This window comes from Bifidobacterium polysaccharolyticum (assembly GCF_016101585.1).
Taxonomy (GTDB): Bacteria; Actinomycetota; Actinomycetes; order Actinomycetales; family Bifidobacteriaceae; genus Bombiscardovia; species Bombiscardovia polysaccharolytica.
In genome coordinates, this window is record NZ_JACFQG010000002.1 from 113,404 (window position 1) to 171,074 (window position 57,671).

At 60.6% G+C, this 57,671-nt stretch carries 45 protein-coding genes, 3 tRNA genes and 2 pseudogenes (1 of these 50 running past the window's edge); 11 read left to right on the forward strand and 39 right to left on the reverse strand.

The window, feature by feature from the left end; translation table 11 throughout:
* Nucleotides 1-199 precede the first annotated feature (199 nt).
* Nucleotides 200-1,429 (reverse strand): FAD-binding protein, encoded by a 1,230-nt coding sequence (locus H3T90_RS03745; RefSeq protein ID WP_232350552.1) that lies wholly within the window; start codon nt 1,427-1,429, stop codon nt 200-202.
* 387 nt (nt 1,430-1,816) lie between these two features.
* On the opposite strand from H3T90_RS03745, the gene H3T90_RS03750 reads away from it, so the two are divergent.
* From H3T90_RS03750 to H3T90_RS03770, 5 genes are all read left to right on the forward strand, one after another.
* Nucleotides 1,817-2,881, forward strand: a complete 1,065-nt coding sequence (locus H3T90_RS03750; RefSeq protein ID WP_198229648.1) for a uroporphyrinogen decarboxylase family protein — start codon at nt 1,817-1,819, stop codon at nt 2,879-2,881.
* Between the two features lie 51 nt (nt 2,882-2,932).
* Nucleotides 2,933-4,123, forward strand: a complete 1,191-nt coding sequence (locus tag H3T90_RS03755; RefSeq protein WP_232350553.1) for an ABC transporter substrate-binding protein — start codon at nt 2,933-2,935, stop codon at nt 4,121-4,123.
* Between the two features lie 9 nt (nt 4,124-4,132).
* Nucleotides 4,133-5,953: an ABC transporter permease gene (locus H3T90_RS03760; protein WP_198229649.1), complete on the forward strand. Its 1,821-nt coding sequence runs from the start codon at nt 4,133-4,135 to the stop codon at nt 5,951-5,953.
* Entirely contained in the window at nt 5,950-7,740 is a 1,791-nt protein-coding gene (locus tag H3T90_RS03765) for an ATP-binding cassette domain-containing protein (protein ID WP_232350554.1), read from the forward strand. Before H3T90_RS03760 ends, H3T90_RS03765 begins: the two co-directional genes overlap by 4 nt.
* A 102-nt stretch (nt 7,741-7,842) precedes the next feature.
* Nucleotides 7,843-9,174, forward strand: a complete 1,332-nt coding sequence (locus H3T90_RS03770) for an O-acetylhomoserine aminocarboxypropyltransferase/cysteine synthase family protein (RefSeq protein ID WP_198229650.1) — start codon at nt 7,843-7,845, stop codon at nt 9,172-9,174.
* Between the two features lie 161 nt (nt 9,175-9,335).
* On the opposite strand, the gene rpmG is transcribed toward H3T90_RS03770, so the two are convergent.
* The 13 genes from rpmG to H3T90_RS03835 all read right to left on the reverse strand — a co-directional run bounded on the left by rpmG (nt 9,336) and on the right by H3T90_RS03835 (nt 19,591).
* Entirely contained in the window at nt 9,336-9,503 is a 168-nt protein-coding gene (rpmG, locus tag H3T90_RS03775; RefSeq protein ID WP_015022386.1) for a 50S ribosomal protein L33, read from the reverse strand.
* Nucleotides 9,504-9,549: 46 nt separating this feature from the next.
* Nucleotides 9,550-9,623: transfer RNA gene (locus H3T90_RS03780), tRNA-Met, on the reverse strand.
* 4 nt (nt 9,624-9,627) lie between these two features.
* Nucleotides 9,628-9,699 (reverse strand) — tRNA-Thr (locus H3T90_RS03785).
* Between the two features lies 1 nt (nt 9,700).
* Nucleotides 9,701-9,782 (reverse strand) — tRNA-Tyr (locus H3T90_RS03790).
* A 116-nt stretch (nt 9,783-9,898) separates the two neighbouring features.
* Nucleotides 9,899-10,894, reverse strand: coding sequence for a class 1b ribonucleoside-diphosphate reductase subunit beta (gene nrdF, locus H3T90_RS03795; RefSeq protein WP_015022387.1), 996 nt, complete (start codon nt 10,892-10,894; stop codon nt 9,899-9,901).
* A gap of 169 nt (nt 10,895-11,063) precedes the next feature.
* Nucleotides 11,064-13,259, reverse strand: coding sequence for a class 1b ribonucleoside-diphosphate reductase subunit alpha (gene nrdE / locus H3T90_RS03800; protein ID WP_198229651.1), 2,196 nt, complete (start codon nt 13,257-13,259; stop codon nt 11,064-11,066).
* A gap of 51 nt (nt 13,260-13,310) precedes the next feature.
* Nucleotides 13,311-13,808 carry a class Ib ribonucleoside-diphosphate reductase assembly flavoprotein NrdI gene (nrdI, locus tag H3T90_RS03805; RefSeq protein ID WP_015022389.1) on the reverse strand — a complete coding sequence of 166 codons (498 nt, stop codon included), beginning with the start codon at nt 13,806-13,808 and terminating at the stop codon, nt 13,311-13,313.
* Nucleotides 13,809-13,983: 175 nt separating this feature from the next.
* Entirely contained in the window at nt 13,984-14,979 is a 996-nt protein-coding gene (gene nrdF / locus H3T90_RS03810) for a class 1b ribonucleoside-diphosphate reductase subunit beta (RefSeq protein WP_232350577.1), read from the reverse strand.
* Between the two features lie 65 nt (nt 14,980-15,044).
* Nucleotides 15,045-15,533, reverse strand: coding sequence for a class Ib ribonucleoside-diphosphate reductase assembly flavoprotein NrdI (gene nrdI, locus H3T90_RS03815; protein WP_198229652.1), 489 nt, complete (start codon nt 15,531-15,533; stop codon nt 15,045-15,047).
* Nucleotides 15,534-15,713: 180 nt separating this feature from the next.
* Nucleotides 15,714-16,814, reverse strand: a complete 1,101-nt coding sequence (locus tag H3T90_RS03820; protein ID WP_198229864.1) for a histidinol-phosphate transaminase — start codon at nt 16,812-16,814, stop codon at nt 15,714-15,716.
* Nucleotides 16,815-16,934: 120 nt separating this feature from the next.
* Entirely contained in the window at nt 16,935-17,228 is a 294-nt protein-coding gene (gene groES / locus H3T90_RS03825; RefSeq protein WP_015022393.1) for a co-chaperone GroES, read from the reverse strand.
* A gap of 178 nt (nt 17,229-17,406) precedes the next feature.
* Nucleotides 17,407-18,834, reverse strand: coding sequence for a hypothetical protein (locus H3T90_RS03830; RefSeq protein WP_198229653.1), 1,428 nt, complete (start codon nt 18,832-18,834; stop codon nt 17,407-17,409).
* Between the two features lie 103 nt (nt 18,835-18,937).
* Nucleotides 18,938-19,591, reverse strand: coding sequence for a GNAT family N-acetyltransferase (locus H3T90_RS03835; RefSeq protein WP_198229654.1), 654 nt, complete (start codon nt 19,589-19,591; stop codon nt 18,938-18,940).
* Nucleotides 19,592-19,670: 79 nt separating this feature from the next.
* Here H3T90_RS03835 and H3T90_RS03840 point away from each other — a divergent pair, with 79 nt between their 5' ends.
* The 4 genes and pseudogenes from H3T90_RS03840 to H3T90_RS03855 all read left to right on the forward strand — a co-directional run bounded on the left by H3T90_RS03840 (nt 19,671) and on the right by H3T90_RS03855 (nt 22,205).
* Nucleotides 19,671-20,348 (forward strand): 5-formyltetrahydrofolate cyclo-ligase, encoded by a 678-nt coding sequence (locus H3T90_RS03840; protein WP_198229655.1) that lies wholly within the window; start codon nt 19,671-19,673, stop codon nt 20,346-20,348.
* 101 nt (nt 20,349-20,449) lie between these two features.
* Nucleotides 20,450-20,665: an FmdB family zinc ribbon protein gene (locus H3T90_RS03845; RefSeq protein WP_044097723.1), complete on the forward strand. Its 216-nt coding sequence runs from the start codon at nt 20,450-20,452 to the stop codon at nt 20,663-20,665.
* A 72-nt stretch (nt 20,666-20,737) separates the two neighbouring features.
* Nucleotides 20,738-21,088, forward strand: a pseudogene (locus tag H3T90_RS09095) (SAF domain-containing protein); the annotation flags it as partial.
* A gap of 706 nt (nt 21,089-21,794) precedes the next feature.
* Nucleotides 21,795-22,205 carry an MscL family protein gene (locus tag H3T90_RS03855; protein WP_408610690.1) on the forward strand — a complete coding sequence of 137 codons (411 nt, stop codon included), beginning with the start codon at nt 21,795-21,797 and terminating at the stop codon, nt 22,203-22,205.
* Nucleotides 22,206-22,214: 9 nt separating this feature from the next.
* On the opposite strand, the gene H3T90_RS03860 is transcribed toward H3T90_RS03855, so the two are convergent.
* The 12 genes from H3T90_RS03860 to H3T90_RS03915 all read right to left on the reverse strand — a co-directional run bounded on the left by H3T90_RS03860 (nt 22,215) and on the right by H3T90_RS03915 (nt 39,702).
* Nucleotides 22,215-22,448 (reverse strand): hypothetical protein, encoded by a 234-nt coding sequence (locus H3T90_RS03860; RefSeq protein WP_082097791.1) that lies wholly within the window; start codon nt 22,446-22,448, stop codon nt 22,215-22,217.
* Nucleotides 22,448-26,158 carry a helicase gene (locus tag H3T90_RS03865; protein ID WP_232350555.1) on the reverse strand — a complete coding sequence of 1,237 codons (3,711 nt, stop codon included), beginning with the start codon at nt 26,156-26,158 and terminating at the stop codon, nt 22,448-22,450. Before H3T90_RS03865 ends, H3T90_RS03860 begins: the two co-directional genes overlap by 1 nt.
* Before the next feature lie 8 nt (nt 26,159-26,166).
* Nucleotides 26,167-27,759 (reverse strand): variant leucine-rich repeat-containing protein, encoded by a 1,593-nt coding sequence (locus H3T90_RS03870; protein ID WP_332468234.1) that lies wholly within the window; start codon nt 27,757-27,759, stop codon nt 26,167-26,169.
* Between the two features lie 250 nt (nt 27,760-28,009).
* Entirely contained in the window at nt 28,010-29,545 is a 1,536-nt protein-coding gene (locus tag H3T90_RS03875; protein ID WP_198229657.1) for a glycoside hydrolase family 30 protein, read from the reverse strand.
* Nucleotides 29,546-29,597: 52 nt separating this feature from the next.
* Complete coding sequence (locus H3T90_RS03880) at nt 29,598-31,139, reverse strand: glycoside hydrolase family 30 protein (protein WP_198229658.1); 1,542 nt, start codon at nt 31,137-31,139, stop codon at nt 29,598-29,600.
* A gap of 322 nt (nt 31,140-31,461) precedes the next feature.
* The gene (gene rplL / locus H3T90_RS03885; protein WP_045924837.1) at nt 31,462-31,842 is read right to left on the reverse strand and encodes a 50S ribosomal protein L7/L12; all 381 of its coding nucleotides are present in this window, start codon (nt 31,840-31,842) and stop codon (nt 31,462-31,464) included.
* Nucleotides 31,843-31,945: 103 nt separating this feature from the next.
* A complete protein-coding gene (rplJ, locus tag H3T90_RS03890) occupies nt 31,946-32,467 on the reverse strand; it encodes a 50S ribosomal protein L10 (protein WP_015022404.1) in 522 nt (173 codons plus the stop codon).
* 219 nt (nt 32,468-32,686) lie between these two features.
* Complete coding sequence (locus H3T90_RS03895) at nt 32,687-35,398, reverse strand: alpha-L-rhamnosidase-related protein (protein ID WP_198191358.1); 2,712 nt, start codon at nt 35,396-35,398, stop codon at nt 32,687-32,689.
* A 54-nt stretch (nt 35,399-35,452) separates the two neighbouring features.
* The gene (locus H3T90_RS03900; protein WP_198191357.1) at nt 35,453-36,346 is read right to left on the reverse strand and encodes a YesL family protein; all 894 of its coding nucleotides are present in this window, start codon (nt 36,344-36,346) and stop codon (nt 35,453-35,455) included.
* A 3-nt stretch (nt 36,347-36,349) separates the two neighbouring features.
* Nucleotides 36,350-37,225 (reverse strand): carbohydrate ABC transporter permease, encoded by an 876-nt coding sequence (locus H3T90_RS03905; protein ID WP_046323336.1) that lies wholly within the window; start codon nt 37,223-37,225, stop codon nt 36,350-36,352.
* 4 nt (nt 37,226-37,229) lie between these two features.
* The gene (locus H3T90_RS03910) at nt 37,230-38,219 is read right to left on the reverse strand and encodes a carbohydrate ABC transporter permease (RefSeq protein ID WP_198191356.1); all 990 of its coding nucleotides are present in this window, start codon (nt 38,217-38,219) and stop codon (nt 37,230-37,232) included.
* Between the two features lie 130 nt (nt 38,220-38,349).
* Complete coding sequence (locus H3T90_RS03915; RefSeq protein WP_046323884.1) at nt 38,350-39,702, reverse strand: ABC transporter substrate-binding protein; 1,353 nt, start codon at nt 39,700-39,702, stop codon at nt 38,350-38,352.
* Between the two features lie 308 nt (nt 39,703-40,010).
* Here H3T90_RS03915 and H3T90_RS09100 point away from each other — a divergent pair.
* Both H3T90_RS09100 and H3T90_RS08870 read left to right on the forward strand, forming a co-directional pair.
* Nucleotides 40,011-40,262: pseudogene (locus H3T90_RS09100) on the forward strand (DeoR family transcriptional regulator); the annotation flags it as partial.
* Between the two features lie 327 nt (nt 40,263-40,589).
* Complete coding sequence (locus tag H3T90_RS08870) at nt 40,590-41,345, forward strand: substrate-binding domain-containing protein (RefSeq protein ID WP_232339462.1); 756 nt, start codon at nt 40,590-40,592, stop codon at nt 41,343-41,345.
* Between the two features lie 197 nt (nt 41,346-41,542).
* On the opposite strand, the gene mtnN is transcribed toward H3T90_RS08870, so the two are convergent.
* From mtnN to H3T90_RS03985, 13 genes are all read right to left on the reverse strand, one after another.
* The gene (gene mtnN, locus H3T90_RS03925; RefSeq protein WP_198229659.1) at nt 41,543-42,277 is read right to left on the reverse strand and encodes a 5'-methylthioadenosine/S-adenosylhomocysteine nucleosidase; all 735 of its coding nucleotides are present in this window, start codon (nt 42,275-42,277) and stop codon (nt 41,543-41,545) included.
* Between the two features lie 65 nt (nt 42,278-42,342).
* Nucleotides 42,343-43,563, reverse strand: coding sequence for a 3-deoxy-7-phosphoheptulonate synthase (locus H3T90_RS03930; RefSeq protein ID WP_198229660.1), 1,221 nt, complete (start codon nt 43,561-43,563; stop codon nt 42,343-42,345).
* A complete protein-coding gene (locus H3T90_RS03935) occupies nt 43,560-44,705 on the reverse strand; it encodes a 3-deoxy-7-phosphoheptulonate synthase (protein WP_198229661.1) in 1,146 nt (381 codons plus the stop codon). The genes H3T90_RS03930 and H3T90_RS03935 overlap by 4 nt, the downstream gene beginning before the upstream one ends.
* A 155-nt stretch (nt 44,706-44,860) precedes the next feature.
* Entirely contained in the window at nt 44,861-46,225 is a 1,365-nt protein-coding gene (locus tag H3T90_RS03940; protein WP_046323340.1) for a C1 family peptidase, read from the reverse strand.
* Nucleotides 46,226-46,337: 112 nt separating this feature from the next.
* Entirely contained in the window at nt 46,338-47,354 is a 1,017-nt protein-coding gene (locus H3T90_RS03945; protein ID WP_198229662.1) for a CPBP family intramembrane glutamic endopeptidase, read from the reverse strand.
* A gap of 192 nt (nt 47,355-47,546) precedes the next feature.
* Nucleotides 47,547-49,271 carry a cell division protein gene (locus H3T90_RS03950; protein WP_198229663.1) on the reverse strand — a complete coding sequence of 575 codons (1,725 nt, stop codon included), beginning with the start codon at nt 49,269-49,271 and terminating at the stop codon, nt 47,547-47,549.
* A gap of 144 nt (nt 49,272-49,415) precedes the next feature.
* Nucleotides 49,416-50,135, reverse strand: coding sequence for a pyroglutamyl-peptidase I (locus tag H3T90_RS03955; RefSeq protein WP_198229664.1), 720 nt, complete (start codon nt 50,133-50,135; stop codon nt 49,416-49,418).
* Between the two features lie 22 nt (nt 50,136-50,157).
* Nucleotides 50,158-50,949: an IspD/TarI family cytidylyltransferase gene (locus H3T90_RS03960; RefSeq protein ID WP_198229665.1), complete on the reverse strand. Its 792-nt coding sequence runs from the start codon at nt 50,947-50,949 to the stop codon at nt 50,158-50,160.
* Between the two features lie 120 nt (nt 50,950-51,069).
* Nucleotides 51,070-52,050: a purine nucleoside phosphorylase YfiH/LACC1 family protein gene (locus H3T90_RS03965; protein ID WP_232350556.1), complete on the reverse strand. Its 981-nt coding sequence runs from the start codon at nt 52,048-52,050 to the stop codon at nt 51,070-51,072.
* Complete coding sequence (locus H3T90_RS03970; protein ID WP_198229666.1) at nt 52,047-52,928, reverse strand: aldo/keto reductase; 882 nt, start codon at nt 52,926-52,928, stop codon at nt 52,047-52,049. Before H3T90_RS03970 ends, H3T90_RS03965 begins: the two co-directional genes overlap by 4 nt.
* 78 nt (nt 52,929-53,006) lie before the next feature.
* The gene (locus H3T90_RS03975; RefSeq protein WP_198229667.1) at nt 53,007-55,259 is read right to left on the reverse strand and encodes a DUF2207 family protein; all 2,253 of its coding nucleotides are present in this window, start codon (nt 55,257-55,259) and stop codon (nt 53,007-53,009) included.
* Nucleotides 55,256-55,840 (reverse strand): LemA family protein, encoded by a 585-nt coding sequence (locus tag H3T90_RS03980; RefSeq protein WP_046323346.1) that lies wholly within the window; start codon nt 55,838-55,840, stop codon nt 55,256-55,258. Before H3T90_RS03980 ends, H3T90_RS03975 begins: the two co-directional genes overlap by 4 nt.
* Nucleotides 55,841-55,948: 108 nt before the next feature.
* A protein-coding gene (locus H3T90_RS03985; RefSeq protein WP_198229668.1) for a polyribonucleotide nucleotidyltransferase crosses the window boundary here: on the reverse strand, nt 55,949-57,671 show its 3' portion. 1,058 nt of this gene lie beyond the right edge of the window; 1,723 of the gene's 2,781 nt are visible here — the last part of the coding sequence; its start codon lies beyond the right edge, outside the window; its stop codon occupies nt 55,949-55,951.

Genomic DNA, 57,671 nt, shown 5'->3' on the forward strand with positions numbered 1-57,671 from the left:
GAACCCGACGGGCCTGTCTCAACCCGCATCAACGCGGGTGACTGTCCGATTCGTCCATTGCTGTTTTCAAGCTATGTGATAGAGGGATGGCGGAGGAATATGTTGCCAGCTGTTGCTTGTCCCGGCATTATTAAAAAAACGGACCCTCAGATCTTTGCATTGATCTGAGGGTCCGAAGAAACGAAGCTTGGAGCAGGGGCTACCAGGCCAAATCAATACCCAGGGTGACAGGTTCGGGAATCAGTCGGATGCCGAAGGTGGAATCCACGCCTTTCTGGATGGCACGGGCCAGGGCCACCATGTCGTCTGATCCGGCACCCCCGCGGTTGGTCAAGGCCAGTGTGTGCACGTCAGACAGGGCAGCAGCCGACCCCTGCTCCAAAGCGAATCCCTTGTGGAAACCTGAATGATCGATCAGCCAGGCTGCTGAGGTCTTGACCAAGGCCGAGTCTTCGACAGGGTAGCGAGGGGCATCCGCCGGCAGGGCATCCGCGGCCTCACGACTGATGATCGGATTGGTGAAGAAACTCCCGCAGCTATGACGGTCAAGCAGCGCCCGCTCGCCCCTAGGGCCGTGAAGGTCACCCTGGACTGCCGCCAGTGCCTCTTCCAGGTCGGAGGTTCGGCGGCAGGACCCCATCCAATCAGTCAGGTACCGGTAGGGATCCTCCAGCATCCCCTTGCCTGCTCTGACGGTCAGGACCGCCTGTCGAATCCGCTCCAGGGGAAGGGTTGCTCCGGACTCCACGCCCAGAGCCTTGGCAAGCTGGGCCGAACCCACCTGAGTTGCCGACCCGTGGCGCAGGACCAGGGTGACCGAAAGAACCACGTAGCGCGGCGTAGGGAAGAACCGAGCGTCGGGCACAGCCGGCGCCTGGTACATGGTCCGCTTGAGCAGGGAGGTCCTGTATCCGAAATCGAGATCCGAGGCACGTAGATAGGCAGTGACCTTGTCCTGGCGGTCCCAGACCTCGACCGAGTCGACAAGACGCCCAACCTCCTGGCCGTAAGCGCCAATGTTCTGGACAACCGAGGCCCCGACAGTCCCGGGGATGCCTGATAGACCCTCTACTCCAACCAGATGCATGCGCACGCAGTAGGAGACCAGGTCATCCCAATTGGTCCCAGCTGTGGCATTGATGTGAACGACCGGAACACCGCCCTCAGGCGGAGCCACCTCGTCAGGAACGCTGATGTCCTGGCGGGTGTCACGCACAACCACCCCGGGAAAGTCCTGGTCAGAGGCCAGCAGATTGGATCCCCCGCCGATCAGGCAGAGGGGCAGCCCCTTGGAATCCGCGCCCTCCACAGCCTCGATCAAGCCCACACGGCTTCGGGGCTGAACAAAGGCGGCCATGCTCCCGCCTATGCCCACAGTGGTGATATCAGCAAAGGTCGGAATGGTGTCTCTGGAGGATACGTCAGACATGCAATTCACTGTATCATCGTCCCCTTATGAGGGCTTCTCCCGGGCAGACGCAATGCCGGGACTGCCTACCGCCCTTGGCAACAACCAATCAGCCATGATCAGAGTGAAGCAAGACCGCATCCAGACGGCTGCAAAGTCCGGTCTGACCCACCCCTATCAGGTTTTCCTATAGCTTTCGCAAGACCCGCGCAGGGCCAAGGGACGATTAGCGGCGATAGATATTACCTATATGCCGGGTCGTTGACCGGCCTGCTACCTGGGGGTTTTATGTGACAAGAGCTTTGGAAAGGGGAATCTCCAAAGCCCGGTTTCCGGACGAGGAGCACCGGGAATCCGTGGACACCTGATCGGGCGTCCACAGGACACGCACCAGGAAATGAGCATGCAATGACAGAAGACAGACGAACCCAGTTCCACCAGATAGCCCATGGCCAGGGGAACCAAGCCTGGCTGACCTCGGCCTGGCAGCACCACATCGGACACGAATACGGTGCCGAGAATTTTGCCGCAGCCACCTTGGACTTCGTCCGCAAGTGGGATTGGGACTGGGTCAAGATCAATCCGAGGGCCATATATTATGCCGAGGTCTGGGACGCAGTCTACGACAAGGACCACTATGATTGGCTGGTCCCGCACACCGTCCGTGCAGCCATCCAGGATGCAGGGGACATCGCCCGCATCGACTACCGCGACCCCGAAACCAATAAGATCCTCCAAGAGCAGATCCAGGCCGCCAGGACCATCCGAGACGGCCTGGAGGACCGAGCAGTTATCGACACTGTCTTCTCCCCGCTCTCGGTCCTCCTTCTGCTGGCTGATCTTCCCCTCTATCCCGATGAGCAGGGCTCTGTGCAAGAGGACGACAGGGATCTGAACAGACAGACGCTGATCTTCGACCAGCCCGAGGCGGCCAAGTCAGCGCTGGACAACATCGCCCGGACCCTTGCCGACTACGCAACCCTGCTGGTCAGCCCCAAGGAGCAAGGCGGGGCAGGCCTGGACGGCATCTTCTTCGCCGAAACGGGCCTGGCCAGCCATGGCTACTTCAACCAGCCGCAACTGGAGGAATGGGCCAAGCCCTATGACCGGATCGTGATCCGGGCAGTCAGACAGGCCAATCCGGAAGCCCTGGTCCTGGTGCATACCTGCCGGGAGGATGCGCATCCTGAAGAATTCACCGATCTGAATCCTGATTTTCTTCATTGGGATCAGTTCCGCCCAGGCAATCCTGAAATCAGCACCGACTTTCCTGCTGTACCCGTGGGCGGAGCCGATTTCGAACTCTTCAACCCAGGCGGCGACGTGGACCAGATCCGCAAGGAATTGGATCAGACCACCCAGGCCCGTCAAGGCCGTCCCTTCCTCCTGGCGCCCTCATGCACCATCCCGACGCCCGCCGACGAGGAGGCCCTGCGCGTTCTGAGCGGAACCCGGGCCCCCAAGGAACTCTGAAACCACAAACAATCCCACCGACATCCACCGCCAAACCCCAAGGGAGACATCATGGCCATCACCTCAAAGCAGCACCATCAGCATCACGGCACCATCAGGGCAATGGTTGCCCTCATGATCACCATGGCCATGGCCGGGCCGCTGTCGGCCTGCGGATTGGGGGGCGACAAGGGCTCCTCCGCAGGATCGTCGGACCATGTGACCATCGCTGCCATTTACCCTAAGACCGGTCTCTACGCCGAGTACGGAAAGATGTTCCAGCAGGGCTTCGACCTGGCCAAGGACCAGATCAACAAGAAGGGCGGAATACAGGGCAAACGCCTGGACATCGATTACTACGACACTCAATCAGATGCCAAGCAGGATGCCGCTGTCGCCCCCAAAATCGCTGCCGACAAGTCGGTCATCGCCGTTGTGGGCGACTACTCTTCGCCAGCATCATCGGCTGCATCGCCCATCTTCCAGCAGGCCGGACTGGTCCATTACGGCTTCAATAACTCCTCCCCGGTGTTCACCAAATCCGGCGATCATGTCTGGACGCCCCAGATATCAGATAAGACCTACCAGGAAGTCAACGCCGAGGCGATATCCAAACGAGCGAAGAAGGTCTCCGTCGTCTATCTGGAAAACGACTGGGGGAAGGAATCATTCCAACACTTCAAAGACGCCGCTGACAAACAAGGGGTGCAGATCATTTACCAGTCCTCCTACCTGCCTGATTCCACTGATCTGACGCCAATACTGATTCCGGCCAAGAACGCTGGCCCTGATGCTGTGGTGGACATCGGCTACGGACCAGACGGGGCATTGGTTCTCAATACCCTCCGCGACAAGCTGGACTACAAGGGACCCTTCTTCGGAGGCCAGGAGACCAAGGAGTTCCTCTCCTTGACGGGGGCAAACTCCCAAGGAACCATCATCACCGGGACTTTCTCGGCAACCGGCACCAAGGATCCCAAGGCCAAGGCCTTCGTCAAGAGCTTCGAGGACCGGTACCACATCGTCCCCGGCAACTTCGAAGTCACGGCCTACCAGGCCATCATGGACCTGGCCCACGCGGGTGAAAAGACCAGCCCCACCAGGCAGGGCATTCAGGAGGCCCTGACAAAAGTCAAGGACTTCCCGCTCTATCAAGGCCAGGGCGGCACCTTCAAGTTCAATGCCAAAACCAGACGGGCAGATGTGATCCAACCCATCCTCCTTCAGGTGGATCAGGGCAAATTCAAACAGATCGAGGAGTAAGCAGCGATCATGGTCGAGACGCTCTTTTCCGGACTCATCCACGGCGGCGTATATGCTCTGGCCGCCGTGGGGATGTCCCTGGTCTTCGGAGTGACCAATGTGGCCAACTTCGCACAAGGATCCCTGGTGGCAGTTGGCATGATGACGGCCTGGTGGGTAGGCTCCTCCCTGGGTTGGGGACTCATCCCCACCATTCTGGCCGTCGTTCTGGTCACAGGCCTTGTCGGCCTGGTCACCAACCTCCTGGTCATCACTCCGCTGGAAGGTCGGCAACCGATTGCCGCTCTCTTGGGAACTGTGGGCGTAGGGCAGGTTCTGGATAACGGGATGCAGCTGATCTTCGGCTCCCAGACCAGGCCCTTTCCCCAGCTGCTGCCCACCCACAACCTGCATGCGCTGGGCATCAGCTTCGGCACTTCCGACTTGGTCATGGGTCTTGTCGCTCTGGCCAGCATGGTTGCGCTCTGGGCCTTCTTGACATACGGCAGGACCGGCCAGGCCATCAGGGCCACCTCCCAGGATTCCCAGGCTGCATTGCAAATGGGAGTGCCTGTCACCTCCATTCGCACCATAGCTTTCGTCATCGGGTCGATTCTGGCGGGCATCGCAGGAATTTTCATCGGCCTGTTCAAGACGAACATCAACCCCATGGACGGCAGCACCATCGGCATGACAGCATTCGTGGCCGCTGCCATCGGCGGACTGGGCTCCATCCCCGGAGCCATCATCGGGGGCCTGGTGCTGGGTTTGGCTGAAGCCGTCGGCGTCGGGCTCTTCGGCGATGGTGTGCACGACCTGATAACCTTCGGCACCCTTCTGCTGGTTCTGATCCTCAAGCCCTCAGGATTCCTGGGCCGCAAGGCAGACATGGGCAAGGAGCCCATGACCGGAACCCTCCCGGAAGCCGCCAGACCCATCCGACTGCCGCTTTGGGCCAACCTCAGCCTTGCAGCAGCCGCTCTGGCCACTCCCTTCATTTTCTCCGACCACCTGGCCGGCATCGGGACCCAGGTGACCATTTATGCCATTGCTGCAGTGGGTCTGACGCTGATCTCGGGCTCGGCCGGTCAGACCATCCTAGGACTGGCAGGACCTGTGGCCGTGGGAGCTTATGCCTCGGCCCTGCTGACCATGCGCATGCACTGGCCCTTCACCCTCTCCCTCCTAGCAGCGGCCATCATTGCCGCGCTTGCTGCATCCCTGCTGACATTCCCAGTATGGAAGCTCAGTGGCCACTATGTGGCTATCGCCACCATAGGAGTGGGAGCAGTCATGGTCGCCATCATCCGCATCTGGGAGCCTCTGACAAGAGGTTCCCTGGGTCTGCAGGGCATTCCTTTGCCGACCTTCCTGGGCAAGCCGCTCTACACCCAGCAGATGCAGTACTTGCTGGATCTGGTCATCCTTCTTCTGGTTCTTGCAGTGACCTCCCGGATTAGGTTCTCACATCTGGGCCACGTCTTCGAAGCCATCGGCGAGGACGGACAAGCGGCCTGGTCCCTGGGGATCAGGACAGGGGCCTACAAGGCGCTGGCCTACGCCCTGGCATGCGGGTCGGCAGGTATCGCAGGAGCCCTGCTGGCACACCAGTACACCTATATCGACCCGACCCTCTTCAATCCGACCATGTCGACCCTGATCCTGACCATCATCGTCCTGGGTGGGATGAAGTCCCCGACCGGAGCCGTGATCGGCTCCCTGATCCTGGTAGGCGCCCCTGAACTGCTGCGCATCCTGCCCGAGGTGAGAATCATGGCCTACGGACTCGTCCTGATCATCTTCATCATCTGCAGACCACAAGGCCTGTTCTCAACCAAAAGGAGGGCATGATGACAGGCAGTCAGCATAGTCCCGAACCCGCACGCGACAATCCCGATCAACCCCTGCTCAGCGTGCGCGATCTGAGCAAGAGCTTCCAGGGACTGCAGGCGGTGGCCGACGCCAACATGGATCTGGCATCCGGCCAGGTGATAGGCATTATCGGCCCCAACGGATCAGGAAAGTCCACGACCATCAACCTGATCTGCGGCTTTCTCAAGCCCGACTCGGGCCAGATCAGCCTGAGGGGACGCACCGTGACCGGCCTGCCCGCTACGGACATGGCCGAGCAGGGGGTGTCCCGCACCTTCCAGAACGGCAGGGTCTTCCCGGCCATGAGCGTTGAGGAGAACGTGGCCGTAGGATTCCATAGGCGCCTGGAAGCCCGCAGGCCCTTTCGCCGTCTGGAGAGGTGGCCCATCCTGCGATGGATCCCCCTGCTGACGCAGACCTGGCTGACGCTGGTGCCCGGTCCCGCCTGCGGGAGGGAGGCGGTCGCCGAACGCAAGGCCGTCCAGTCCGAGATCGACAGATTCAGCGAGCGCCTGGAGGAGCATCGCACCCAGGCCGCCTACACCCTGTCCTACGCCAACAGGCGCCGCACCGAAATCGCCAGAGCCCACGTCAGTTCCCCCGACATCCTGGTCTTGGACGAACCCACCGCAGGGATGAACCAGTCGGAAACGGCCGAGGTGCTGCAACAGCTCCTGGAGCTCAAGGCCCAGGGTCAGACCATGCTTCTGGTCGAGCACAAGATCGACCTGATCGAAGCGCTTTGCGACCAGGTCATCGCCATGGACGGCGGCCGGATCATCGCCTCCGGACTTCCCAGGCAGGTCAGTGCCGACCCCCGGGTCATCACCGCATACCTGGGCGACCGCAGACCCCGCAACGATGCCCCCATGAACGGGCAGGCGGATGTTCTGGCCCGGCAGAACGCCCTGGCTCCGGTCACCGCTGCGGAACCGATTGATGGCCAGGATCCCGACAGCACGGGAACCAGGCTGAGAGCCAAGGCTGAGGCCTCTGATGACGACGAGGGGAAGCCGACCGCCGAGGGGGAGCGAACATTGCTCTCCCTGGATGGCGTCGATGTGAGCTATGGCCCGGTCAAGGCCCTGGACCATGTCAGTCTTCGCATTCCCCAAGGCGGCATCGTCTCGCTTCTGGGTGGAAACGCTTCAGGCAAGTCCACAACCATGAAGACCATCCTGGGCCTGCTGGCTCCAAAGGAGGGGACCATCCGTTTGGATGGACAGGAAATAACCCACACCCCCACCAAGGATCGGGTCCGTTCCGGAATCGCCTCAGTTCCGGAGGCAAGAAGGGTCTTCGCGGCCATGAGCGTGGAGGAGAACCTGCGTATGGGCGCCTACACCCAAAGGGAGCGCAATCAGATCGAGCAGGATCTGGATACCATATATGAGCGCTTCCCCCGCCTGGCCGAACGCCGCGGGCAGCAGGCCGGCACCCTTTCAGGAGGCGAGCAGCAGATGCTGGCCTTCGGCAGGGCCCTGATGAGCCATCCCCGGCTGATATGCATGGACGAGCCGACCATGGGCCTATCGCCCAAGCTGGTCGACCAGCTGCTTGAGCAGATCGCCTCCCTCCGCGACCAGCTGGGCATCTCCATCCTTTTGGTCGAGCAGCAGGCCGAGCTGGCCCTGTCCATCGCCGACTACGGGTACGTGCTGCAGAACGGCCTGATCCGTCTGGAGGGACCAGCCCGACAGCTCTTGAATGATGAACGTGTCCGCCAGGCATACCTGGGCAAGGCAACCTCCGATAGCGGGCGATAAGGAACACCTATGGGAGCAACCTTGCCTGAGGCTCTGAAAGAAGATTCGATGGTGGGCTAGCAAGGGATTCCCGACCGGACACAAGCAGAGGGGCACAACCGTATGAGCAAAGGATTCGCAACAAGAGCCGTCCATGACGGCTATGACTGTCAAAGCCAGGGCGGGGGCGCAGCCAGCGTCCCCATCTACCAGTCGGCCGCCTTTGACATGGTCACCGCCGACCGGGGAGATGCCCTGGCCGCCGGCGAAATTCAAGGATTCTCATACTCCCGCCTGGCCAACCCCACGGTCAAGGTCCTGGAGGACCGCCTGGCCAGTCTGGAGGGGGGCAAGGGGGCTGTAGCCATGGCCTCGGGGATGGCCGCCGTGTCGTCCGCCCTCATGTGCGCAGCCGAAGGCGGCGGGAGACTAATTTCCCCGGTCGATCTTTATGGGACCTCGGTGGATGCCATGAAGACCTTCTTCCCCAACTTTGGCATCGAAACGGATTTTGTGGATGACATCAACGACCTTGACGAGGTGGAATCCCTGATTCAAGACAACACCAGGGCCATCTTCGCTGAGTCCGTGGCCAATCCGTCCACAGCCATAGCCGACATCCCCGGCCTGGCCGACCTGGCCCACCAGCATGGACTGGCCCTGATCATCGACAATACGGTGCCCACGCCCTACCTGCTCAACCCTATCGACTTCGGCGCCGACATCGTCGTCCACTCGACCACCAAGGGGATCAGCGGCCACGGCAACGCATTGGGCGGGGTCATCGTGGATGCGGGGCGATTCGACTGGGGCAACGGCCGCTTCCCGCAGATGAGCCAGCCCGAACTGATCATCAGCGACGAACGACACGGGTCCATGGTCAGCTTTCTGGATGCCTTCGGCAAGATGGCCTTCCTCCACAGGGTCCATACCAAATACCTGCACACCTTCGGGGCGGTCATGAGTCCCTTCACCGCCTACCTGCAACTGACCGGCCTTGAGACCCTGGCCCAGCGGATCGCCACCGAGGTCAAGACGGCAGCGATCCTGGCCCGCCACCTGCTGACCATTCCCCAGGTGGAACAGGTCAACTACTCGGGCATTCCCGAGGGTCGGTACCAGGGCGATGCGGACCAGCAGAACCGCCTGGCATCAACCTTGCTGCCCAAGGGCGTCGGCACGATCCTCTCCTTCAAGGTCAAAGGGGGCTATGAGCAGGTGAAGCGCATCGTGGACTCGGTGCATCTCATGAGCTACATGCCCAACATCGGCGACTGTCGCACCCTGATTGTGGACCCGGCCAGGATCACCCACAGGGAGGTTCCGGGCCCCTACCGTCTCAGTGCTGGTGTGGGCGACGACCTAATTCGAATCTCCGTAGGCCTGGAGAACCCGGACGACCTGATCGCCGACCTGGATCAGGCCTTTGCAGCCGCCTATCCGAAGACGCTCTAGAAGCTGCGTCCTCTACATCGCAAAACCCATTCTGCTCCCAACACATCCCGGGTAATGCGGAACAGGCATATATGCAGAGTTGCATAAAGAGAGAGCCTCTTGTATAAAAAAGGACCCGACCAGGTGGTCGGGTCCTTATGAAGCCAAACGATAGGAAGAACTCAGCGAGTCTCCCGGTGCAGGGTATGCTTGCCGCAACGGGGGCAGAACTTCTTGAGCTCCAGACGGTCAGGAGTGTTACGACGGTTCTTCGTCGTAATGTAATTACGCTCCTTGCACACGGTGCACGCCAGCGTAATGCCAGGACGGATATCTGCGGCTTTTGCCATGGTTCACCTCTATAGTCGTTGCACGACCGACGTATGTCGGCCACAGTAGCGAGGAAGAGACTCGAACTCTTGACCTTACGATTATGAGTCGTACGCTCTAGCCAGCTGAGCTACCCCGCCAGAGAGCCTCGGGTGAGAATCGGACTCACGACCTCTTCCTTACCAAGGAAGTGCTCTGCCACTGAGCTACCGAGGCGTGGCGGATAGAGGATTCGAACCTCTGAAGCATTACGCGGCTGATTTACAGTCAGCTCCCTTTGACCGCTTGGGAAATCCGCCATGTCGCACTAGAACCGGAGCTCCGTACGGCAACTTGCCTATAATGACATGTTTTTCCATTTTCCGCAAGTCCCGCTCCGACGTCGTGTCTTCCGCGTCGGAGCGGGACAGACTGGTCAGAAATCCCAGTCGTCGTCGTCCGTCTCCACAGCCTTGCCCATGACATAGGAGGAGCCCGAGCCGGAGAAGAAGTCGTGGTTCTCGTCGGCGTTGGGACTCAGCGAGGCGATGATGGCCGGATTCACGTCGGTGCTGTCCGAGGGGAAGAGTGCCGGATAGCCCAGGTTCATCAGCGCCTTGTTGCCGTTGTAGCGCAGGAACTTGGTGACGTCCTCCACCAGACCCACTCCGGAATACAGGCTCTCGGTGTATTCCACCTCGTTGTCGTACAGGTCACCCAGGAGCTCGTAGGTGTAGTCGCTCATGGCCTGACGCTCGGAGTCGGAGACCTTGGCCAGCCCCTTCTGGTACTTGTAGCCAATGTAGTAGCCGTGCACGGCCTCGTCCCGGATGATCAGACGGATCAGATCAGCCGTGTTGGTCAGCTTGGCATGGCTGGAGAAGTACATGGGCAGGTAGAAGCCCGAGTAGAAGAGGAAGGACTCAAGCAGGGTTGAGGCCACCTTGCGCTTCAGGGGATTGTCACCCTCGTAGTAGTCCAGGACGATCTGGGCCTTGCGCTGGAGGAACTCGTTGTGCTCGCTCCACTCGAAGGCGGCGTCAATCTGTGGCGTGGAGGCCAGGGTGGAGAAGATGGAGGAGTAGGACTTGGCATGGACCGACTCCATGAAGGCGATGTTGGTGTAGACCGCCTCCTCATGGGGGGTCAGCGCATCCGGGATCAGGCTGACGGCGCCCACGGTCCCCTGGATGGTATCCAGAAGGGTCAGACCGGTGAAGACCCGCATGGTCAGGGTGTGCTCCTCCTCGCTCATGGCCTGCCAGGAGGGCAGATCATTGCTGACGGGAACCTTCTCGGGCAGCCAGAAGTTGCCGGTCAGACGGTCCCAGACCTCCAGGTCCTTCTCGTCCTCCAGACGGTTCCAGTTGATGGCGGAGACCCGGTCGATCAGCTTCAGCGGCTGCCGGGGAATGGAAATGGGTGGGACCATGGTTGATTGCTCCTTGTTGGATAGGTGTTCGACAGTGCAAAGCGGATCATGACAGGACCGTCAGTCTACCGCATGGACGGACCCGACCTGTGGACGTGGATGCCAAGGGTCGGCGCCGCCCTCACAGACGGCACCGACCTTGGATTGCATATGCCTTAGGACACGTGCCTTAAAGCATGCAGCTGACGCAGCCTTCGACCTCGGTGCCTTCCAGCGCCTGCTGGCGAATCCTGATGTAGTAGAGGGTCTTGATCCCCTTGCGCCAGGCGTAGATCTGAGCCTTGTTCAGATCGCGGGTGGTGGCTGTGTCGGGGAAGAAGAGGGTCAGCGAGAGCCCCTGGTCCACATGCTGAGTGGCCTCGGCATAGGTGTCCACGATCTTCTTCCAGCCAATCTCGTAGGCGTCCTCGAAGTAGTCCAGGTTCTCGTTGGTCATGTAGGGAGCCGGGTAGTAGACGCGCCCGATCTTGCCCTCCTTGCGGATCTCGATCTTGGAGGCGATCGGGTGGATGGAGCTGGTGGAGTGGTTGATGTAGGAGATGGACCCGGTCGGGGGGACGGCCTGGAGGTTCTGGTTGTAGATCCCGTCCTTGAGGATGGCCGCCTGGAGTTCCTTCCAGTCCTCAACCGTGGGAATGTGGACCTTGTACTGGTCGAAGAGGTCCTTGATCCGCTGGGTCCTGGGCTCCAGGGAGCGGCTGCCCTCAGTGTACTTGTCGAAGTAGTTCCCCTGGCCGGCAGGCTTGGCATAGTCGGACTTGGCGAAGGAGGCGAAGGCCTTCCCCCGCTCCACGGCCAGGGCATGGGAGGCTCTGTAGGCATGGTAGGCCACGGTCATGAAGTACATGTCGGTGAAGTCCAGCCCCTCCTCGGACCCGTAGTGGATGCCCTCACGGGCCAGGAAGCCATGGAGGTTCATCTGACCCAGACCGATGGCATGACCCTCGTCGTTGCCCCGCTTGATGGAGGGAACAGCCTCGATGTTGGTGTGGTCAGAGACGGATGTCAGGGCCCGCACCGAGGTTTCTACCGTGTCGGCCAGACCGCCGTCCATGGCCTTGGCGATGTTGAGGGATCCCAGGTTGCATGAGATGTCGCGGCCGATATGCTCATAGTTCAGATTCTCGGAGTAGGTGCTGGGCTCCTGGACCTGCAGGATCTCCGAGCAGAGGTTGGACATGGTGATCCGGCCGTCGATGGGGTTGGCCTTGTTGACCGTGTCCTCGAAGAGGATGTAGGGGTAGCCGGACTCGAACTGGATCTCGGCCAGGGTCATGAAGAAGTCACGGGCATCGATGTACTTCTTGTGAATCCGCTTGTCCTTGACCATCTCCTCGTAGTGCTCGGTGATGGGGATGTCAGCGAAGGGCTTGCCGTAGACCCGCTCCACGTCGTAGGGCGAGAAGAGAGCCATGGGCTCCTTGCGCTTGGCCAGCTCGAAGGTGATGTCGGGAATGACCACGCCCAGGGCCAGGGATTTGATGCGGATCTTCTCGTCCGCGTTCTCCCGCTTGGTGTCCAGGAAACGCATGATGTCAGGATGGTGGGCCGACAGGTAGACGGCGCCGGCACCCTGACGGGCACCCAGCTGGTTGGCATAGGAGAAGGAGTCCTCCAGGAGCTTCATGACCGGGACCACGCCGCTGGACTGGTTCTCGATGTGCTTGATGGGCGCGCCCATCTCGCGCAGGTTGCTGAGCAGCAGGGCCACGCCACCGCCCCTCTTGGACAGCTGCAAGGCAGCGTTGACGCCGCGGGAGATCGACTCCATGTTGTCCTCGATGCGCACCAGGAAGCAGGAGACCGGCTCGCCGCGCTGGGCCTTGCCCAGGTTCAGGAAGGTTGGGGTGGCGGGCTGGAAGCGTCCGGAGATGATCTCATCCGTGTACTTCATGGCGGCCTGCTCATCCCCGTCGGCCAGCTCCAGGGCCACGGCCACACAGCGCTGGGGGAAGTCCTCCAGGTAGCGCTTGCCGTCGAAAGTCTTCAACGCATAGGAGGTATAGAACTTGAAGGCGCCCAGGAAGGTCTCGAACTCAAAGCCGCTCTCGGCCGCATGCTTGTAGATCCTGTCCAGGAACTCAGGAGTGTAGCGCTCGAAGACCTTCCGATCGTAGTACTCGTGATCCAGGAGGTAGGCAATCCTCTCGGCCGTGGAGGGGAAAGTCATGGTGTTGGGCCGCACGTGCCGGTCCATGTACTGGCGCTCGGCCTCGCGGTCCTTGTCGAACTGAATCCTTCCGTCCTTGTCGTACAGGTTCAGCATGGCGTTCAGGGCATGGTAGTCGTGAGCCGGATCGAAGGTCTCCTCATCCTCGGATGCGGTCCTATCCAGGGCCAGGGACGTGTCCTCGTTTGCTCCCATCGGGTGTCCTTTCATGAGTATTGCAGTGATAGTGCGTGTAATGAAATAGGCTCAGGACTCGGGGTGGTTGCGGAAGAAATCCACAACCCCGCGGCGGACCTTCTCCTGGTCCTCCTTGGTGCCCATGAGCTCGAAATAATAGAGGAAAGGCACATTGCACTTGCGGGAGATGATGTCCCCCGCCATGCAGAAGGCCTCCCCGAAGTTGGTGTTGCCCGAGGCGATGACCCCGCGGATGCCGGCCCGGTTGGCCGGGTCGTTCAGGAAGCGCTTGATCTGCGGCATGACCGCCTTCTTGGCTGATCCGCCCCCATAGGTGGGGACGATCAGGATGTAGGGCTGCCGAATGTTGAGCGGTGGATCCTTGGGCCTCAGAGGGATGCGGAAGACGTCAATCCCCTCGTCATCCAAATGGCAGTTGGCGATGAACCGGGCGGTGTTGCGCGAGGCCGACGAGAAGTAGACCACGGCCCCCAGGCGCTGACCCTGGGCGGCGAACTCGGGAGCACTGAGCTCCGAATCAGTTCCGGCGGTCTGCTGTTGCTCCATGCTTCCTCCTGATCAGGCCATCCAGAGCCTGTCTTGACGGTGATGCCCGCCCTGAAGACGGACCGATCAGAACCCGCCCAGCGCGAGCCTGAACTACTATATGTGCTATTGGTCTTGAAAACGGTGAGCATATATAGGGTTTTCTGTGCCCAATATCACAGCGGATCCAACTCGCCTAGAAGTCCCAGTCGTCGTCGTCAGTGGACTCGGAGTGCCCCATGACATAGGAGGAGCCCGAACCCGAGAAGAAATCGTGGTTCTCGTTGGCCGAGGGCGACAGAGCCGCCAGGATCTCCGAGCTGACATCGGTCTGGTCGGCCGCGAACCGGGCCGGGTAACCCAGGTTCATCAGCGCCTTGTTGGCATTGTAGCGAACGAAGGCGAAGACATCCTCGACGAAGGGGAAGCCCTGATAAATCTGCCCGGAGTAGACCATCTCCAGGTCGTAGAGCTTGTCCAGCAAATCGTTGGTGAACTTCTCCAGCATGGTCTGGTCGGCCTGGGTCCTCTCCTCCAGACCCCGCTGATACTTGTAGCCCGAGTAATAGCCATGGATGGCCTTGTCTCGCAGAATCAGGCGGATCATGTCGGCCGTGTTCATCAGCTTGGCATGACTGGAGAAGTAGAGAGGCAGGTAGAAGCCCGCATAGAGCATCAGCGAGGAGAGCATGGTGGAGGCCACCTTACGCTTCAGGGGATCCTCGCTGACGTACTCGTGCAGGACCGTGTGGACGCGCTCCTGGAGCACGTCGTTGGCCACGGCCCAGCGGTAGGCCTTGTCGATCTCCTCGCTGGAGCAGAGGGTGGAGAAGACCGAGGAGTAGGAGCGGGCATGGACCGACTGCATGAAGGCGATGTTGGTGTAGATGGCCTGCTCCTGCTCGGTACGAGCGTGATCGATCTGCACCAGCTCGCCGATGGTGGCCTGGGTGGTGTCCAGCATGGTCAGTCCGGTGAAGACGCGGACCGTGGTCTGGCGCTCGTGATCGGTCAGGGTGTTCCAGGATGGGATGTCGTTGGACAGGGGCACCTTCTCGGGCAGCCAGAAGTTGGAGACCAGTCGGTTCCAGACCTCCAGATCCTTCTCGTCGGTGATGTTGTTCCAGTTGACCGGGCGAATCCTGGCCTCAGGGGTAACACGGTACTGGGGCGGGGTGATGGATTGGCGCATCATCTCGTCGTCGGCATAGACACCGGCCTCTGACTTGGTGCTTTCTTGTGTGCTTTCCTGCTGGCTCATGACAAAACCGCCTTTCGTGAATCAGTCGACTGCTGCTGGAGCTGCACTCCCATTCCGGCCAGAATGGCCCTCACCGCCTGTACATCCTCCGCGGTGCCCAGCAGCTCGAATCGATAGAGCTCAGGGACGCCGCACCGGCGGGCTATCAGCGGGCCGGCCGCGCAATAGGCGCTGCCGAAGTTCCGGTTGCCCGAGGTGACGACTCCGCGGATCAGTCCGCGGTTGACCGGATTGTTCAGGAAGTGGATCACCTGCTTGGGCACGGCTCCCTTGGCTGACCCGCCGCCATAGGTGGGCACCAGCAGAAGGTAGGGCGCATCCATAACGGGCATGGGCTGGCGCCGCTCGTACAGGGGGATGCGGATGGGCTCCTCCACGCCCAGCCGCTGCACAAAGCGGTGGGTGTTGTTGGAGACGCTGGAGAAGTACACCAGCTTGGAGGCACCATCGGGAGGATCGTGCCGATCCACATCTGCTGAGGACATAGGGACTGTTGCTCCTTGGTAAACACTATATATTGGATAGGCTTGGCCAGCCAACCACAATATATAGGTTTATCCAAGACGACACAAGCTCACAGGAGCAAAACAGCCTTTGCTGTGACATTCCAGACAAGGACGGAGACGGCAATTATTTGCATTTACGCTCGCGGCAGTATGCGGCCTTCAGTCAGCAATCGGATCCTGCGGTAAACCCTGCCGACGCAGATCAGCGCAAACTTCCAGGACCCGGTCGTTGGCTTCCCGCTCCCCCACAGTGATGCGGATGCCCTCGCCGGGGAAGGTCCTGACCGACAAGCCTGCGTCGCGGAAGAGCTGATCAGCCTGTGCGGCGGCCTGGCCCAGAGGCAGCCAGTAGTAGTTGGCCCGAGGCTCAGGAATCTTCCACCCCTGCTCCTGCAAACCAGCCAGGATCCTGGCCCGTTCCTGCTTGAGTGCCTGGACCCGTTCGGCCAGGCGATCCTGTGCGTCCAGGCTGGCCATTGCCGCCGTCTGGGCCACATCGGTGACACCGAAGGGCAGGGCCACCTTGTTCATGCCGGCAATGATCGGCTCGGCTGCCACGGCGTATCCGATCCGCAGACCAGCCAGTCCATAGGCCTTGGAGAAGGTCCGGGCCACTATCACATTGGGATGCTCACGCATGAGAGACAATCCGTCGGCTCGATCAGGGTCGTCGTTGAACTGTATATACGCCTCATCAAAGAGCACCGGCAGGTCTGCTGGCAGGGCCTGCAGGAGCCGTTCGGCCTGATTGCGATCGACGTTGGTCGCAGTCGGATTGTTGGGATTGTTGACAATGACCAGTCTGGTGTGGTCATTGACCGCGGCGATCATGGCCTCGATGTCATGCCGCTCCTGCTTATCCAGGGGCACGGGCACCCCGGTGGCGCCAGCCGTGGTGACGATGATGGGATAGGCCTCGAAACTGCGCCAGGGATAGACCACCTGATCGCCATGACCGGCCACCAGGTCAACCAGCTGGGTGATGACCTCAGTGGATCCGCAGCCCAGCTGGATGCATGCTGGATCGACCCCGTGCAGCTTGGCCAGCCGCTCTACCAGACGGGTGCCGTGCATGTCCGGATAGCGGTTCAAATGGCCCAGGGCTTGCTCGGAGACGGTCTGAAGCACGCCGGGCAGGGGCGGATAGGGGTTCTCATTACTGGAGATCTTGTAACTGGTCAACCCGGGAACGGCTGGTGCCGGACTGCCCTGCCGGTATCCGGGAAGGGAATCAATGCTGGCGCGATGACGATAGTACATGGGCACCATGTTAGTGGCCGCCACATGTCTCTGCGGCATCTGGTCCGCCGCACGGTCCTGACAAGACGCAAATGGCCCCTGGTCCTTTCACAGGACCAGGGGCCACTAATCACCGCCTCTTTACTTGAGGATGGCCAGAACGTCGCGCGCGGACACGATCAGGTAGTCCTCGCCGCCGTAGTTGACCTCGGTGCCGCCGTACTTGGAGTACAGAACCTTGTCGCCAACCTTGACATCCATGGGGATGCGCTCGCCCTTGTCGTCACGACGGCCGGGGCCTGCCGCCAGCACCTCGCCCTGCTGGGGCTTCTCCTTGGCGGTATCAGGAATGACCAGCCCGGAAGCGGTCTTAGTCTCCGCCTCAGCCTGCTTGATGACGATCTTGTCTTCCAACGGTGTGAGTGAAATCGACACTGTGGACCTCCTACATCTTGTGAGAACAGCCAATGAACCCACGCCGGAACGTCGATGAGAGGCTGACGAACACTCACCACGCATTCCTTTGCGCTACAAGTCATAGTAGCGCGAAATTAGCACTCTGCCAACTTGAGTGCTAACGCTGGTGGTGAAAGATGGATTGTCGATTGGCCCCTCAGGACTTGGCTGACGGACGACGCCGGGCCAATATGGCCTCCACACCGATGGACAGGGAGTTCTCGCTACGGTCAGGCGCTTCGACCTGGGCCTGCATCTCCCTCTCATGGAAGTCGTCGGGCCGCCCATCGGCCTTCTTCTTTTCGGGGGGGCGGGCCACGGAGACCTGTCGGGTTGACTTGATCTCCAGGCTGTGGGGACCCTCATCTTCGTTGCTCTTGCCGTCCTTGTCCGCTTCCTCGCCGCGGGCCGATCCCAGGGAGAAGGAAATCAGATCCTGGCCTGCCGCCATGTCGAAAGCATCCAAGGCCGGAGAGGGATTGATGCGTTCGAGTTCGTTGGTGGCATCCTCCTGGGCCTTTGCCGAGGACGACGATGCCGCGGATTTGGAGGCCTGATCCGACGAGGCCTGGTGCTCTTTGCCGATAGACGCAGAAACCGATCCGGACTTACCTGAATGAGCAGCGGCGGATTGGGCAGGCATCGAGTGTGAAGAAGTCGGCCGGACTGCAGACTTCGAGGCAGCGGATTTGTCCATTGGCGACTTGGGCGTAGCAGATTTGGAGGCAGCCTTTTGGGCCTTTGAAGATTTGGCAGCTGCTGGTTTGGAAGCCGCCGGTTGAGAAGCCGCTTGTTTGGCTGGGATCTGTTCAGAGGTCTTCTTGGTGACGGGCTGCCTGTTCGAGGTATGTCCGGTCTGAGCAGCAGTCTTCTCGTTCGGCTTTACGGACCCGGCCGAACCCTTAGCCTTGCTGGTGCCGACTGCCGACTTTGCAGGCTTGGCGGAATTGTGCTGCCTGGCCTTGAGTGCTGCCTGCTGATCAGCCTTGGCCTGAGCCAGCGTTTGACGAATCTCACCCTGGTCAAGCACATCCGTGGCAGTTTCCGTGCGGCCCTCATTCTTGGCCTGCACAGGCCTGTCGGAGGTCTTGCTCTTAGTCAGACTGGCCGCCTGCTGACGACGCTGCCTAGCACGCCGCTGAGCCAAATTGCGCTCCCAAGTCCTAGCCTGGGCCGAAGCATGTGCGCCGGCGGCCAACACCACTATCACCAAGGCCAGAGGAATCAAAGTGAACCATGGGCTGTAACCTACAAGGTAAGAGAGCCCAGCCACCAGCAGAGTGATGACCAACAGGGTAACGACCAGGATGCGACGACGGCGTATGGCCGCGCGGCGCAACTGTCTGATCTGCTTGATGCGCTGGGCCTGACTCAGCCGGTTGCCATCCTGCTGCCCTTGCTGCATGACCAACCCTTTCACCGTCCTCGACTGCCTGTCGCAGAACCTCATACCGTCTTCCCGACCCACCATGTGCAGGGAGGTGGAAAGCCTGTCCTGGCGATGCTCCGAGGCCCGCTTCATGCCCTTGACGGTGCGAAACGGCAGCCAACCCAGCACCAGAATCACTGCAATCACCAAAACCATGATGCTGCTGAGTGATTCATAAACCATAGGTACTACGTTAGTTGACGGTATGCCCCAAGCGGCAAGTCAAACCCAGCGTGTCGACCATGTCTGCCCCGGGGATTCATAAACGGGCCAGCAGATCTGGATCGAATTGGTCGCTGATCCAGGCAAAGGTCAGGTGGTCCCGCCACTGTCCGTTTACATACATGTAGCTGCGACGCAGCCCCTCCGGCTCCATGCCCAGCTTTTGTACCACACGCAGGGACCGCTGGTTTTCAGGCAGAATCGCCACCTCCAGACGGTGCAGATGAGGCCCGCTCCTATCCTTGAAGACCCAATTCGCCACCATGGCCAAGGCCAGGGGCGCGAATCCGTGACCGATCCAATCCTGGTCAACCCAGTAGCCCGCTACTGCCGTGCACATGGACCCATAGCGGATGGCGCCTAGGGAAATCTGCCCTACGATGCTCTGATGAAACTCCATCAGGAAGACCGCCGAAGTGCCCTCCTGCCGGGCACGCTCCAGCTCCTGCATCCACTGGGCATAGGTCATGCCAGGTCCGTGGCGGGGATCCCCCGATTCCCATGGAGCCAGCCAATCACGATTCTTCCATCGAACCGCATTCCATGCTGATTGATCACCCTCGCGGATGGGTCTCAGCAGGAAGTCTCCATGGCCTGGAGGCGGGGTCAGACGATCGGGCAGATTCAGGGCATGGCCCGAGCGGGCCCGGGAACCCCGCCAGACCTGACGGAAGGTATGCAGAACCGACATGATTCCATGTTCTCACCGAACGGCAACTGAAGCAGACAGGCGTCCATCCGAGAGAGCCCCTACTGGTAGAACTGAGGACATGAACGAGCAGGAACGCATCGATATGGACAAGCAAGATCGGCGTGGCCGTGTGCTTGAAGACCGAAGGCACATCGATCAAGCCCAATGCCTGGATGCGGGCCGCAAGCTGGCCTATCTGCTGGCCGACCATGTGCTCCCCAGAGTCGAACGCTCCCGAAGCGACCAGAGCCTGACCGTGGCCGCCTTTGCCTCCATTCGGGGGGAGATAGCCATGGACCCCAGTCTTGACCTTCTGCTGGGCCGGGGATACCAGGTGCTCATTCCCATGCTGGGCACGGGCACCCAAGTAGGCTGGGGATGCCTGCAATCAGAGCATGATCTGGATGGCATGAAGCGGATTCCCGGCTGGCGGCCGGACGAACCCGATATGCCGGCACTGCCAGCTCAGGCTTTGAATCAGGCTGATCTGATCCTGGTGCCGGCACTGGCCATCGACCATACCGGCATTCGTCTGGGTCGGGGCGGCGGCTGGTATGACCGGGCTTTGGCCTTGTGCGCTGAACAGACCCCAGTGGTGGGCATCTGCTGGCCCGGCGAATTCGTCGAAGATCCTCTGCCCCATCTGGACCATGATCTTCCTGTGGATGCCGTCCTGACGCCCGAAGGTTTCACGCCCACAGCCGCAGGTCTGTCACGGAGGCCCGGAGCGGACCATAATGGTGATGAACAAGACTGACGAGAGGCCCGGTGCCGATTCTTCTGGTCGAAGCCACCACTAGGATATTGGGTGTTGAACCAATCGTCGCGCGAACCGACCATCAGCGGAGGGAAAGAACGGTGCCCACCTATCATTATCGTTGCAAGAACTGCGGATACGACTTTACCAAGGAGCAGTCTTTCAACGACGAACCCATCACCATCTGCCCCAAGTGCGGGCAGCAGCAGGTCCGCAAGGTCTTCTCCGCAGTGCCTATCGAGTTCAAGGGCCATGGCTTCTACCGGACCGACGGAGCCTCATCTTCCTCCTCTTCGAGCTCCACAAGCAGCAAGTAGACCAAGAGGCACATTCGACCACATCGACCATGCGGACCCATACGCCGGACAACATTCTGGCAGGCTGGGGGCATGGTCGATTTTCCCATCTTCACCAAGAAGAACAAGCCTTCAACGGTCACCAGCACCCTGACTCGCCGACGGCGGCTTTTTCGGATACGGCGCGTAGTGGCCGCCCTAGCATTGGGGCTGGCAGTCTTCTGTGCCCTGCAGATCCTGGTCCAGGCGCAGGGCCGCCTGTCTGTATTGGTCGCCGCTCGGCCTATTGCACGCGGCTCAGCCATCGAGCCTGCCATGGTTCGGACGCGGATCCTGCATGGCAGGGAACAGCTGCCCGGCCTGATCGCTTCATTTGGGCAAGTACGCGGACAGAGGCTGATGGTCAGCGTCCGCACAGGGCAACCGCTGACCACGGCCATGATCAGCAACAGACCGACACAGCCGGCCGGGACCACCGCAGTGACCGTCCACCTGGCCGACGATCCGGGAGACCTGCAGGCCGGCGATCAGGTGAGTTTGCTAGCCGCGGGGGACTGCCCGGCCGACAACAGTCCGCATCCCACCCAATCCAGTTCCCTGCCGCCATCCTCCAAGCGAGACCAACCCGGTTCCGATAGGGTGCCGGGACTTACCCACAGTCGACAAGTCAACGACGTACAGACACCGGCTCCCAGGCAGGCCTCAAGTGGCGGACGCTGCATGATAGCCGAGCAGGCACTGGCTTTACAACCAGCACAGACCGTTCCCAGGAATCAATCCAATCCAGACGGGCGGGAAGGCGACCAAGTCCGGCAAGGATCCCAGTCCGTCTTCGCTCTGGATGCCAATCAGGCCCTGCTCTTGTTGTCGCTGGATCCATCCACCCCTGTCATTGCCATTCGCCCCGACAGAACTCCTGCACCGACACCCTCCAATCATGTCGGAAAACCGAAACCATCCTGCGCCCGCGATAATGGAGGAAGAAGGAGGCATGGGCGCTCCATGCCTTACATCAGCTACGGAAGGATGCAGGATGGCCTCGATCAATCAGGTGGCGGCCAAGGATACCGCCGAAGCAGTGCACAAGATCTCGCAGATCAGCAACAAGGGCGTGCTGGGCGAATTCAAGCAGTTCATCTCGCGCGGATCCATGGTGGATATGGCCGTGGGCGTGGTCATGGGTTCAGCGGTGACCAGCGTGGTAAACGCCATCGTCAACAATCTGATCAGCCCCCTGATCGCCATGATCTTCGGCAAACCGGACCTGTCGGGGCTCCTTACCATCAGCTACCGGAACGCCACCATCTCTTTCGGTGCCATTCTGATGGCCCTGCTCAACTTCCTCTTGATCGCCATCGCTGTTTACTTCTGCATCATTATGCCCATCAACAAGCTGCGGCAACTGAGCAGGGCCGCCTCGGGCATCAAGGACCAGCCCAACGCACCCAGCCCCCAGGACCAGAGCCTGCAGCTGTTGCGCCAGATCGCCGCCGACATCCACCAGTCAACAGGTGCAGATAGTCAAGATGCCGGAACCGGTCTGCCGACGGGACAGAATTAGAACCAGTAGTCAGTCGCCACGCTCATTGGGGAAGAGTCCCCAATGCGGCGGCAGCTCACCCAGGATCCGTCGGTCATCCCCGTCAAGACGATCCTGGGTACAGACCTGGTCCTGAGGATCCTCCTCGATGCCGTCAACATCGAACCGTTCCGTGCCTGGGCGAACCACCCGGCGATGCCGACGTCGTCGTGAAGCTGCAGGATTACCGGCCTGATTTCCTCGGTCTAGCTGATTATCCGCCATCAACGCGCCTGATGGTAGATATCGGCAAGGCGAGCGACGATCCTATCGGCTTCCTTATCAGGGTTGACAAAGGCCGAAACGCTCCAGACCGTCATGACCGACCAGCCAAGATACTGCAGGTCCTCGGTGGTGAACCGGTGACGCTCCCTGGTGGACTGAGTGTGCATGAACTCGGCATCGTCGGTCAGCACGGCCAAGGCATAGGGCTTGTTCTTGAGCCCCACCACCAATGGAATTCGAGGTGCCTGGTCATAACCGTAATCCAGGGCAACATCCAACCCTCGGGTCCGCAGCCGCTGGGCCAAATCCCGGAAGAGCACATTGGTAGACTGCTCGGCCTGCTCGGGCCGGACCGGCTCCGCGTCAGGATGCTCAGCCCAGGTCAACAGATCCTTGAGCAGACGCGGCCCGGGCTGGTGAAGACGGTCATCCTCCATATCCTCAGCAGAGAAAGCTGCGACAATGTCCAGATTCCGATCAGGCAAGACCAGAGCATCCAGCAGCATGCCCTTGCCCCTTTCGCCTTCCAGATCGCCAAACTGCTGCAGGAGACGGCCATGGGTGGTCTTGGCAAAACCCAGAGTGAGGATCACGTCAGTAGCCCGGGCACCGCAGACCTCGTCAATGCCGACAATGCGTACGTGCCTCAGGAACTTGGCGAAAACCCTGTCCTTGGCGGCTGCCGACTTGAGTTCAGCGCCCAGCCGGGAGCGATGGGTAGCTGACAGGGTGACCACAGTCAGCAGGTAACTGTTCGGTACCAGGGAAAAAGATCCGGCCTTGCGCTTGAGCATGTCAACGACAGCAGCGACCTCCTGCTGGCTGGACTCGACCAGACCCGTGGCCATGACCGGGACGCCAGCACCCTCCACCCTGGTCAGGGTCACCCTGCCAGGCTCCCGGCAATCGGGCACAGGCGCCGACAAATCCCCATAGCCGTGATCCTTCAGGAAGGCGTCCAGACGAATCGAGCGGCGCGAAGGCCGGGCTTTGACAGTGACCGGAACCAGACGGTCGATCAGCTGCAACAGGCCATCCGAGGTTACGGTCGGCCGGTGGGCGATGACTGCCACCTGCCGGGCCCGAGCCAGCACAGTCAGGACCTGGATGGAAGGCATATGGGCCCCGGCGTCGATGATGACCGTATCGGCCAGCTGTGTCGGATTGGTTCTGGTCGCCAGCGTGGCAGGAGTCGCGATGATGATGGGCTTGGCCGCCGACAGTATGCTGGGATGGGCCTGTTGGAAGACCGGAAGGGAGGCACCAGGGTTGCCTGCCAGCATGGTGTGCAGCTGATTGGCCTCCTGTGTGCGCGAGAAGAGCAGCTCGGACAGACGCTTTTCGCTCTCCTGGGCAACCATGGGCCCTATGCTGGCCACGTGCTGTGCATCCACCTGGCTAAAGCGGTCGGCCGCGTTGGATAAGGCGGAACCGTCCTGGTTGGAGATGATCTGCGAGGAACGCATGATGTCGTCAAAGACCGTGGTCCACCACGCCAGCTGCAGTTCGGCCCGTACCGCCTTACCTTCAACCTGTCGGTTGCGCAGATCCTGGACCAGGCCATCCAGACCCGCCTTGTTGAATTCACCCTCCAAAGCGCAGCGTTCAGGCAAAGTATCCAGGGCTGTATGGTCGTCAAAGAGGGCCTTGAGCCGCTCCTCCACCTTGTTGAGGTCCATGGTCTCCAGATCACCGCCAGCCGGAGTTGAGTCCAGGACGGTGTCCAGAGCTGTCATGTCACGAATCAGAGATTCCTGAGTGTCAATGATGACGTCCAGCTTGGGTGGCAGGACCGGCCAGCCGCCGTGGGGGACGAAGGTCCGCCACTGCTCGGCCTGCTTTGAGACCACCACCAGCGACTCGTGCAGATCCTCGACCTGCGCACCAGGCCTGAGCAGGCTCTTAGCCTCCTTGACAAGACGTCGACGCTCCCAGAACCCCAGATTCGTGCCATCAGCCTTGCGATCGGCCTTGGACTTGGTGGCCTCGATCATGGCGGGAATGTCGCGTTCGAAGATGGAGGGCTGGAAGACATCCAGAACACGGCGCAGGTTCTTGAGGACCACCACCTGCCGTCCCCAATCCTTGACGGTGGCCGGCACGGGGAATCCACAGGTCTCTACAGTAGATTTGACCTGCTCACGGGTGTCCGGCAGAAGCCGCTGCAGAAGACGAACCACACGGGAGTAAGCATCCACGGCCTCGTTATCGTTGATCAGTGTGGCACCGAACCAGGGAGTGTCTTGGGGGCCGATGACGAATTCGCCCAGCTCGGCAGCCCTCTCCAGCTTGTCCGCCCAGGCATCCAACTCGGGCTGCAGGTTGTGGGCCGTGGCCGCACCCAAACGGACACGGGTGGCAGGATGCGTAGGCATGTTGGCAATGTTGGCCAGATTCTGAATCGTCTGGTAGGCCGAAACTCCCCAGCCCGAATCCACTCCATGAAGATCGCCCAGGTAACGGGTCAGCCGGGAACGGACACCCACAAGCTCGTCAGCCACCTGATCGAAGTGCTCACTGGCCTTGCCGGGTTTGAAGCCTACCGCATCGATCAAACGCTGATCCAGGACGCGGCCCAGTTGGTCGTCGGTCAGGTCAAGGGCCATGCCAGCCATCCCGGCAGCTTCCAGACGGTGTTGGAAGCGCCGCTTCTCCTCCACCACACAGGGCACATAGAGCACTGTCCTGCCTGCGGTGACGCAACGCGAGGCAATGGCCAAAGCATCGTCGGCGCTGTGGCGGCCGGTCTGTTCATCCACAAGCACGCTATGCCCGGTCGCCACCAGCTGGGCTGCATAACGGACCCGGTTGGCCACATCTCCGGACTCGAATTCGCTGTGAGGATCCGCATCGAAGGGACTGTAGTCGGGCACGGATCTGCCCTTGAGCCGCTCGGAAGCCGCCTGGTCGCCTGCCAAAGCATCCAGCAGATCGTTACCGGTGGACCCGACAGTCATCCGGTCCAGAATCCGGAGGCTTTCACCAAGCAGCTGGGCCGATGGCTCGATGAAACACCCTAGGACAATTTTCCGTTCGATGGTGAAGTCGCTGATATGCGGCGTGATCAGGGCCGTCATGTCCTTGAACAGCGATGAAGTTTCTGGCGTGCCGCCCTGATAATGGGAGGCGGAAAACAGGCGGTCAGGATCCAGGGTGATGCCTCGCTCGCGCATGGCCGATATCAAGGCAGGATTAAGATCCACCTTGCCTGTGAATCTGATGGAGGCTCTGGAGGTTCCCTGTGTGCTCTCATCAATACGCACGGGGTAGAGCAGAACAGGCATGTCGCGCCCCTGCCAGGCAGCCACTCCTACCACCATGGAGAGCTGGGCAAAGCCGCTGGCACGCTCCTTGGCGGCTTGATCGTCCAGAACCCGCTCCATGCGCCGGTGGGCCGCGCGCAGCATGCCCCGGTCTCGGAAGAGTGCATCCAGATGGACCTGGCCGCTGGCGAAAAGCTGTGCAATGCCTGAAGGATGCGCATGTGACAGGTCCATCTGCGCGGCCAGCTGCGATACGCTCTCCAGAGGAGTCAATCCCACCTGGTTCTGGTATTCCTGGCGCCATCCTCGAATTCGATCCAGAGGAGTCAGCGGAGCTTTGACCTCTTCCGCCGCACGGTCGGGGGAGGATTCGGCCACTGATGCCTGTGCATCCTCGGTACGTTTGCCCTGTTCCGATCCCCCGGTGCTCATTACCGTCTCGCTCATCCGTCTACTCACTTCCGCACGGCGTTCAGATATTCGTGATACCCCTCATTGTTTTGCAGGGCCGCATCGATGTCCCGGTCGCCCTGGGCCTCCAACCAGGCGTAAAGATCATCATAAAGGGCCGGGTTCATGGCCAGGAAAGGCAGCAGCTGCCGATGCTTGGCCATGGCGAACTGCATGGCGAAGTCCCCGGTTCGCTTGGCATCATCAGAACTCATCCCGTCCACCTCTATGGCTTCCTGGCCACGGTCATAGTCGCCCTTCGAAACCCGTTCGAAGACGGATCCGGGCTCAAAGGCCGGCTGGTATTGATGGTCATCATCCGGCTTTTCCGCTGGATCAGGAAGCCGGGACTGATCCGGTTCCTCCTTGGACAGGCGTGCCAGCTCTACAGCTCCCAGCGGGGTGAACCCCTGTGCTGAGCCTGATTCGCCCCCCCGGCCTTGTCTGGACTGGCCGTCTGCATGGCCTTTGTAGTCGGAAGAGGCGCTACCATCCTGTTGACCACGATCATCACTAGCATTCTGGCCATAGCGTTCCTGATCAGGAGCGGATTCAGCGGAACGCGAGCGACGAGCATCAGCGAAAAGGTCACGGTCGACCGGCTGCCTGTCCTCCTCCTGGGTGCCGACCAGCGGCAGACCCTGCTCGGATTCGTCCTCCTGCCACGGTAGGGGTCGGCGGTCTTCGTCACGAAAGTCCTGAGACTGGAAGTCCCCTTCACGCCGGCCACCCTCGCGGTCTTCGATTTCTTTGTCATCCGGCTGGTCGGCATAGGCCCTGCGACGGTCCGCTACCTGACCATCTGCCGAGCCAGTACCTGCCGATCCCTTGTCAGTCTGGCCATGCTCTGCTGAATCAGGATCGTCATAATACCGCGCTTGCGAGTCACGCGTATTCGCAGACGCTGATCTTCCGGAGAAAGGCGGCGACGCGCTATCCTCCGAGTCGCGAGCAACTGAGGCAGACCTGGGACGATCTTGTGAAATTCCGTCCGCCTCTTGGGAAGAATCGGCTGTCTTGGCGGCACCCAGGGCCATATCATGAAGGGCAGTGACCCGGTTGCGAACCCCGTCGGCCTTGAAGATGCCGGTGGGCTCGCCGGCGCGCATGTCCAGGATGTCGTCAACGGACATGTCGGCTGCATCAGGCTCCACCGTGCCGCGGGGCTGTGTGGAGTATGAGAAGAGGTCAGGTACCCGGAGCGAGGGATCGGTTTGGTCTTCTTCGGGATTGCTGATGCGCACGAAATCGACAGGAACATCACCGAACTGGAAACGAGCCGAGGTGCTGGACAGGGGGTAAGCGGCATCCACAGGCAGCCTGACCAGTGATCCGTCGGACTGGATCAGATAGGATCCGTTGGTGGAACCCATGTCGCGCAGGGTGGCCAAACCGTCCTGATCGACGGTGAAAATGGCATGTCGTTTTGACATGGATTTAGTCTGATCGGTCACCTCCAGACGACGCCGACCGTCATCGGGCAACGGACGCAGAGGCTTGCGGCCGATCTCGACGGTCTCGCCAGGCTTGAGCCGGGTCTCTTCCACCCCATTGAACTTGATTATCCACACCTGCCCCGGTCGCCGATCGTCACTCACGTTTTCGACCTCCCAAATCTGCAGCCGCCTTCACTCGGTACTATCGCCTATTCTGTCATGAAACCCAGAGATAGGATTGATTGCGTGCCGAATTAACTGATAAAGGACACATGAAGGACTGGCAGACATGCCGGAGCAGTGAGCCTTCCCTGCAGGCAAGGCTTGGGCATCGAAGTGAACCGCATAAAATGGCGGCCGCCCTGGCTCCGGATAAAACCATCAGAGTCAATCAGCGGCCGCCATCATCGAATCAGCCCTGGTCGTCCTCTCCCTCATCGTGGTCATCAGCTGGGTGCGGAGTCATATGGACAACGAATTGGTCATCCTCCGGCACCCTACTGCGGTTTACGTGGTCGGAGTCTGACACATGACAGGAGACCGTCCCGAAAGCCGGTACACTCACCGGTCGCCAGCTGGCGCCCCAGCCATTGACGGTCAGGGCTGCCCGGATAGGCTCTCCGGTCGGGTTGTAGAGGATTACGCTGAGCTCGCCGTCGTCGCGAACGAAGGCGACCGAGCCCAGACCGCCTGTCCTGCCGTCGCGGGTATAGCTGGTGGAGGCCACCCTGCGAGCGCCGACCGGCACATCCTGCCCGAAATTACGGAGCATGAAGTATTCCAGATTGCGCTTGACACCGCCAGTTTGGGAATCGATGGTGATGACCCCGCGCCGGCCCATAGTCCGCGCCCAGCTGGGCAGACCCTGCTCATCCAGAGCCAGATTCCACAGGTCAATCATGCCCACGCCCTGGCGGACCAGTCCGATGCCGATCTCTCCGAACATGACATGGCTGGCCTCGTCCACCTGCTCGTCCAGCATGCAGCGCCGCTCACTCATGACCGAGCGCCATCCGGGGAACTGTCTGGTGGCATTCACGACCCACTTGGGCAGGCCGGAATATGTATGCATAGCCGTACCGGCAAAGCTCTGAGCTTCGACAGGGGTCATATAGTCGCTGACCGGACGGCTGAAGAACCTCAGGCCGTCATCACCGAAGAAGATCTCCACCTCGGGGAAGCTACGATCCAGTGCCGGACGCAGGTAGTCCACACCCCAGCGCACCAGCTCCTCAGGGGTCCAAATCGTCATAGGCCAGGGTGGATTGTTTGAGGGCTCGTTCTGCATGGTCACTGCTGCAATGGGGATCCCCAGCTTCTGATAGGCCTCGATAAAGCGGACAAAATAGCGGGCATAGGCCGCATCGACCGTGTCCTGTCGACGATAGCCGTTGCCGCAGTATTGCCCCAGCCGCAGACGACCAGCCCCGTCCAGCCGACCGCTGTCCTTCATCCAGGCGGGTGCGCTCCAGGGAGAGGCCAGAATCCGCACGCCCGGGTTGATGGCCATGATCTCCTGGAGGACGGGGACCACGTACTTCATGTCCCTGGTGGCTTCGGGCGAGCCCGGCTTCCCCTGCCCAATGGAGAAGTAGGTCATGCCCGAATCCGACATCACCCCCTCGGGCAGATCATCATAGGAGTAGTAGCGCTGGCTGGAGAAGTCGCAGGACCCCATGGAGATCCTCAAGGTGGACAGGCCCGCCTGAGCCGGGTCGAAGAGCTCGGTCAGAATCCGATGCCGTTGGTCGGCATCCATGGCCGTCATGAACAGGTAGGCGCTGGAGTCCGTCAGAGCAGCACCGGCCCCCTCCCAGTACTGGTAGCGTCTGGTTGGATCAATGACGATGGGTACGGCTGCGCCTGGTCCATTCGTCGTCTCAGGGATCGTTATCGGTTCTCGCCGCTGGGACAGATCCCCTGCCGTCGCGGTCCAGATCTCCTTCATAATCGTATTTCTCCTTCCGCCGGAATCTTTCCCGGTTTGCAGAATCCGAGCCTTAGTCCTGTCCGGGAGCCTTGTCATCCACGGTGTACTCAGGCAATTGCAGAGCGAAATCCTCATCTTCGGGCACTGCCGAATCGTTGATCCGCTCGCTTGTCGTCGCGTGCATGGTAACGGTCCCCCAGGCTGGCACGGTCACGCCCTGCCAGCGGTTCCCCCAGCCGTTAATGGTGACAGCCGCCTTGATAGGCTTGCCCGTGGGGTTGTAGATATGGGCGGCGATGGACCCGTCCGGTGCCAGGAAGGCCACGGAGCCCAGAGAGCCGCTCCAGCCGTCCGGTGTGTAGTTGCTGGAGTCGATCACCACCGAGCCCGGCTCTACGTCCTGGCCGAAGCTGCGGAGCATGAAATACTCCAGGTTCCTGCGGACCTTGCCGCTGCCATGATCGATGGTGACTACCCCGCGTCTGCCGTCGGCACCGATCTGGTTGGGCAGCCCCCGCTCGTCCAGGGCCATGTTCCACAGGGTGATGAAGGAAGAGCCATGGCGGACCAGCCAGTTGCCGATGACCCCGGACATGATGTGTGCGGCATCCTCCGGGGTCTGGTCCAGCATGCAGCGACGCTCGGTCATGCCGTAGAGCCACTGCGGATAGACCCGGTTGGCATAGTCCAGATTCGGGTAGTCGTTGTCGTAGGTGTGCAAGGTAAGACCGTCGATGGACCGAGCCTGCTCTGCGGTGACATCCTTGTCGACCGGTCCGGTCAGGCAATGCGCCGAGTCATCGTTGATGAAGATGCGCACCTGGGGGTGCCGACGGTCCAGCGCAGGCCTCAAGAAACGGTGGGCAAAGTCGGCCTGCTGGGCCAGCGTCCAGAGCATGGCCGGCCATGGAGCTGCATTGGAGGGCTCGTTCTGTACAGTGACCGCCCAGATGGGGATGCCTATGGCCTCCATCTCGTCGATGTAGCGGGCGAAGTAACGAGCATAGGCCCCTTCGACAGAGTCCTCCAACGGATCATAGCCGTTGCCTGTCCACTCATTGAAACGAAGATGGCCACCCATGCACAGGTGGCCGGTATTCTTCATCCAGGCTGGTGCAGTCCAAGGGGATGCGATGATCTTCACGGCAGGATTGATGGACAGTATCTCTTGCACGACGGGGATGATGTACTTGTAGTCCTTGGTGGCGTCCGGAGCACCCGGCTCGCCCTCGCCCAGGGAGAACCTGGTCAGATCCTTGTCATGCTCGCCGAAGGGGATGTCGTCATAGGTGTAGTAGGGCTGGGAGGACGGCTCGCAGGAGCCCAGCGGAATGCGGATGACCGAAAAACCGCCCTTGTCAGGGTTGAACATGTCGTCCAGAAGGGCATGTCTTTGCAGCGCGGATTGGCTGCCCCAGATCAGCGAGGCCGCTGCATCGGTGATTGCGGCTCCAGCCCCGAGCCAGGGCTGATGCCGCTGGCAGGGGTCGATGACGATGGGCTTGGCGTCCTTGGGCCTCTCCCCCATCGGCGGGGTTTGCAGAGGCCGGCGGCGATCGGTCAGGTCACCAGAGGTCACGGTCCAGAACTGGTTGGTGAAGGTGATGGTCATGATTGCTCTCTCGTTGTCATATCTGGGCATCGGCGTCGTGGTCGATAGGACAGGGCTTAGCTTAGCAGCGAACACAATCACAAACAAACTGTTTCGATCAACTTCGATCATTACGTTTGCAAGGTCATCTCTATGCTTCTGAGTAGCGAAAACTAAGGTCACGACTGCAAAGCGCATGTGCCCATACACATCGGGTGCAGATTGGCTCAGAGCAGCCTATTCACCCCGCGCGCACAGCCGACAGGATGTATAAGAAAAAGCCCCGCACCGTCATTAACGGTTTGGGGCTTTTTAACATGCAAGGGCTCAGAAGAGCCGATGACTACTTGAGCTCGACGGTGGCGCCGGCCTCTTCCAGCTGAGCCTTGGCCTTGTCGGCGTCTTCCTTCTTGGCGCCTTCCAGGACGGCCTTGGGAGCACCGTCAACCAGAGCCTTGGCGTCGGCCAGACCCAGGTTGGTGATGGCCTTGACGGCCTTGATGACCTGAATCTTCTTGTCGCCGATGGCGGAGAGGACGACGTCGAACTCGGTCTTCTCCTCCTCGGCCGGAGCAGCGGCACCGGGGGCGGCAGCGGCCACGGCCACAGGGGCGGAGGCCTCGACGTCGAACTCGTCCTCGAACTTCTTGACGAAGTCGGACAGCTCGACCAGAGTCATTTCCTTGAACGCGTCGATGAGCTCGTCAGCGGAGAGCTTGGCCATAATGGCTTCCTTTCATTTGTGGCGACCGGCATTGACTGGTAGGCCGATCACCGAACATCTTTTTTTGCGTTTACCGTATGAATCCGGGCCAATGGCCGTGAACTCAGGCGGCCTTTTCCTGCTTCTCGCGCAGGGCGTCGAACGTGCGCACGGCCTTGGTAGGCACAGCGACGAACAGGTTGGCGGCCTTGGACATGGTGCCCTTGAGCGCGCCGGCCATCCGGGAGAGCAGAACATCGCGGGATTCCAGATCCGCGATTTTCTCCATGGCATCCGCGTCAGCAACAGCTCCATCAATGAAGCCGCCCTTGACGATCAGTGCCGGGTTGTCCTTGGCGAAATCACGCAGCGTCTTGGCGGCATTGACGTAATCACCCTTGACGAAGGTGATGGCGCAGGGGCCGGCAAGCATCTCATCGAGACCCTCGATTCCAGCCTCTTTGGCCGCAATCCGGGCTAGCGTGTTCTTCGCCACGTTGTAGGAAGTATCGCGGCCTAGCTTGTTTCGCAGATCGGCGACCTGCGGAACACTGAGCCCGCGGTACTCGGTGAGGATGATGGCATCGGCGTCACGGAACTTGTCCGTCAGCCTGGCGACAGCCTCTTCCTTTTCGGGCCTTTTCATGGCGTTCCTTCCTAGACAGACCTCTGGAGGGAGCCGGACGACTGAGCATGGCGGGCAAAAAGAAAGCCCTGCCGACAGGCAGAGCGGAAAACAGGTCGCAAGGACCGATTTGAAACTCAACCTGTGCTGGCTCGATCAACCGAACTTAGGAGACCCAAGGGTCCCGACCAACGGTCTTTGGTATGCAAGGGCTAACAATACACAGATCAGAAAAGACTGTCAAGCCTGCGCGTGCGGCAGCACCAGATGGTGATGGCCGCAGGGCAGCGCATCCGCAAGCAACGATCCCGCTCTGCAACGAATGCCGGCCACCCGATTGTCGGCATCCAAGGCCTTCAGCATGATTGGCGACCCGTCCAGCAATGCCTCGACCTGACCCCCTGGCCTGACACCACATATAGGCGGGAGGACCAAATGACCCCGACAGCCCTGCGGCACCACCAGGTCCAGATCGATATCCGGCAGGGGGACAAACCCTGGCCTGCTATCCGCTTTTCCTGTAATCCTATAGGAGATATGGATGTCCCCAGTGGGCACGGGCATGGTCAGCTCGGCCCTGCCCAGACCTCCAGGTTGGAGCGCGACAACGAATTCTCGGTACCCGGGTTTCAAAGGCCGCAGCCCCATCAGCCCGCTGGAAATCAGCCAGACAGGTGAGGCCCCCCATGGGTGCGAATAGGTGGTGTTGGATTTGATCGATGGGTCCCAGGCCTCCATGGTGCCTCCAGCACCCTGGTCCAGCATATGCTTCCAGGTGCGGATACCGTCACCTGCCGAAAGCAGAGCCAAGGCATCAGCCCCTAGACCCGATCGATAAAGTCCATCCAAAAGCACGGCGGCCGCATAGGCGCTGCAGGCCATCCCTCTACGACGCAGATAGGCACCGACCGCCTCCAGACGAGCGGGATCAGAGGGAGGCGCAAAAGCCAGGACAAAGGCCGAGGCATGCATGGCACAGTGATCGATGGGCGGGCCGTCGGGACCGTCTAGCAGGCCATCCCGGTAGGCGCCGACCGCTGGATCGTAGAGCCGCTCATTCAAGGCCTCCTGCATTTTTCGGGACACCTCTGCCAGACGGGCAGCTCTGCTGCGACGGCCCAAGGCCCGCGACAGACGAGCCATGGCTTTATAAGCAGCACTGGCCAGTGCGTTGATGACCGTATTGACACGGCCGAAGACATATCCATCGCGTTCAACGGGCGGCCAGTCGACCAGGTCGCCATCCATCTGGCTGGAAGTGCCGGGGTCCTTGACGATCAATCCGCTGTCTTGGTCCAGATATTTGTCTGGCAGCAGTCTCATCAGCCGTTCGTACTGGGCCGCCGCCTGGGTCAGATCCCCGGTGTGCATCCAGGCATCGTGCACAGCCAAAATGCTGTAGAGGGGCCACTCGGTGGGCCAGGTTCTGTTGGCGATGAGATAGTCCACACTGTAACGGCCCAGGGCGGGCGCATCATCCAGCACCATATGAGCCCGCTGCTGGATCCAGGCATCAGCCTCATAGGGAGCCCGTTCCCGAGTCCAGGAATCTACGTAGATGTCAGCGTTGAGTCCCCTGATGGTGTTCCGCCCCAGCTGCCAGACCTCATCCAACAGAGGCCTGTCGCAATGGAACCTGGCGTGGTCGTCATATACGGGAGACTCAAGGCACTCTGCCCACAGGCCCCCGTCAGACAGGCTCGCCAGCAACCCTTCAGGGTCAGATTCCGCAGGCCAGATCAGCTCCAGATATCGAAAGACCCGGATCCCCCAAGTCTGTGCCCGGTTGCTGCCAGGTTGCAGCCGCCAGCGATCCTGATAGACGTTGGAGGTGGCCAGACGGTAACGAACGCCTCCTTGGCCGTCCAGGACCTCCCCGTAGCGGACGGTCAGATCCAAATGTTGCGACAGATCCACCCGAAGCCCGATGCCGCCCAACCGCACGGAGCCGAAGTCCAGCAGAAGATGGCCAGGAGCAGCCGCCAAAACCCTATGAGCTTTCACCCGAGTCAGTCTGGTGCCATCCGCAGGAGCGGCAAGGCACTTGGAGAATGAGGGCCGAATCCGAATCTTCCGCCAGGCAGAGTCGTCAAAGCCCGGCCGAGAAAAACCCCAAGGATATCGGGACAGGTCGATGTCCTCAGCCGGAGCCTGATAGTAGGTTGTGCCGATGGACGCGCTGTCAGGAAAGGCCTTGGCACCGCTAATAGCCTTCCATTCGGCGTCCGTGCCGTAGTGCTCCACACTGCCGTCAGGCCGGCCCACATCCAACTGGGCCTGAAAGCGTCGGCCTTCCATGGCATAGGCCACCACGCCCAGAACATTCTCCGCTCCCGGACGCAAGAGGCCGGTGACATCGTAGCCCCTGTAACGATCCTCTCCATCCAAGGGAAATACCGGTCCACAGCCCAGAAAGCGCCCATTGAGCCATAGTCGGTAGACAAACTGACGCGCAGGTACGGTGCTGTCAGCGGTCGCGTACAGACTAGCCCAGAGGATCGGCCCCGGGGGCAGCCGGATCACACCACGCATCAGCGCCCAACCTTTGGCATTGCCCTGAGGACCTGAGGAGTTCTTTTCGTCCTCTTCGGACCAAATGGCTCGAGCGTGCCAGACCAGGCCAGGCCCCGTGCCAAAGGTGATGGGTTCAGACCCTATCAACCGACGGCCCTGTGCATCCAGCAGAAGAACGGTCAGCCAATACCGTCGCGAAGGATCCATATCAGGTCCAGGCAGACGGCTTCCATTAAGCTCGTCCGCAGGTTGGATGCCAGTGTCTGCAAGTATCCGCCCCTTAGGTTGTTCGAAGACTCGTACCCTAGCGAAACGGACTTTATCCGCCCAGGACGGCAAAGGATCCAGCCTCCACCTGACCGTGGGCCTGGTCCCCGGCTCGATATCCACAGGACGGTCCCGGTCCTCGATCAGCACCTGCAAAGGCTCACAGCCCATTCCAGCGAATCCTCCTTGAGCCTGCTTTTAAATACAACTGTTCTTCATGAACCGCTATTGCCGGTAGTCCTGCAGCGCAGTGAAGGAGGAGCCCTTGGCTCCAGCGTCAGGCAGTCCATACATGGCCTGGACACCCGGGTCCCCGCTCTCACGGGCCATCTGTTGGAAGAAGGGATCGGCCTGCCACCGCACAGCCGCCCAGACCAGATACCAGATTAGACCTGTGGCCAGAAGAGCCACCAGGATGGGCGAGCGCATCAGCCCCCAGGCATATCCAGCGAGGACCGCCAGCGACAGAACCATCATGTACCAACGGCGCACCGACAGGAGGAGGCCATTGACCAACACCTTGCGGATGCGCGCCCGAGGATATTCCACCAGCAGTACCAGAGAGACCAAGGCGGTCTGAACCAGGAGCAGCAGGCATACCAGGATGGGGAGGAACAGAATCTGGCCCCATGAGAGCTGCGATGCAATCTGCAGATCATAGATCAGCGCGAAGGCGATGAGCCCCAGAGGCAGCCAAGTCGCCCATGACCTCAGGGCCAGAACCTTGTAGGCCCGCCAGTATGCACGGAAGAATCCATAGACCGTACCCGAATCCACATAGGGTTTCGCTATCCAATCCGGCAGAGACTGCCCATGCTCTGTCATGGAATCCACGGCCTGCCGCCTGGCCCGGGCAGAGGCCGATGACAGGCCTGGATGATCGCGATAGATGGCAAAGAGGGCAGCCAGACCAGGCGCGGACAGTACGACTGACAGCAGATAAGTCGGGAAGTACTGCAGATCTCTCAGAAAGATCAGTACAGCAGCCATAGGCAGCATCCCCAGCAGGGAGCAGCACCCAGCACCCAGCACCACAGCAATGGAGTTGGTGATCCCCAAGAGGGCCCGCATGGCGTAGCCCTTGGCGGGACGCCCCTGGTCGCCATCGCTTCCAGCCAAGATTCAGCCTTTCATACCGGATGTCGCAATGCCGGCGATGAACTGCTTCTGACCGATGAGGAAGACGATCAGAATGGGCAGGACCGAAAGAACCGAGCCGGTCATAATCATGGCAAAATCAGCATTGTACTGGGAGATAAAGAGCTTGAGGCCCAGCTGGATCGTGTAGAGCTTCTGGGAACGCAAGTAAATCAGCGGACCCATATAATCGTTCCACGTATTGGTGAAAGTAATGATGGCCAAGGCCGCTAGGGACGGTCCCGACAGGGGAAGCATAATGCGCCAGTAGATGCCAAACTCACTGAGCCCATCCAATCGGCCCGCCTCAGACAGATCCTCAGGTATGGTGTCGTAGAACTGCTTCATCATGAAAACACCGAAGGCTCCAAAGGCTTGCAGAAGGATGATAGACCATCTGGTATCGGAGAGACCGACGGCGGAAACCAGCTTGAACTGCGGAATCATGTAGGCCTGCCAGGGAACGGCCATGGTGGCGATGTAGATCAGGAAGAGGGTGGTACGTCCCCTGAAGGGGATCTTCGAGAAGCCATAGGCGGCGAAGGACCCGGTGAAGACCTGCAGGAGGGTCACAATCACAGCGAAGAAGATGGTGTTGAGCAACCAAGTCGTCATATCCGACTTGGTCCAGATGGCTGCGTAATTCTCCCAGTGCCAGACCGATGGGAACCACTTGATGGGGATGGCATAGACCTCATTGTTGGGTTTGAGGGAGGAGAGGAACATCCAGAAGAAGGGCAGGAGCACGAAGGCGGATACAGCAATCATGGCCAGATACCCGATGACGGTGCCGACGATCTTGGCCGGGGAGACCTGCTTCTTGTTCCAAGGAATGTCTGCAGAGACTGTATTGGTGGACATGATCTCAGTCCTCCTTCAGGTTGTTGTACCAGAACTGGAAGAGCGTGACTACCATGCATATGGCCAGAAGAACCAGGGAGACGGTCGAAGCATAGCCGAAGTCACCACGCTCGAAGGCCACACGGTAGATGTACTGCGCCAGAACCAGGGTGCTGGTGCCGGGTCCGCCATCGGTCATAACCAGTGTCAGATCAAGAATCTTGAAGGATCCGATGGTCAGGGTGACCATGACGAAGAAAAGCGTGGGGCGCATCATGGGAACGGTCACATGCCAGAAGCGCTGCCATCCGTTTGTGCCATCGAGCTCAGCAGCCTCATAGAGCTCGGAGGGGATGGTCTGCAGACCTGCCAGGAGCAGGATCATATAGTAGCCGACCTCTCGCCAGGTACCCACGACGATGACCGCAGGCATGGCCCAGGTCGTCGAGCCCAGCCACCCGGGGGGATTGCTGATGAAAAGCCGCAGGAAGGAGTTTATAGGGCCGGACTTGGGGTCGAAGAGCATGCCCCAAACCTGGGCCGCAGCCACTATGGAAGTGATGTAGGGGAAGAAGGCCACCGTTCTGAAGAAAGCGCGTCCGCGCAGCTTGGAATTGAGCAGGACGGCCAGAGCGAAGGCCAGGACCAGGGTCAGGGGGATGTGGACTATCGAATAGTAGATGGTATTCCACACCGAGGTCATGAAAATCTTGTCGTGGGATAGCCTGACCCAGTTCTTCACGCCGTTCAAGACGGGGTTGCCGAAGGCCGACCACTTGGTAAAAGCTATATAAAAGAGCGTAAGAGTGGGCAGGAGAGTCAGGCAGATAAAACCTATGAAATTCGGTGATATGAATATCAAACCATTGCGCAGGTTCCTTCGTGAAATCGCCTTAGCATTGAACTTGCCCTGCTTGGCACTCGGGGCTCGGCGTCCGCCGCCGGGCCTATGAGACCCTGTTTTGTGATCAGCGACCGCCTGTCGATCGTCGATCACACCGATTTCTTCTGACATCTGTGCCTCTCCTTACTACCATCATGCGTCATGGGTTCGGGCAGTCCACGGCCGCCCTTACTCCAACTGGCTCAGTAGGAGGCTTCAGGACCTGTATGCATCCTGAAGCCTCCTCATCCGTCACCAGGAACTACTCGTCCAGCACGCCCTGGTCCTTGACGTTCTGGGTTGCTTCCTTGAGCCCATCGGACGGGGACTTGGCGCCGGTCATGATCGAGGAGTGGGTGTCCTTGAGGAGGGAGTTGATGGTGTCCGTGGCCGTGGCCACGGGGGCTTCCATCTTCATGTCGTGCTTGCTCCATGCATCCTTGGAGGCCTGGTCGGAGGCCATGCCCTCAGGAGAGAAGAAAATCTCGGTCACCTTGTCGTCGATGTAAGCGGGGGTGGTGGAGAGCTTGGCCAACTCAAGAGCGCCGCCTTGGCCACTGGCCCACTTCACGAACTCCTTGGCAGCAGCCAGTTTCTGGCCGGTGGCCTTGGAAGAGACTGCCAGGCTGGTGGGGCTGCCGAAGGTGATCGGGGTCTTGGGCAGCTTCTTGTCGGGGTTCTGGGGAGCCGGAGCCATGCCCCAGCTGAATTTCTCGGCTTCACCAGACTGTTGCTGGCTGACAAGGGTGGCGGCGTACCAAGTGCCCATGGGCATCATAGCGGCCTTCTGAGTGCCGAACTGCGCCTGATACTGAACCTTGTTGGTGAATGAGGTGTTCCAGTCGATCGTATACTTGTCCTTCTGCCACTCCAAGGCCCTCTTGTAGAAGGGCTCCATGTATGAGAAGTCGGCCTTGAGGAAGGTGCTGTCTGCCGACTTGCCGCACTGTGCCAGAGCGAAGGACTGCACCACGGACTGCCAATTGTGCATGTACATGGGGTAGACGCTGTTGGCATCGTAACCTGCTGCCGGCAGCTTCTCCTTGAGTTCCTTGGCAGCCTTGGTGTAATCATCCCAGGTCCACTTGGCGTTCGGCTCTTCAACCCCGGCCTTCTTGAACATGTCCTTGTTATAGAAGAGGACCCAGGTATCACTGCGGTAGGGCAGGGCGAAGTACTTGCCATTGTGCTCATAGCCGTTCAGATCAATGTGCTTGTTGCCCTGGTAACCCTTGGCGATGTCGGAGATATCCGCCAGTCCCTGTGAGTCTGAATAGGTGACGTACTTGAGCATGTTCTTGATGGGGAAGACATCGGGCTGGGCGCCAGAGGAGATGTCCGCCGTCAGCTGCTTGTCATAGTCATCAGCGGAGTACTGCTTGACGTTGACAGTCACGTTGGGGTGGGCTTTATGGAAGCCGTTAGCCAGAGTCTTGAACTCGGGGGTCATGTCCAAAGACCACCCTGCGAAGGTGATGGCTGTTTTGGCCTTGCTGTCGAATCCGTCACTGCCTGAGGAGGCTTGCTTGCTTGAGCCACCACCGCCGCAGCCAGCCAGCAGCATGATGCCCGCAGTAGTCACCGCCAGAGCCTTGGTTACAGTTTTCACGTTCATGGTCATCCCTTTCCTTCGGCGACAATGCCGGGGAAGAGGCCGGATGTGGCCGACCCCTCTCTCGTTCCAGATTCGTCACAGTCCCTAGGTGAACCCTTGTTGGCTTACCTGCCCATGATGATTCCGAACGAACAAAACCAGACTAAATGGTCGGAAAATGACCTGAAGAGTTTGTTGCAGTCTGTTTCCATCACTCTTAGGAGATAACTCTGGTATACACTATGAAGGCTAGGCAAGTTAGAAAATCAGGGATGTTGGCCGTCGTGACTGCCCTCATCAGCATCGTAGTAAAGCATCGAGGCCGGAGCATGAATCAAAGAGAATCAGGGGCAGGAAGTAAAAAACAGGACCCCGCCGATGGGTCCTTTCCAAAGCCCCCGGCGGCAGGATGGCTCCCGGCTCAAAGACGAGAGCTGATTCTCAACGCACTTCTTAGAGACAGCGTAGTCAGAGTGCCCTACCTGGCGCAGATGATGGGCACCACTGAAATAACCATCAGAAGGGATTTGAACAATCTGGCCAGAGCTGGTCTCGTCAGACGAGTGCGCGGAGGTGCCCTGGCCGTCAAATCCCTGGATCCCCAAGGCCAATCAGCCGAAACGTTTACAGTCTCTTCCTCTTACGATTCTGGCCTGGCCTTGACTGGAATACCAAAGTCATCTGTCGGAACGAAAGTCGCCTCGAAAAAGAAAGCCAGAAGACTCAATAAAGAAGCAAGAACCAGCAGCGGAAACACCGACGGCAAAACCAGTGCTAACGTGTCAAGCCTTACCATGGATAATGCCTCCAGCCAGGATGGAACTACTGTCGTTCGTCGAAGCCGAATCGGTGTAGCCCTACCCGAACCCAGCTTCATCTGGCCCTCAGTGACCGATGCGATTAGACGTATGGCAGCTGAACAATTCGACCTGGAGATCGTGGCCAAGGAAACTTCCTACGAGACCTTTCCCGAGGTAGATATCCTGGATGATCTGGCTGCTGATCCACAGATGCTTGGACTGATCATGGCCCCCAGCATTGAACCGGATGTCGCACCGGAAACCTGGCAGTGGCTGACCGAGTGCCAACTGCCTGTAACCATTCTGGAACGCCATCCGCCACAATGGCTGCCCGGATTCTTCGACTCGGTTCATACTGACCATCCAGCCGGAGTCCGCCGAGGACTGCAACATTTCCGTCAGCACGGCCACCACCGTGTGGGACTGGCTCTGGGCAGCACCCCCACCGCAGGCGATATCGAGCTGGGCTGGCGGTTGATGATGAAAGAAGGAGGCGGGCTTGAACAGACCTTCCTGCTCAAGGACAAGCAGCCATATGTGGCCGAGGATGTCGAGCTGATCGTCCAGACGATTCTGGAGACACAAACCACGGCTGTCCTGGTCCATCCAGACTACCTGTCCATCGCTCTGGTCCAGGCCCTGGAAAGACGGGGGTGCCACATTCCCAATGATCTATCCATGATCACTATCGACGGCTACACCAAGCGCCTGACCGTCTTGCGATCCTCGGCCCAGGATCTGGCGTCCGCTGCCCTGCGCCTCCAGGTGCGGCGGATACAAGATCCGGACCAGCGTATCGAGCACGTCTACATCGAGCCCGCACTCATTGACAGGGGATCAGTTGCCGATATGGCTGACAAGTAGACATCATCTGCTTAGGGTCTGCATGGAGCAACTGACAACCAGCTGCTCCATGAACCGGTCAAGACCAGAGTGGCCGCAATAACCATGTAGTTGATGAATAATCAGCCAACGAATGCACAAGCGAAGGCCGTCAAGCCCCAGTCAACAGCCTTCAATAGGCAAAAGGCCCTAAAGCAGGGAATCCTTGCTGTCAGCACTCAGAGCTCGCGCACGATGCCCAGCACCAGCCTGGCGGCCGTGTCCGCATATTCGGAGATGTCGAACTCCCGGAAAACCTCGTAGTCGGTGTCGGCGTTGTCGCTCAGAGCGCGGATAACCAGTGCCGGCACCTTGTTACGGGCCGCCACATGGCAGACAGCCGCACCCTCCATCTCGACTGCGTCGGCCCCGGTCTGCTCCTTGACTTGAGCGATCTTCTCCGGGCTGTCCACAAAGTAGTTACCGGTCGCAATTGTGCCGACGATATGCTTGATCCCCATGGCATCCAAGGTCCGATCAGCCAGATCCAGCAGGTGAGGGTCTGAGTGGAACTCCTCCGTGCCGGGGGCTGACTGGGCCACCAATCGCATGTCGGTATCCAGGTAGCGCAGGGTGCCTCCAAGAACCACGTCATTGATGTGCAGGTCCTTGTTCAGGTTGCCGGCGATGCCGGAGAAGATAACAGCCCTGGGATGGAAGGCATCGATCAGATACTGTGTGGTGGCGGCAATGTTGACGGTGCCCATGCCGCCCACGGTGGCAGCCAGCCGAACCAGGCCGTGTGATCCATCAAGGGTGCCGCTTATGACCTTTAATCCGGCATCGCCGGCATGGGAATCCTGATCCGCCTGTTTCAGGCCTTGGCCGATCAGAGCCACCTCCTCATCCATGGCTCCTATGATGGCAACCGGCCGCTGATCTTCGCCCTCCATGGAATCGCCTGCTTCACTCATATCTGACTCCTTACCCATGATTTCACCCGCAACTGCGGCCCGACCAGCCTACTGCAGACCGCAAGTCAACGAGCCGTGCCGCGACGACGGTCCACTGCCTCCGCCAGCTCCTCCAGCAGGTCCTGAGTATCAGGCCAAGAGATACAGCGGTCGGTGATCGAACACCCGTAAACCAGTTGGTCCAGCGGAGCCGGCTTCTGATTGCCACCACGTATGAAACTCTCCATCATCAGCCCGGTAAAGCCCTCCTCGCCATCGCCTATTCGCTGGGCCAACTCATGGACAACCTGGATCTGGCGCCGCTCATCCTTGCCGGAATTGCCGTGGGAGGCATCGATGATCAGTCCGTGGGCAGCCGCGCTGTCCTTGGGCATGCGCTGGCGCAGCACGGCAAGGGCCGCCCGCACCGAGTCCTGATCGTAGTTGGGGCCGGACTTGGAGCCGCGAAGAACCAAATGGCAGTCGGGATTGCCCATGGTCGCTACGGCTGCGGCCTGACCTTCGTGGTCTATCCCGAAGAAAGTGTGACGCTGAGAGGCCGCATAGCAGGAATCAATAGCCACATCCACGCTGCCGTCCGTAGCGTTTTTGAAGCCGATGGGCATGGACATGCCGCTGGCCAGCTGCCGATGAACCTGGCTCTCCGTATTCCGAGCACCGATGGCCCCCCAGCTGACCGCATCAGAAATATACTGGGGCGATGTGGGCTCAAGAAATTCCGTGGCCGCTGGGAGCCCAGTCTCCAGCACACCCAGAAGAATCCGCCGTGCCAGGACCAGGCCCTTTTGGATGTTGTGGCTGCCATCCAGATCGGGGTCGTTGATCAGGCCCTTCCAACCGACCGTGGTCCGAGGCTTCTCGAAGTAGACCCGCATGACAATCAGCAGCCGATCCTTCAACCGCTCATTGACGGCCGACAGACGACGAGCATAGTCCAGCGCGGCATCAGGGTCATGGATGGAGCAGGGACCCACAATGACCAGCAACCGGTCGTCCCGCCCATGCAAACAGTCCACAATCTCCTGCCGGGAGCGGATGACCAGATCCTTGGCCGGCCCATCCAAGGGGTATCGGGTCAGCATCTGCGCGGGTGAAGGCAGGCGGTCAAGCTCAAAGACCCGCCTGTTGACGATCCGCCCTATGCCTACCTCGTCCTCCCACCTGGGCACGTTCCCGGTCTGCAGGGGGTTGACGCCCGCCGCCAGCGCCTTGTGCACCAGTTCAACCTCGTAGGCCTTGCTGGGTCGGGGTAGGGGCTCCTGTGGCTCATCCTTCATCCGACTCATGCTTTCTTCCTTTCCCGACGAGCTTGCACAGCATCAGCCAGGATCTGCAACAGTTCCTCGGTCCTGTCCCAGGAAATGCAGGCATCGGTGACGGACCGGCCGAAGACCAGCTGATTTAGCGGAGCCGGTTTCTGGTGACCACCCTCAAGAAAACTCTCCATCATGATGCCCGACAGGCCCTGCTCGCCCTTGGCGAGACGGTCTGCCAGCTCCTCGACCACCTGGGCCTCACGTACGGGGTCCTTGCCGCAGTTACCGTGGGCTGCATCCACGATCAGACCTCGGCAGGCCCCGGGGCCCAACGGCGCCTGATGTATGGCCTCCAGGGCGGATCGGACGGATTCCGGATCGTAATTGGGACCATGACCAGAACCGCGCAGAATGATGTGGCAGTCAGGGTTGCCCCTGGTCTCGGCAGCGATGACATGGCCGTCCAGGTTGATGGACAGGAAGTGATGTTCGGATGCCGCAGCCAGGCAGGAATCGACCGCAGCCTCTATGCTGCCATCGGTCGAGTTCTTGAAGCCCATGGGCATGGACATGCCGCTGGCCAACTCCCTGTGAACCTGGCTCTCTGTGTTCCGAGCCCCGATGGCCCCCCAACTGACCGCGTCGGAAAGATACTGTGGGGTGATGGGGTCCAGCCACTCCGTGGCTGCCGGAATCCCCTGGCCCAGGACCTGCCAAAGCACCTGGCGGGCCAGGCGAATCCCCTTGCGGATGTTGAATGTTCCATCCAGGTCGGGGTCATTGATCAGCCCCTTCCAGCCGACCGTAGTCCGGGGCTTCTCGAAGTAGACCCTCATGACGATCAGCAGCCGATCCTTCAACCGCTCATTGACGGCCGACAGACGACGTGCATACTCCAGAGCAGCCTCCGGGTCGTGGATGGAACAGGGGCCGGTGATGACCAGCAGCCTGTCGTCCCGTCCATGCAGAACTTCGCGAATGGCCTGGCGGGAGTCCCTTACCAGACTCATCCGCTCCGGGTCCAAGGGTCGCGAGCGCAGAAAAACCCTAGGGGCCGGGATTGGGTCCAGCTGACGAATGTTGACATCCACTGTTTCGGGAAAGACGGCCGTATCGGCAAAATACTGCCGCTCCTCTTCCGGGACGATATCCGGTTCCTTGACGAATGCCACGGTCGCTCTCCTCTCTGTCGTACTGCGACGATTACGCCCGAATTCCTTATGACCGCCCACATCCGGGCCAATGTGGACAGTCCGTTCCCGCGATCCTTATAGACCACGGGGACGAACAGTTTGATGGATAAAAGTGGATGAATTAGTGCAGTAGCTCAGGCCAAGGCACCCATGGGGTCCCAGGCGGGCAGCATGATGGCATCCTGGTCGAAGGCCTGGCGATACTCCTCGGACAGCATGGACTTGGGTACGGCCACCTCGTAGACATACTGGCTGAACCAGTCGTCGCTCATGGTGAAGTAGCCCTTGTTGGCGATCTCTTCGCCCCAGGAGTTCTCCACCCGCCAGCGGTTGGTGGTCCGGCCGTCATCGGCCACGTCCACGCCCACGAATGCCATGGCGTGGTTCTGGGCCGAGTCGCCGAAGCGCACCCGCTGCTCCTTGTCCATGTCGAAGTCCACACCGTAGACCCGGCCATACTCGAACAGGTCGGTGGCCCACTGGCCGGCCTTGCGGTCCATCATGGGGTGGCAGTCGGCGCCGAACCAGACCGGCAGACCCTGCTCGCTCATCAGACGACGTGCGCAGTCCTTCATGACCTCCACCGGAACGTTCAGATACTCGGTGGGATCGCCGCCAGCCACGTTGCCCAGGTGCTCGATGCCGATCTTGCGGCCTTTGGGGTGCTCGGGGCGCGGATCGTCGACCAGGCAGACATAGTCCTCAAGTCCGGCATTCACGTAGCGCTTCCAGAACTCCTGCGGGGTAATCCGCCCATCCCGGTGGAAGACGCCATCCTTGTCGGTCCACTCCCAGTCGAAGCTGGTGGGCGGAGTGCCCAGATGAATGGTCAGCATACGATGACCGGCCTCCAGGGTCCTATCGATGATCTCGTCGATGCCGTCTGGGTTGGCCACCATGTGAGCCGTGGCCTGGTGGAGCAGACGACGCAGCTGATCGTTCATCTGGCCGGTGTCCTGGGAGGAGGCGGTCTCGGGATAGAACTGCTTGGGCACTGCGCCGTACTTCTTATAGATGTTCATGGCCATGATCCACTGGCCGCCATCGCCCATGACATCGCCCATCAGGAAGCGCATGAGCTGGGAGTCGACGGGCTCGCCTGCACGCACCAGAGCCGCTACGTCGCGCAGGAAGTAGTTGACGCGCTCGAGCTTGTCGTAGTACATGGCGTAGTTCTGGGACAGCTCGAAGTCGCCCATGGGGTTGGCGGTGCTTTCGTCATCAATGTTCAGAGCCTTGCGGGCCACGAATCGTGCCACGTTCAAGGAGCTGAAGAGCCAGCAGCGACCGGAATGCGCCTGCGAGGTGACCGTGCCGTTGTCGATGCTAACCGAAAATCGGTGCTGCAGCAGGCGGGAGCGATTATAGTTGTGGGCTACTTCGTCGATGCCTACCTGGGTGACGGCGTTCATGGCGACGTGGTTGGCCTCACGCTCGTCGAAGGCGGTGCGCAGGCCCTCCAAACGGGTCTGATCCAGTGGTGTCAGTGCTGATGTCATACGGTCTGTCCTTGTTTCCTTTCATGCGGATGTATCTGCATCCCTGCATCCAGCATAGCGGGAATCGGTCATCGTGGGTTCGTCTGGAGGAGGATGTGGACAGCTGCACCTATCAAGCCAGGGAGAAGCGCTGAGCCGCATTGACCACGGCCAGGACCACCAGGACAGCCAGCCCAAGGGAGATCCAGCCCTTATAGGTGCCAGGGCGTGAGCGATTGGCGTGCAAACGGTCTGCCAGCTGTCCCCAAATCAGCCAGAGGACGACCAGTCCCCCAACCAGGCCCAGAAGGGTCATTCCCTGGTTGATCAGCGTGCCGGTGCGGGCCGGCACCGTCTGGGTCAGCCACATCATGGCGTCGGCCAGGACCAGGTTGTTGAAGATATGCAAAGCCATGGACCAGAGGATGGAGTATTCCATGGCGATGAAACCCAGAACCAGGCCCAACAGGAAGGTGAACAGACTCTGGGTGATGTCCCCGTGCAGGCAGGCGAAGATAAAGGAGGAGGTGACGATGGCGAAGGTTCGCCCGTAGGGTCTGAGCCTGCCCATGACCACGCCGCGCAGCAGGAACTCCTCGACGACGGGGACCAGGATAGCCGTGTCCAGTGGCGACAGGAACCCATGCTGACCCGCAGCGATCTGCGAAGTGGTGGAATGGTAAACCAGCCCCAGTGCCTGGGAGCCCTGGTTGACCACCCATGTGAAGCCAGTTTCGATGCTGCTGGCCAGCATGATCAGCAGGATGGCCCCGACCAGTACGGCTGGACCAGGGTTGGCCTGAGCCTTGTACCGCACCGGGTTGGAGCCGCGGCCGAGCAGATCCTGGCCGCGGGTGCCGAAGAGGAAGACCAGCATGACCAGATCGCCCAGCAGATCACCTAGCCCCGGCTGACGGGCAATGCCCAGGGCCGCAGCCACCGAGGGCAGATTCAGAACCCCTGCGATCAGATTGGCCACCAACAGATACACCAGGGCGTAGAGGGATTGCAGGTCCACCCCCCGACGCACCTGGGCGCTCCACGAGCGTGAGGGCCCTGGAGATGCACTCGATTCGCCCTGTTTGCCCGCATCCGCATCGGTCGAATCTGTGGCGGGTGACTCTGATAATGAGTGATTTGGTTGCTGCATGATGCTCTCCCAACCCTGTGGACCCCATGGCCTGCGCCCTTCACCACTGACTCTAGGCCAGAGCAAGGGTTCGGATCGAGATTGACGCCCATGCCGGTTTCGGCATGAGATCGGGCAACTTCAAGGCAAGAAAAAAGCCGGGTTGCAGATCATGCCTGCAATCCGGCCCTTACGAACAGTGAAGTTCGTTGATCAGTCCCGATCGGTCGAGGTCACGCCATCATTGACCGGCGGAATGACCGTGGTCTCCTGGTCAGTGACCACCTTCTCCACCTGCACACCCTTGGCCTGGGCCGGCGCATCACCGGTCTGGTCGGATGCATCGGGCAGTTCCCCCGGTGCCGGGGAGGGCAGGACCTGAGTCGGCATATTGGCCGAGGATCGGACAGTCACAGCCGCACTGGTCTCATCTTCGGAATTGCCGGCTGAATCAGCTGCCACGTCATCAGTTGCCAGGTCATCGGCTGGCTGACTCGCTGCGACCGGATCGTCCAATGCCTGAGGGGTTTCTTCCTGGGTGTCGGCAAGGGGCTGGCCTACGCCATCATCCTCGCTTTCAGCCTTCGTCGCTGGGGCCGGCAATGGATCAGCGGCAGGCACCGCGTTGACCACGGGCACGCTTGGCGCCTGCCCCTCGTCCTGGTCATTGACCACAGTCTCATCATGGAAGCCGTCGAAGTTGCCGAAGGACTTGGAGAAGATGTTCCGCAACTCATCGACCCGAGAGGTAATGGTGGCTTCCCGGTGCTGCAGCTTGGTGATGTGGTCCTTGAGCCCGTCCAGCTCAGCCTGTGCGGCCTTGCGTTGAGCCTCGACCTCGGCCTGGGCGCGCTGCTTGGCCTCCTCCAGCAGCTGGCTGGCCTTGCGCTCGGACTCCTCGCGCTTGAAGGAGGCGAACGAATCGGCATCCTTGCGGGTGGCCTTGGCCTGCTCAATCAGCTCCTGGGTCTCCTTCTCGGTCTTGACCCGCCGCTCCTCCAGGCTCTTGAGCAGCTCGCCCACCTTCTTGGTGGCATCCTCCTGCTGGGCGGCGATGTCGGAGCGCACCTGCTCGGCCTCGGCGTTGACCTTGGCCATGGTCTCGGCGCTGGTGACCTTGGAATCGTCCACAATCTGCTGGGCTTCCGACTTGGCCTTGTCAGTGATCTCAGAAGCCTGCCTGCGGGCGTCATTCAGGCTCTTGGAGACCTGCTCGCGCACGTCGGCCAGCTTCTTGTTGGCATCGGCCAGGGCCTTCTGAATCTGATCGTTGGCATCCTTCTTGAGCTTGGCGATCTCCTCGTCGCTCTTGCGTCGCTTGTCGGCGATCTCCTTGGCGGCCTTGGCCTTCTGCTCGGACAGTTCCTTGTCCTGGGTGGCCTTGTTGGTGGCCAGCCGCTTCTCATGCTCTTCGCGGGAGTTCTGCAGCTCCAGATCCAGGGCCTGGCGACGTTCGGCCACCACTTTGTCGGCCGCGGACTTGCTCTGTTCGCTCTGCTGCTTGGCGGTGGTGGTGACGGTCCTGGCTTCGTCGTTGGCGGCCTCGACGATGGACTTGGCCTTGGCGTTGGCCTCGTCCACGATGTGCTTGGCTTCAAGCTGGGCCTCGTTGACCAGGGTCGTCGCCTTCTCCTGGGCGGAGGTCTTAGTGGATGCCGCATCCTGCTTGGCGCGGTTGAGCAGCTCGGTGCTGGTCTGCTCGGCCGAAGCCAGCAGCTGTTGGGCGTTGGCTCCAAGGGAGGCGAAGGAGTTGCGAGGCTGCTCGACCTTGCGGGACTTGGCCTCCTGGAGTTCCGCCTCCAGCTTCAGAATGCGATCGTCATCGGCCTTGATCTGCTGACGCAGCCGGGCAAGATTGCTCCGCGAGGCCGCCAGGGCCTGGTCGACCCGCTCCTTGTCATAGCCTCGCAGGACAACGGGAAACTGATCTTCGGCCATGGAAACACTCCTCTTCGCCACCAAGACATGCCGGCCCGTGACAAAGATGTCTTCGGTCCGGTGGATTTACCTCGACTCTACCCCATGCCAGGCCGAAATTTGCTGTCTGACAAGCTGCCGACACACTGACCTTACATACGGGGCTCAGGCAATCAGAATAGGGCTGGAGGAAGGCCTCCGGTAATAGCGAATGGTCTCATTGACCACCTCGCGCACAGCCTGTATCTGCTGATCCAGGGGCAGGCCGCGCTCCTGTCCGCCGCTTTCGTTGACCAGGGGAAGGCTGACGAACCCGGCCAGGACATCCTTGTGCCCTGCAGCCCATGCCAGCAGGTTGTAGAAAAGCGCGTTGCAGACATAGGTGCCCGCGTCCGAGCTGAGTGTGGCCGGGATGCCGCAGGTGCCAAAGTCGTGCAGGATGGCCCTCAGCGGCAGACGGGTCCAGTAAGCGGCAGGACCCTGGGGATCGATGGGCAGACGGCTGGTCCGACGAACGGCATCCTGGGACTCCTTCTCACCTAGGTTGTCACGGTCGGTTGCGTCGTCCTCCTTGAGATTGACAGCGCAACGCTCCATGGCGATGCCACGAGCCCGACGCTTGAGCCCTGTGGCGATGATGATATCGGGGTGCACCCGCTCTATGGCCTCATGCAGTATGGGCCAGGCCTTGGCGAAGCTGACGGGCATGATGACGGAGGAAATAGTCAAGTCCACGCCCTCCAGAGGATCTTCCTCGGTTGGACCGACCTTTCGCATGCCCTCCATTCCATGTTCGGCCAGAGCCTGTGAGACCTGGCTGGAGGGGTTGACGTCAACACCCTCGTAATGGTCGTATCCGGCGACGATGACCTTGATCTGCTCCATGTGCCCCATGGTACACAGGGCTTCACCCGGCCAGGGAGCTCGCTATCCATTCAGCCATGGGCACGTCCGAGGGCAGGGTGATCTTCATGTTGGTCACGCTGCCGGCCACGATGGCCACCGGCTCCTCAGGCAAGTGGTCCACCACAACCCTGGTGTCATCAGTGGGATGGAAGTCGGGGTCCGCAGCGGCCAGGTCGTAGGCCTTGCGGAGGGTGCCGAAGCGGAAGGCCTGCGGGGTCTGAGCCCGGAACATGTTGTCGCGGTCGGGCACCTGACGCACCACCTTGCGCTCACCCAGGTCGCCGGCAATCAGCATGGTGTCACTCGAGGCCACGGCCACGGTTGCGGCGTTGAATGTATCCAAGGCATCGATGCAACCATTGATGGACTCCTGGCTGACGAAGGGGCGTACCGCATCGTGGATGAGCAGCTTGGCATCCTGGGGAATCTCCGCATCAGCCAGGGTCTGCAGGGCCGCCTCGGTGCTGTCCATGCGCTCGACGCCGCCCTGGATGACCATGCGGACCTTGTCGTAGGTGTCAGCACCCACGATGGCCTCGACAGACTCCCGAACCCGATCGTTGACCACGACCAGAATGTCGGTGACGCGGGCATTGGATTGGAAGGCGTCAATTGACCAGGTGATGATGGGTTTGCCGCCCACCTGCACCAGCTGCTTGGGGTTGTTCTCGTCAAACCGAACGCCCAGACCGGCCGCAAGAATCACCGCTACAACTGGCTGGATCTGCTCCTCCGGCTCTGCGTTATCCTGACTGGCCTCGGACGGGGCTGCTGATGCTCTGCTCTCACTCATACACTCAACGGTACTCACGCGAGGACAAGGAAGGGCGCAGACCCGGCGCTATCTGCACCGAACATCTGCACCCGAGGCCTGCTCCGGCTGCCAGAAACCGGATCGATCAATCTCACGGCTTCAGTCATCGGCCAGAATAAGGGCCAGCATGCGCCCCTCCCCAGCCTTGTTGGCCAGCGAGGCCCGGCGGTGGGAATACCAGAGTGGGTTCTCCAGGGTGCACAGCGGTCGGTGCAGATCCTCAAGACGCTTTGGTAGGGAGGGACCCTCACTGTCCTGGCTGCACAGCTCTTCCAGGTCCGGGTCCTGACGCAGATAGCTGGTCGCAGCGCCAATCCGGGGGGCGGAGTCCACAATATTGGTCACTCCTGCCGCCTTCAGTTCCACGATGGCAGCAGTGGCGATGTCGATGGCGATTCCGCCGAACCTGCATGGTCCAGATGCGCCGGGGAAACGCTTCTCGAAGTTATCGGCCAGGTCCGAACCCACCTGATAGCAGTCCGCGCAGATGCGAGGTCCAAGGGTTGCCACGATCCTGGACGGGTCAGCACCCTTGTCGGCCATGGCCTGGACTGTTGACGGAATGACTCCAGCCACCAGACCCCGACGGCCGCAGTGGGCCGCCCCCATCACGCCGGCCTGAGGGTCGGCCAGAAGCACGGGAAGGCAGTCAGCGGCGAAGATGCCCAAGGCCAAGTCGCGACGGGTGGTCACCTGAGCATCGGCCTCGCAACGCCCCTGGGGCTGACCTTGGTCGGCATCCCAGACCTGGGCTGAGTGAACCTGATCCACCAGGACCATGGGACGGTTCAGCTGGCGACCCAGAGCCTGACGGTTGGCGGCAACCGCCTGCGGGTCATCGCCTCCCTTGCCGCCCAGATTCAGCTGGGCATAATCACCTGAGGAGACCCCGCCCAGCCTGGTGGTGTAGACCACCTTGATCCCTGGCGCCAGGGCGATGGGAATGGTGACCGGAATTGGCCGACCCTGATCGTCCAGCGACGACAGGGGGCTGCTGTCCAGCAGGGTCCGTTCCCGATCCCAGGCTTCTCCCTGAACGCTCTGGGAGTTATGCTCGCTTGGTTTAGGCTTGAGGCTCATGCAGTCGCCGCCTGGTTCAGGCGGTCCATCTCCTCTTCGCTCAGCTCCGTGTCGGCCGCCTGCAGGGAGTCAAGAATGGTGGCCGCCCTGTGGGCCCCGGGAACCACGAAGACGTTGCGGTTCTGGGACAGCTCCCAGGCCAGGACCACGCGCTGGTGGGAGACACCGCGCTCCTGGGCCACCTGACGGAAGGTGTCATAACGGGTTTCGTCCTTGGGCGCTCGGAAGCCTCCCAAGGGGCTCCAGCAGACGAAGGCCAGACCCAGCTCGGCCGCATGGTCCAACTCCTGGCGGGAGCTGGTGAAGGTGGGCGAGAACTGGTTCTGCACGGCCACGAGGTCATCGCCCAGAATCTGACGAGCCAGGTCCATCCGCTCAATGTCTACGTTGGAGACGCCCAGGGTCCGGGCCACGCCCTGCTTGGCCAACTCGGCCATGGCCTCCAAGGACTCCTGGTAGGGCACCTGCGGATCAGGCCGGTGCATGTAGAGCAGATCGATGGTGTCCACGCCCAGGGCCTGAGCGGACTCCTTGGCGTGTCTGATCAGGCTCTCCGGTCGACCGTCCACAGCCCAGGTTGGCCGACCATCGGTGAAGTTGCGGTAGTGCCCAACCTTGGTGGCCACCAGCACATCCTGACGGGGTCCCTTCCAGGAGTCCAAAGCCTGGCGAACCAGTCGTTCATTGGTCTGCTCAGGACCACCTGACTCGTAGTAGGACCAGGCAGTATCCAGATGTCGGCAACCGGCATCCAAAGCCTGATGGATAACGTCGATGGCCGTTGCCTGGTCCGGCTTGCCCTCGATGGACAATCCCATGCAACCCAGTCCGACCGCTGTCGTAGTAAAGGGCCCCAAGGCCCGCATCGACGATGTCATACATGTACTCCCGTCTTGTAGATTGATGCCAGCTTCAATGCCGCCGGCTTCCTATCGAGCTTAGCTTGTGGCCCAGTATCAACGACCGCCGAAGGAACCACCACCGGAGCCACCACCGGAACCACCGAAGGAACCACCACCGGAGCCAAACCCACCAATACCACTGCCAGAACTGTTGCCGCTGGCCTGGCCGATCAGGCCGCCGATCTGTTCGAGTCCCTGGGTCAACTGGGTACCCAGATCAACCACCCCGCCTTGGCCAAGCATTGAATTTGCAGCCAATGCTTCAGGGCCACTCACGGAGGAAGCCACCGGAACATTCTGGCTGTAAGGCAGGAAGGTACAGTAGAGCAGGCTCCCGCGCGCATTATTATTCAGCCAGTCGAAGTCGGTCAGTTCAGGGCTGGCCTGTGCCAGCTGAGCGACAACCCGATCACTTATACCGAAGGCCGCAGCGTAAACCAGGTAGCGGTCCCAGAGCACCAGATCCTCCACGCCCCGGTGGCTAAAATCGCTGAAGTCCAGCAGATAGCGCCGAAGCCCTGACACCTGACCAGCCATGAGCTGTCCATTCCTGCTGAGCACTTGCCAACTACCATAACGAATGGAGAATGCTGCAACAGCCACCAGAAACACGGCCAATGGCGCACGTACCAGCACGGTGCCCGGCAGGAATCCAGCCAGCAGGATGAAAGCGGCCAAGAGCACGGCCAGGAAGGGCAAGATCTGTATACCATGACGATAGGCACGCAGGTCAGCATTGTTGGTCTCATACTTGACGGCCTTGTCGAAAGCCTCCAGATAGACCTTGCCATGATTAGCTTCGGTGCTGGAGAAGAGAGCAATCATCTCGTACAGGTCGAAACGTTCATCCTTGGAGCCCATCAGAGCGGAAGCACCTTCCAGCATGGTCAGGCAGGCTTCCTCGCTTAAGGACAGGGCCAGGGAGGCTCGATCCTGACTGCAGACCGGATTAATGACCACCTCCATGGACTGCCGTTTGCCTTTGTGGAGCAGCGAGCGCATCACCTTAGTCAGGGAACCTCCGCCGGAATTCGCCCGGTCCTCATACTTGACCGGAATCAGAGCGATGGCCCGCTTGGAGGCCAGGGAGAGAATGGTGGCTGACAATTGCCTGCCAATAGGGGATTCTCGGGTCAGCATCAAATCGTTGATAACAGCGGCCACGGCCGGTGACAGATCAGGAGGCTGACGGTAGTAGATAATATCGCCTCGGTACTGGGAGTCTCCATAGGTGCGGAAGGCCTGCCAGAGCATCACTACAATCAGCGCGATAGCAGCTAAGACGGTCAGTACACCAGCCAAAAGTCCGATCCGCGCCCGTCTGGTCTGCTCGGCGTGCCAGTGCTCATACTGCTGGCGCTCCTGCTTGATGATGCGATCACGCGCCGGTTGAGAGTCGGTCCTGACCACCGAGGAAACCCTCTTCGCATCGAAGAGAGCCACCAAATCCAGATGCTGACCTGGCCCGATCCGGTCAGCTGAAAAGTGGATACGGCTGTCATCGCCCACCTGGTAGGAACCCTTACCAGCGAAATGGAGCCAGGCCTTGGCATCCTTGTCCTTCTCTGTTCCTATAAGCTTGGGAAGCCTGACATCAGCGCTCATATGCTCGACGGAAATCTGGTTGGTGTCGCCCACGGGCTCCCATTGGAATTCAGCCACATCGGGATGGGCAGTAGTGACACCGTGGAAGGTCATGTCGATGCGGAAGCGCCGGCCTGAATCCTCGGCAATCTGCGGAATGTTCCAACCCAGCTCCACCTGACACCGGTCCCCCTGGGCGCCGCAGGCGGATCCTTGGTCCGAGTCGCCCGGCTTGTAGGATTCCAATCCTGAGTCCGAGACTGTGCCCATATACCAGGTGCCAGCCATGGTCTTATCCCAGTCGGGAACCTGATCGAGGTTATCAGGATCCGTCGGCGGATCGGCTTGCCTATATGTAGAGCCATTGGTCAGGTCGCGCACGCTTATGTCACTGATGCCCGTCAGCCGGTCAGGCTTGATCTGATAACGCTGGTAGAGCTCCCTCCAGGGACGTTTGTCGCCGTTGTCGTCCTCACGGGAGTTCATGGTTACGGTCAGGTCCTGACTGATGCGCAAATCGCCGTTATCCAGGACCTGGACATCATAGTCCACTGAATCGTATACCAGGTCCGGCCAATTCTTGTTGAAGATAAGCAGAGCAGCGACTATGCACGTCACCAAGGCTGCCACCAAAGCCAGTGCCAAGGCTCGGAAAAAGCGGGAAGTGCTCCAGGAGGGATGGCCTGAGACCGGTTTCCCGGAGGAGGCCGCTGGTGCGTTCACTGTCCGAAGTCCACAACGGGCGCCTGGCGGCTGCCCTCGTCGGCCTGGAAGTACTGGGCCTGACGGAAGTGGAAGAGGGAGGCGATGATGTTTGAGGGGACCGTCTCGATGCGGGTGTTGAACTTCTGGACCACGTCATTGTAGAACTGCCTGGCGTAGGCGATCTTGTCCTCCAGGTCCTTGAGCTGGCGCTGCAAGTCCAGGAAGTTCTGGTTGGCCTTGAGCTCAGGGTAGGCCTCCGCCCGAGCCATCAGAGTGACCAGGGATTGACCCAGTCTCTGCTCGGCATCGGCACGGGCCTGCATCTGGTCTCCGCCAGCTGTCTGGGCCTGAGCCACGTCGGCGCGGGCCTTGGTCACCTCCTCCAGGACGGAGGACTCGTGTGAAGCGTAACCCTTGACCGTCTGGACCAGATTGGGCACCAGGTCGGCACGCTGCTTGAGCTGGACGTCAATCTGGGCCCAGCCATTGGCTACTCGGTTGCGCAGATTGACCAAACCGTTGTAAGCCCCGATGCCCCAGATGACCAGCAACACGACCAGCAGGACAATGACGATAAGCACGATCAGTGATACGGACATATTCCAATTCTCTCACGGAAGGGTCTGCAGACAAAACAGGACCCCGCCCATTAGAACGGGGTCCTGTCGGAAGACACCGAATCAATCAACATCCGGCATCAGTAGGAATCAATCCTCACTGTCGAAGGGGTCGAAGTCCCTGCGCACCCGGCGACGGGGACGCTCGGAACGCTCCTCCCTGTCGGCACGGTACTCGTCGTAGTGCTCGTCGGCCGCATAGCGCGGATTCTCCCTGCGGCCACGATAGCCGCCACGTCCGGAAGAGCGACGCTCATGACGGCCGCCACGGTCACTGCGGTCTTCACGCTCGGCACGGCTACCACGGCCGCGACGCTCGCCACGGCCCCGGCCGCCACGATCCTCGTCATCGTCGCGGGAGACCCGACGACGATCGCGACGGGAGCCACGGTCCTCGTCCTCGAACCAGTCTCCGCCATCCTCATAGTCGCGGTCGCGGCTCTGACGACGGTGCCGGGGACGATCCTCCTGGTCCTCGTCGTCGTAGTAGCGATCATCATGATCTGAGCGAGAGCGGCGCGGTGCCTCATACCGATCCTCGCGCTCGGAGGAACGGCTGCGGCGATCACGATGATCACGGTCGCCACGACCACTGCGATCACGACGATCACCGCCACGGTCACGACGGTCTGTGCGGCCTCCACGATCACGGCCTCCTGCGGACTCCTGGTCCTCGAAGCCGGGAATGGCCAGGGAGATCTTGCCGCGGTCATCCACGCCCTGGACGATAACCTCGACGGTGTCGCCCTCCTTGAGGACGTCCTCCACGGAGTCGATGCGCTCGCCGTTGGCCAGGTTGCGGATCTGCGAGATGTGCAGAAGTCCGTCGGTGCCCGGTGTCAGGTTGACGAAAGCGCCGAAGCTGGTGATCTTGACCACCTTGCCGTTGAAGGTCTCCCCCGCCTCGGGCACGTGTGGGTTGGCGATCTGGTCGATGACCTCCTTGGCCTTGGCTGCAGCCTCGCCGCCTTCGGAGGCGATGTAGACCGTGCCGTCGTCCTCGATGGAGACATCGGCGCCGGTGTCCTCCTGGATCTGGTTGATCATCTTGCCCTTGGGGCCGATGACCTCGCCGATCTTGTCGACCGGAACCTGAGTGGTGATGATGCGCGGCGCATAGGGGCTCATCTCGGCGGGTCCGTCGATGCACTCGTTGATGACATCCAGGATGGTGGCCCGGGCTTCCTTGGCCTGCTGCAGGGCGGCGGCCAGGATGTCGGCGGGAATGCCGTCCAGCTTGGTGTCCAGCTGCAGGGAGGTGATGAACTCGGAGGTGCCGGCCACCTTGAAGTCCATATCGCCGAAGGCATCCTCGGCACCCAGAATGTCAGTCAGGGTCTTGTAGGTGGGCCGACCGTCGACCTCGCCCGTGACCAGGCCCATGGCGATGCCCGCTACAGGGGCCTTCAGGGGCACGCCGGCAGCCAGCAGGGACAGGGTGGAGGCGCAGACGGAGCCCATGGAGGTGGACCCGTTGGAGCCGATGGCCTCGGAGACCTGACGGATGGCGTAGGGGAACTCCTCGCGGCTGGGCAGAACCGGGATCAGAGCGCGCTCGGCCAGGTTGCCATGGCCTACTTCGCGGCGCTTGGGCGAACCCACGCGGCCGGTCTCGCCGGTCGAATAGGGCGGCATCTCGTAGTTGTGCATGTAACGCTTGGTGGTGGGGCCGGACAGGGCGTCGATGGTCTGCTCCATCTTCAGCATGTTCAGAGTCGTAACGCCCAGCACTTGGGTCTCGCCACGCTGGAAGAGTGCGGAACCGTGCACGCGGGGCACCACGTCCACCTCGGCGGACAGGGTGCGGATGTCG

Bases quoted from the DNA above. Each gene is read 5' to 3' on its own strand.
- H3T90_RS03745 (WP_232350552.1), bottom strand. From the start codon at position 1,429: ATGTCTGACGTATCCTCCAGAGACACCATTCCGACCTTTGCTGATATC.
- H3T90_RS03750 (WP_198229648.1), top strand. From the start codon at position 1,817: ATGACAGAAGACAGACGAACCCAGTTCCACCAGATAGCCCATGGCCAG.
- H3T90_RS03755 (WP_232350553.1), top strand. From the start codon at position 2,933: ATGGCCATCACCTCAAAGCAGCACCATCAGCATCACGGCACCATCAGG.
- H3T90_RS03760 (WP_198229649.1), top strand. From the start codon at position 4,133: ATGGTCGAGACGCTCTTTTCCGGACTCATCCACGGCGGCGTATATGCT.
- H3T90_RS03765 (WP_232350554.1), top strand. From the start codon at position 5,950: ATGATGACAGGCAGTCAGCATAGTCCCGAACCCGCACGCGACAATCCC.
- H3T90_RS03770 (WP_198229650.1), top strand. From the start codon at position 7,843: ATGAGCAAAGGATTCGCAACAAGAGCCGTCCATGACGGCTATGACTGT.
- rpmG (WP_015022386.1), bottom strand. From the start codon at position 9,503: ATGGCAAAAGCCGCAGATATCCGTCCTGGCATTACGCTGGCGTGCACC.
- nrdF (WP_015022387.1), bottom strand. From the start codon at position 10,894: ATGGTCCCACCCATTTCCATTCCCCGGCAGCCGCTGAAGCTGATCGAC.
- nrdE (WP_198229651.1), bottom strand. From the start codon at position 13,259: ATGGGAGCAAACGAGGACACGTCCCTGGCCCTGGATAGGACCGCATCC.
- nrdI (WP_015022389.1), bottom strand. From the start codon at position 13,808: ATGGAGCAACAGCAGACCGCCGGAACTGATTCGGAGCTCAGTGCTCCC.
- nrdF (WP_232350577.1), bottom strand. From the start codon at position 14,979: ATGCGCCAATCCATCACCCCGCCCCAGTACCGTGTTACCCCTGAGGCC.
- nrdI (WP_198229652.1), bottom strand. From the start codon at position 15,533: ATGTCCTCAGCAGATGTGGATCGGCACGATCCTCCCGATGGTGCCTCC.
- H3T90_RS03820 (WP_198229864.1), bottom strand. From the start codon at position 16,814: ATGTACTATCGTCATCGCGCCAGCATTGATTCCCTTCCCGGATACCGG.
- H3T90_RS03830 (WP_198229653.1), bottom strand. From the start codon at position 18,834: ATGGTTTTGGTGATTGCAGTGATTCTGGTGCTGGGTTGGCTGCCGTTT.
- H3T90_RS03835 (WP_198229654.1), bottom strand. From the start codon at position 19,591: ATGTCGGTTCTGCATACCTTCCGTCAGGTCTGGCGGGGTTCCCGGGCC.
- H3T90_RS03840 (WP_198229655.1), top strand. From the start codon at position 19,671: ATGAACGAGCAGGAACGCATCGATATGGACAAGCAAGATCGGCGTGGC.
- H3T90_RS03855 (WP_408610690.1), top strand. From the start codon at position 21,795: ATGGTGGATATGGCCGTGGGCGTGGTCATGGGTTCAGCGGTGACCAGC.
- H3T90_RS03860 (WP_082097791.1), bottom strand. From the start codon at position 22,448: ATGGCGGATAATCAGCTAGACCGAGGAAATCAGGCCGGTAATCCTGCA.
- H3T90_RS03865 (WP_232350555.1), bottom strand. From the start codon at position 26,158: ATGAGCGAGACGGTAATGAGCACCGGGGGATCGGAACAGGGCAAACGT.
- H3T90_RS03875 (WP_198229657.1), bottom strand. From the start codon at position 29,545: ATGAAGGAGATCTGGACCGCGACGGCAGGGGATCTGTCCCAGCGGCGA.
- H3T90_RS03880 (WP_198229658.1), bottom strand. From the start codon at position 31,139: ATGACCATCACCTTCACCAACCAGTTCTGGACCGTGACCTCTGGTGAC.
- rplL (WP_045924837.1), bottom strand. From the start codon at position 31,842: ATGGCCAAGCTCTCCGCTGACGAGCTCATCGACGCGTTCAAGGAAATG.
- rplJ (WP_015022404.1), bottom strand. From the start codon at position 32,467: ATGAAAAGGCCCGAAAAGGAAGAGGCTGTCGCCAGGCTGACGGACAAG.
- H3T90_RS03895 (WP_198191358.1), bottom strand. From the start codon at position 35,398: ATGGGCTGTGAGCCTTTGCAGGTGCTGATCGAGGACCGGGACCGTCCT.
- H3T90_RS03905 (WP_046323336.1), bottom strand. From the start codon at position 37,225: ATGTCCACCAATACAGTCTCTGCAGACATTCCTTGGAACAAGAAGCAG.
- H3T90_RS03910 (WP_198191356.1), bottom strand. From the start codon at position 38,219: ATGTCAGAAGAAATCGGTGTGATCGACGATCGACAGGCGGTCGCTGAT.
- H3T90_RS03915 (WP_046323884.1), bottom strand. From the start codon at position 39,702: ATGAACGTGAAAACTGTAACCAAGGCTCTGGCGGTGACTACTGCGGGC.
- H3T90_RS08870 (WP_232339462.1), top strand. From the start codon at position 40,590: ATGGCAGCTGAACAATTCGACCTGGAGATCGTGGCCAAGGAAACTTCC.
- mtnN (WP_198229659.1), bottom strand. From the start codon at position 42,277: ATGAGTGAAGCAGGCGATTCCATGGAGGGCGAAGATCAGCGGCCGGTT.
- H3T90_RS03930 (WP_198229660.1), bottom strand. From the start codon at position 43,563: ATGAGTCGGATGAAGGATGAGCCACAGGAGCCCCTACCCCGACCCAGC.
- H3T90_RS03940 (WP_046323340.1), bottom strand. From the start codon at position 46,225: ATGACATCAGCACTGACACCACTGGATCAGACCCGTTTGGAGGGCCTG.
- H3T90_RS03945 (WP_198229662.1), bottom strand. From the start codon at position 47,354: ATGCAGCAACCAAATCACTCATTATCAGAGTCACCCGCCACAGATTCG.
- H3T90_RS03950 (WP_198229663.1), bottom strand. From the start codon at position 49,271: ATGGCCGAAGATCAGTTTCCCGTTGTCCTGCGAGGCTATGACAAGGAG.
- H3T90_RS03955 (WP_198229664.1), bottom strand. From the start codon at position 50,135: ATGGAGCAGATCAAGGTCATCGTCGCCGGATACGACCATTACGAGGGT.
- H3T90_RS03960 (WP_198229665.1), bottom strand. From the start codon at position 50,949: ATGAGTGAGAGCAGAGCATCAGCAGCCCCGTCCGAGGCCAGTCAGGAT.
- H3T90_RS03965 (WP_232350556.1), bottom strand. From the start codon at position 52,050: ATGAGCCTCAAGCCTAAACCAAGCGAGCATAACTCCCAGAGCGTTCAG.
- H3T90_RS03970 (WP_198229666.1), bottom strand. From the start codon at position 52,928: ATGACATCGTCGATGCGGGCCTTGGGGCCCTTTACTACGACAGCGGTC.
- H3T90_RS03980 (WP_046323346.1), bottom strand. From the start codon at position 55,840: ATGTCCGTATCACTGATCGTGCTTATCGTCATTGTCCTGCTGGTCGTG.